The sequence below is a fragment of the Methylocapsa acidiphila B2 genome (assembly GCF_000427445.1).
Classification (GTDB): Bacteria; Pseudomonadota; Alphaproteobacteria; order Rhizobiales; family Beijerinckiaceae; genus Methylocapsa; species Methylocapsa acidiphila.
The window spans coordinates 686,642-742,023 of sequence record NZ_KE386496.1; the positions used below are offsets into that span (position 1 = coordinate 686,642).

Below are 55,382 nucleotides of genomic sequence, written 5' to 3' on the forward strand. Positions count from 1 at the left end.
TCTTGCCGGCATCAGATCGCCCATGGTTCCGGGCGTTCCTCCGTCCATATCGCCGTATTGCTGCGCGACGCCCTCGTCGTGAACTGAGCGCCGCCGCTTCAGGCCGCGAGTTTCTGGTTCACGAAATCCCAATTGACGAGCTTGTCCAGCCAGGCATTGGCGTAATCGGCGCGGCGGTTGCGCCAATCGATGTAATAGGAATGCTCCCATACATCCAAGGTGAGGAGCGGCTTGCCGCCATGCGCGATCGGCGTATCGGCGTTGGAGGTGGCGACAATCGCGGCTTTGTCCTTGCCGTCTTGAACGAGCCAGATCCATCCGCTGCCAAAGAACTTGGTTGCGGCGCCTGAGAATTCCTTGCGGAAGCCGTCATAGCCGCCGAAGCTCGCCTCAATGAGGCCGGCCGCCGGGCCGGTCGGCTTCCCGCCGCCATTGGGACGCATGCTGGCCCAATAGAAATTATGGTTCCAAAGCTGGCCGGCCGGGTTGAACAAGGCCGCACGGATAGGATCGCCTGCCGTCTTGCGAACGATTTCCTCGAGGCTCGCGTCGGCCCATTCGGTGCCTGCGACGGCTTTCAGAACGGCGTCATAATAGCCCTTGTGGTGCTTTCCATAGTGATAGCCGATCGTCTCGCTTGAAATCACGGGCGCGAGCGCGTCGTCAGCATAAGGCAAGGGCGGATAGGCCGCCGAAAGCTTGGTTTCCGTCGCTCCCTTGGCCGTGACGCTCAACCCGGCGAAGCCGATCAGGGCGCTGGAGCCGATGAGCATGGACCGTCTGTCAACGTGAGAAATCGGTGGCATCGGGCGACTTTCGAGTTTGATGGGCGTTGGGGCTACCGACTCGGATTGTAACCACATTTAAGCGAGTAGCTAAGTAGGGTTTTAGCTTTTTGCCTTGTGTTTTCGCGCGGTGGGAAACCGCACGAGCGGCCTTTGTGGCTGGCCTGCAACAGATCTGCAGGTCTCCCATCGGAAAAGGCAGGTGCATCTTGACAGGGCGGCGGCCCAGATGACACTCAGCCATGACGCATTGTGCAAAGGAGTTGCAAATGGAGCGGATGTCGATTTCAGCTGCGCTTCTCGTCGCGGCGATTGCTCTCAGCGGCTGCAATCAGACCTCGGGACCTGCGCCGTCCGCCCCTTCTGCAGTAGCCACGGCGCCGGACGCCGCCGCATCGGGCCCAGGCTGGCCGAATTTGCCGGCGGGCGCCGCCTGCACCGGCGAGCTCAATCGCTATCAAGCGGTCCTGAAGGCCGACGTCAGCACCGGTAATGTGAATAAATCCGTCTACGACAAGATCCAGGGCGAGCTGTCGCGCGCGGCCGAGGCCTGCGCTGCGGGGCGTGACGGCGAGGCGCAGAGCCTCATCCGCGCCTCGAAGGAGCGGCACGGCTATCGCGCCTGAGCCTGTCCGTCCGGAAAGCGCCGCGTCAAGAAGCGCGCCTGCCGGAAGACCGGCTCCGCTTTGCGATCGCCAAAAGGACGATCGCAAGCAGCGGGCAAATAATGTCCATGTAGAAAGGCGTCCCCGCATTTCCCGGCTTGAAATTGCCTGAGGAAAGCATTTGACGGATGTGCCCGACCGCGTCACCGAGCAGGAACACCGAGGCGGCGCAGATCGCCGCTTCTTTGAATTCAAGACCGCGCCAGAACGCGAGACAGGCGGTTGCGCCGATCGCGAGATCGGCCATCCCGACCTCGAATTGAAACGGGCTGACCTGCCAGCCGATATAGGCCGCCGCGACCGTCGGAAAAAAGATATGAAGTAGCCCGGCCCAAACGCCTGTAAGGCCGATCGGCAGCAGGAGAATCCAGGCGAGAAGCCGTTCCGCGAATGGCCCCCGTCGGCGGAAGGCGGCGATTGCGAAGGCTATGACGAATAGGACGGCGGGGAGATTACGAAGCAGAAAGCCGACGCCTTCGGAAATCATCTCGAACTCCGTCGATAGGCGCGCTTCCTTTCGCATTCCGCGCCAGCGCGTTGATACTGATGATGCGATCGAATCATCGGCCGGCCAAGGCGTGGCGGAGGTATCGCAAAGTGAAATCCGGCATGCGCTCTTTGTCGAAATCGCGCTCCGAGAAGACGGCGAGAAGCGCGTCGAGCTCAGGCGACGCTTCCGCAGCGATAAAGGCTTCGAAACGCGCCTGGATCTCAGCGGCGGAGAGGCTGGAGCGAACAATCTTCATGCAGGCCACGCGGGGCCCCTCGAAGACCACGGTCCAACCCGGCTCCACGGCCACCTCGTTCGGGGCGATGCCGGTCTCCTCGGCGAGCTCGCGCAACACGCTGCCTTCGAGGTCGATGAGATCCTCCTTCACGTCGTCGAGATCGGGCGTGCCGGCGGGAAAATAGATCCGTCCCGGATTGGCGGTGTGGCCGCCCATGCGGCCGAGCATGAAGGCGCCGTCGGCCGAGAGAAGCGCCGCCATCGCGAAACAATTGGCCGTTTCGGGGTCAGGAAAGCCGAAGTCCCGCCAAGCTAGAAAGGCCTTATATTCGACCTCGAAACCGTCGCCGCGCAGGACGCGTCGATCGTCCTGAAGTTCGATCGCCATGCGATGCATGAGGAAGACGCGGCCGTTGAAAAGATGCGGATTGCCGGCGCTGAGTTTGTCCCAATGGCGGTCGATCGCCTCAGCCTCGTCGATCGTAAAGCGCCAGCTTCTCGGCTCGACCCTATAGTCGATCGCGTCGATCGCCTCGATGCGCGGAATGTCTTGCCTCATAAGTCGATGACGCCTTCCGCGACAATGACGGCGGAGCCGCTGATGGCGCCCGCGATCAGGGCGCCTTTCTGGATCTCGATCTCGAGCGTGAGCAGGCTTGGCCGTCCCATCTCAAAGCCCTGTTCGATGACGAAGGCGTGACGGCCGTCAGCCGGCCGTTCGAAGGCGAGAATCGCGCCGGCCAAGGCGGCGGCGGCGGAGCCGGTCGCGGGATCCTCGGCGAGGCCGAGCCCGGGTGCGAACATGCGCGCATGAAAGGCGTGGTGCGCCTCGACCGTGTCGCTCGTGTAGATGAAGGCGGCGGCGGCGTCGAGCCCGCTGAAGACTGTCTCGAACAAGGCGGGAACCGGGCGCGCGCGCGCGATCGTTGCGAGGCCGGCTACCGGGACGAAGGCGAAGGGGAGGCCGACGGAATAGATGGAGGGCCTATGGCCCGCGAAGCCGATGTCCTCGCTGTCGAGCCCGAGCGCGGCCGCAATTCGGTCGTTGGAAGGCGCAAAGCCGGCTTCGGCCGGCAGCCGCGGCAGGGCGAAGGTGGCGCGGCCGGCTTTGCCCTCGAGCCGGCGGACCCTGCAGGCGATCAGGCCGATTTCCTCCTCGAGCGTCAGGGGTAGCTCCTGCGTCGCAGGGGCCTCGACAGTGCGCAGAACGGCGAGAAGGACGGCGGTTCCGACGGTTGGATGGCCGGCGAAGGCGAGTTCCGCCTTGGGCGTGAAGATGCGCAGCCGGGCCGCGCAGTCAGGTTCTCGCGGCGGCAAGAGAAAGACGGTCTCTGAGAGGTTGAATTCCGCGGCGATCTTCTGCATGCGCGCGGCGTCGAGCCCGTTGGCGTCGCTCACGACCGCGAGCGGATTGCCGGCGAGCGGCGTTTGAGTGAAGACGTCGAGGAGATGGTAGCGCCGCTGCACGGTCCGCATCGCCGCTCACGCGCCGACGGCGCGCAAGGCGCAGATGTTGCTCCACCATTTCCGCAGCGACTCGCCGCAACAAGGGAGCTCCTCGTCAAGGCCGCCGGCGAATAGGCGCCATGGCTCGAGATAGCGGGCGGAGACGCAGACAAGCGTGGGGATTTCGGCGGCGGCGGCCTCGCCGATCTCAGCGTAGAGCCCCTTGCCGTCTGCTTCGAGCTTCCCGAATCTATTGAGGAACAACAGCTCTGGACCGCGCGCGATGGCGGCGGAGAGCCGCTGGCCGATCGCGGCGAGCGCGGCCGGATCGATCCGGCAGGACTGAGAATGGCGGCCGAGATCCTGCAAGATCGAAAGGCGTTCGCCGGTTTCGAGATCGAGCACATAGGTGTCGCGGCAATCGCAATCCTGCGCGCTCGCCGCGATCTGGACCACGCCGCCGAGCCGATGGCCACGCCGCGCGAGTTCGTCGGCGAATTCGGCGACGAGGCTGTTCGGGTCCTCGCCTTCGCCATAGACGAGGGCGGCCAGCGTCTTGCGCGGGGCGGTATAGGAATGGGTCACGGGCCCTCTCGCATAATCTCGAATATATATAAGCCGTCCGCCGATTCCTGGCGCTCCAATATATCGCCGGTCTGGCGGACCAGATGGGGAATGTCGATGACGGCGAGCGGGTCGGTGCATTCGACGACCAAGCGATCGCCCTTTGCGAGCTTGCGCAGGGCCTTGCGGGTCCGCAGCGCGGGCAGGGGGCACAACAGGCCGCGCAAATCGAGAGAGATCAAAGTCAATTCAGCCGTCGCGCCCGATAAGGTTACAATGCTGCGTCGGTTCAGCCTAGCCGCTGGCGGCGCCGATTTTTGCAGAATAGCATGGTTTGAAACGGAAAGGCGCGTCGTGAACGAAGCTGAAGACGGGAGCGAGGCGACGCTGGAGACGGGCGGGCCGCTGGTCTCGCTTCGGGACGCGCTGGCGAGCCTTGCCCCTTATTGCCGCGAGATCGCGCCGGTCGGCCTCGCCGTCGAAGAGGCGCTGGGGCGGATAGCTGCAGCGGAGGTTCGCGCGCCGGCCGCCGTTCCCGCGCACGCGACAGCGCTGATGGACGGCTGGGCCGTCGCATCGCAAGAGACGCTTGGCGCCTCGCCTTATGCGCCTTGCTTTCCGGGCCTGGCGCCCGTTCGCGTCCGTCTTGGCGACCGCTTGCCCGATTTCGCCGACGCCGTCCTGGCGCTTCATGCGGTGGCGGGAGAGGAAATCCCCGCCCAGATCTTGAGCCCGGCCGCTCCCGGCGAGGGCGCAAGGGCGAAGGGGGGCGATTTCGCCATGGGCGAACTCATTGTCGCAGCCGGCGGACGGCTGAAGCCCACGGATCTCGGCCTCTTGCGCACTGCCGGCGTCGAGCGCATGTCCTTGCGTATTCCGACGCTGCGCCTCCTCTTCTCCGGGCGAGAAGAGACATCCTTCGCCGCTCTGGCCGATCGGGAAGGCGCGATTTGCCGAATCGAGGCGATGGATTTGTCGGACGCCGATCATTTGGCCCTGGCCATCGCCCGCGCCGACGCCGATCTTGTTGTCGTGATCGGAGCCGACTCCGGGGAAAGAGTCGCGGAGGTTCTGTCCCAATATGGCGCGCTTCTGGCGCCCGGGGTCGCCGTCCGGCCCGGCGCGCTCATAGGATGCGGCGTCATCGGTCGAGGCGCGCCGACGGACGAGGCCGTCTTGCCGGTGATCTTCGCGCCGGAGCGGTTTGATTGCGCCCTTGCGGCTTGGCTCTTGCTTACGCGGCCCTGTCTTCGCCTTCTATCCGGGATGAAGGAGGCGGAGGCCGGAGAGAGCCTGCCTCTCGCGCGAAAAATTGTCTCGAGTCCGGGCTTGAGCGACCTCGTCCTCCTGCGGCGGACCTTGGGCGTGGGCGGCTCAAGACTCTGGGAGCCGCTCGCGACCGGCGACCTGCCCTTCAGCGCGATCGCCCGCGCCGACGCCTGGCTGCTGGTTGAGCTGGAATCGGAGGGCTATGCGGCCGGACAATCCGTCTTCGCGCAATTCCTGTAGCGTCTATGTCTCGAGCGAAAATGAGCCAGTCCGAAAAGCGAGCCGGAAGCGCCTCCGGCGGCCAAGAGCAATTCCTCACTGTGCTCTCGCGCGAGGAGGCGACGCGCCGGTTTCGGGCGCATCTCTCCATGCGGCCGGTCGGCGACGAAGCGGTCTCCCTAGCCGAAAGCCTCGGCCGCGTGCTGTCGCAAACTTTGCGCGCGCCGATCGACGTTCCACCCTTCGATCGCTCCCTCGTCGATGGTTTCGCGCTGCGTGGCGCAGACGTCGCGACGGCGAGCGACTCCGCGCCCCTTCGGTTGGCCCTGAACGCCGAGACCATCGCCTGCGGAACCGCGCCGCGGCTCGAGGTCGCCGCCGGGACGGCGACGCCGATCGCAACCGGCGGGCCTTTGCCGCGCGGCGCCGACGCCGTCTGCATGATCGAGCAGACCGATCCCGACGGCCCTGGCCACATCCTCGTGCGGCGCGGGCTCGCGCCCGGCCAGAACATTGGCTTCGCCGGCGGCGACCTCGCGCAAGGGGAGACGCTTTTGCGCCGGGGCGGACGCATCGGCTCACGCGAGATCGGCATGCTCGCGGCCTGCGGGCTCGCCGTGGTTCCGGTCTATCGTCGCCCGCGCGTGGCGATCGTTTCAACAGGGGATGAACTCGTCCAGCCCGGGGACCCTCTGCGCCCAGCCGCAATCTATGATTCCAATGCGCCGATCATCGGCGCGGCGGTGCGCGAGAATGGCGGCGAGGCAGTTTTCCTTGGCGCCATCCCCGACGACGAGACGGCGCTCGAGGCGAGCCTCAAAGAGGCGCTTGCGAGCTGCGACATGGTCATTCTCTCCGGCGGCACCTCGAAAAGCGCAGGCGACCTCACCTACCGGGTCGTCTCCCGCCTCGGCCGGCCGGGCGTCGTCGCCCATGGCGTCGCCCTCAAGCCCGGCAAGCCGCTCTGCCTCGCGGTCGCCGACGGCAAGCCCGTCGTCATCCTGCCGGGCTTTCCGACCTCGGCCATGTTCACCTTCCATGATTTCGTTGCGCCGGTCTTGCGCGCGATGAGCGGCGTCGCGGCGCGGCGCGACGCCTCCGTCGCGGCGGTGACCCCGGTCCGCATCCTTTCCGATCTCGGCCGCACGGAATTCGTCATGGTCGCTCTGACGCAAGGCGATCACGGACTCAACGCTTTTGCCTTAGCGAAAGGGTCGGGGTCGATTTCCGCATTCGCCCAAGCCGACGGGTTCTTGACCATAGACGCGCTGGCCGACCATCTGGCCGAGGGCGCGCGGGTGGACGTGACCCTGTTCGATCCCGAGCTGAAGGTCCCCGATCTCGCGATCATGGGCTCGCATTGCGTGGGCCTCGAAATCGTCCTCGACGCGCTCGCCGAGGCGGGGATTTCGGCCCGCACGGTCGCGATCGGCAGCCTGGGCGGCCTCGCGGCGGCGAAGCGGGGCGAGTGCGACATCGCCCCCATTCATCTGATGGACCCTGAGACCCAAGTCTACAACAAGCCTTATATCGGCGCAGGCCTGACCCTCGTCGAAGGCTGGCGGCGCATGCAAGGCCTCGTCTATCCGCCGGGCGACGCGCGTTTCGAGGGCCGCTCAGCGCAAGAGGCGATCGCCGCCGCGCTCGCCGATCCGAATTGCCACATGGTCAACCGCAATCAGGGCGCCGGCACGCGCATCATGATTGATCGCCTGATCGGCGCGGCGCGCCCGCTCGGCTATTGGAACCAGCCGAAATCACATAATGCGGTCGCCGCCGCCGTGGCCCAAGGCCGCGCCGATTGGGGCGTCGCCATCGAGCCGGTCGCGCGCGCCTATGGACTAGGCTTCCTGCCGATCGGCGAGGAGCATTATGATTTCGCGATCCCGCAAAGCCGGCGAGACGCACCGGCGGTGCGGGCCTTCGTCGAGGCGCTCGCGCGGGACGACGTCGCAGCCGGCCTAAGGGCGATCGGCTTCGTCCCCGCCCGCGAAGGATCGACCGCATGCGCGTGATCGGCCTCGCCGGATGGAGCGGCGCGGGCAAGACGACTCTGATCGTGAAGCTCATCCCGTTTTTCCGCGCGCGGGGGACAAGCGTCTCCACGCTCAAACACGCCCATCACGGCTTCGACGTCGATGCGCCGGGCAAGGATTCCTTTGCGCATCGCGAAGCCGGCGCTAACGAGGTTCTCGTCGCCTCGTCCAAGCGATGGGCCTTGATGCATGAGCTGCGCGGGGCTAATGAGCCCGGTCTTTCCGAGCTGTTGCGCCAATTGAGCCCAGTCGATCTTGTCCTCGTCGAGGGCTATAAACGCGACTCCCATGCCAAGATCGAAGTTCATCGCGCCTTGAACGCAAAGCCGCTCCTTTATCCGCATGATAGAACGATCGCGGCGCTGGCGACCGATTTGGCCGCGCCGCCGGATCTGCCGCATGCGCATTTGGACGATGTCGCGGCGGTCGCCGATCTAATCGCGCGCTTCGCCCAGCCCCTGGAAAAGACGCTCCGCGATCTTTCCGAAAACCCGCCCGTGGCGGAGGAGAATCTGCGCGATGGCCCAGCTCGGCAAGGATAGTTTCGCCGCTGGCGACAGACTCATGCCGGTCGGCGAGGCGGTCGAGCTTCTCTTCGCCCGCACGCCCTGCGTCGAGGGGATCGAGACCGTCGCGCTCGCAGAGGCGGAAGGCCGCGTGCTCGCCGAGGCTTTGGCCGCGCCGATCGATCTGCCGGCTTTCGACAATTCAGCGGTCGATGGCTATGCGGTGCGCTTCGCGGATCTCACGCCCGAGAGAGAATCCGTCCTTCCTGTCTCCGGGCGGGTGGCCGCCGGCCATGCGCCCGGAACCGATCGCGTCGCGGGCGTCGCCGTCCGCATCTTCACCGGCGCCGCCATGCCAGAGGGCGCGGACACGGTCTTCATGCAGGAGGATTGCCGCATCCTCCCCGACGGCTCGGTCGCGCTGCCGAAAGGATTGACGCTCGGCGCGAACCGACGGCTGCGCGGCGAGGATATTGGCGTCGGGAGAGAGGCGCTTCCGCGTGGGCGGCGCCTGCGGCCGGAGGACATCGGCCTCGCCGCCGCGCTCGGCGTCGAGCGGCTCGCCGTGCGGCGACGCCTGAAGGCGGCGGTCTTTTCCACCGGAGATGAAATCGTCTCGCCCGGCGAGCCGCTGCCCGCGGCCGCGGTCTATGACGCCAACCGCTTCGTCCTCCAAGGGCTCCTGCGGCGTCTCGGCGTCGAGGTCACCGATCTCGGCATTCTGAAGGACGATCCCGAGAGGATCGGCGCGGCGCTGCGCGGCGCGGCGCAGACGCATGATCTCGTCATCACCTCGGGCGGGGTGTCGACCGGGGAGGAGGATCACGTCAAGGCCGCGATCTCGCAGAACGGCTCGCTGGTTTTCTGGCGTCTCGCCATCAAGCCGGGGCGGCCGGTCGCGATGGGCGTGATCGAAGGCGCGCCATTCGTCGGCCTTCCCGGCAATCCGGTCGCGGTTTTCGTGACCTTCGTCACTGTCGTGCGCCCCTTGATCGCGGCGCTGTCCGGCGCCTTGTTCGAGCCGGCCCGCGCTGTGGCCGTCGCCTCGGGCTTTTCTTACAAGAAGAAAAAGGGGCGACGCGAATTTGTCCGCGTCTCCTTGCGATTAGGCGCAACGGGCGAAGCGATCGCCGACAAATACCCGGTCGAAGGCGCGGCCGTCCTAACCTCGCTGACGCGGACTCATGGCTTCGTCGAGCTGCCCGAGGACGTTTCGGCGGTGGCGCCCGGAGATCAGGTGGCTTTCGTCGACTACGATCTGATCCGATAGCCTCTCTCGCTTTATCTTCGCAGCATCTTCGCCGCGTCGCTCTCTTGATCCTGCGGCCTCGCCTGTGCTCAACACTTGGGCGGGCCGAGCGCATGGGAATCGTGGGAGGTTGGGCGAGAATGCTCTATCTATGGATCATGATCGGCAGCGCGCTCGGCGGCGCCTCGCGCTATTGGTTTTCGGGCTTCGTGGACAACCATCTTGGCGGCGCCTTCCCCTGGGGGACGATCCTTGTGAACGTCAGCGGCTCCTTCGTCATCGGCTTTTTCGCAACGCTCACGGGCCCCGATGGGCGTGTGCTCGCGAGCACGACGGCGCGCCAATTCGTGATGGTTGGTCTCTGCGGCGGCTACACGACCTTTTCCTCCTTCAGCCTGCAAACGCTCTATCTTGCGCGCGACGGCGAATGGCTGCGCGCGGGCGCCAACGCCGTCCTGTCGGTGACGCTCTGTTTCCTGGCGGTCTGGCTCGGCCATGTCGCCGCTTCCGCGCTCAATCAGCTCAAGGGAGCGTGATCGATGCAAATCCCTCGCAACGCCGTGCTTCTGCGGATCTTCATCGGGGAGGATGACCGCCACGGCCATCAACCGCTTTATGAAGCGATTGTGATGAAGGCGCGCGAGCTTCATCTCGCCGGCGCGACCGTGCTGCGCGGGCCGATGGGCTTTGGCCATTCGAGCCGTCTTCACACGACCAAGATCCTGAGCCTGTCCGAGGATCTGCCTTTTGTGATTGAGATCGTCGACAGCGAGGAGAAGATCAACGCTTTTCTCCCCGCGCTCGACGCTATGATGGGAAGCGGCCTCATCACCCTGGAGAAGGTTCAGGTGCTGCAATATGGGGCGAACGGCAACGCGTGAAGCGCCTCAGGCGGCGTCTTGGCCAAGCGTCGCAAGATTATAGCCTTCCTCCCGTAGGACCCTTTGCACGGCGGGGCGCGTCAGCATGCGCCGGTAATGCGCCCGAAGATTAGCCGGCAAGGGAATTTTCGTTTTGTCGGCCCAGAACTCGACATAGAATAAAATCGGATCGGCGATGGAGAATTGGCCCACGACATAGTCTTTGGCGCCGAGCTGATCGTTCAGGATCGCGAAACATTTTTCGACCAACTCGCGGCCGAAGGCGCGGACCGCTTCGTGATCGGCCTCATTGCGGGTGAAGGTCGGGGTCGCGAAAATCCGCGCGAAGCCTTGCCCATGAACGGTTCCAACGACGAAGGCGAGGGTTTCGACCACCCTTGTCTCGGCCTCGACGTCGTCTGGCAGGAGCTTCGCCCGTGGATTGGCGCGCGCGAGCCAATAGGCGATCGCCTGGACTTCGGTGAGCGAGGAGCCGTCGTCGCGCACCAGCGTCGGAATGGTCGATTTAGGATTGATCGCGAGATAGTCTGGTTTGAAATGATCGCCGGCCGGAAGGTTGACGATATAGGCCTCGAACGCCTTGTCGAGTTCCTCGAGCAGAATATGGATGCCGGTCGAGCAAGAGCCCGGCGTCATATAGAATTTCATCTCGAACTATCCCTTGTCGCCGGCGCCGCTTCTCGGCGCGCCTTCAGCCTTTCGCCGCGGGCGTTTCGGCGCAAGAGAAATGCGTGCCACCAGGCGGCGCGGTTCAGAAGCCCTCGGCCTTGGCGTAAATGGCGGCGGCGAGCTCGGCCGCGGGCGCCGCGGAGCTTTGTCGCGCGCGCAGCAGTACGAACTCGACGTCCCCCAGACCGGGCAGCGTTTGGCGGAACAAATTTTCTCCGACTAGACCTGGGCCTGGCTGACATTCGATCAAGCCCTTGGGCAGCAACTTGCGCGAATGCGCCATAATTCCAAGGCCGGCTTGCGCGGCAGCGACGAGGCCGCTCAGGCTTCCGCTGGTGCAGGCGATGCGCCAGGGAATCCCGGCCTGTTCGAGCGCGGCCAGCGCCACGAAACGCGACATGCTCGGCGGCGGATAGAGGATCAGCTGGACCTGGTCTCCGTCCAAGCCTGGGGTCTCCGCGCCGCGGGCCCAGACGAAGCGGTCGCGCCAGACGAGCTCGCCGCGCTCCTCGCCCGGCCAGCGCTTGCACAAGACGATGTCGAGCTCGCCGGCGTCGAACCGCGCGATCAGGCTATTGCTGAGCGCAATCGTGAATTCGAGGTCGATCAAGGGATGGTCCTGCACGAAGCCGCGCAGCACGTCAGGCAGCCATGAGGACACGAGATCCTCGGAGGCGCCGAAGCGCAGGCGGCCGCGGAGCTTCGTTCCGGCGAAATGGCGCCTGGCGCGCTCATTGACCTCGAGGATGCTGCGCGCGAAGCCGACGAGCGTCTCGCCTTCGATCGTCAAGGCGACGGAATGCGTGTCGCGCACGAAAAGCCGGTGACCGACCGCCGTCTCGAGCTTGCGGACATGGTCGCTGACGGTCGGCTGGCCCAAGCCGAGCTTGCGGCTCGCCTCGGAGAAACTATTTCCCTCCGCGATCATCAGGAAGGTCTGCAAGAGCGCGGGATCGAGCATGGGCCGACCCTATCGGAAAAGACGATAGCAATAATCGCGACTATCGGCGTTCCACCCCCGATGACAATCCGCAATCTTGCGCGGAAGCCGGCTGGGTTGCTCCGCCGACGATAAAACTCAGGGAGAAAACAATGAACATATATTCACGCCGGGCTCTTTTGGCGAGCGGCGCGGCCGGCGGCCTCGTCGCCGCCGCCGCCGCGACGGCTTCAGCCGAAACCTTTTCCGCCGTCGCTGAGAGTGATCCCGGCCCGCGTGATGCGGCGCAAGAGGCGATCAACCCCTACGACTGGCGATCGCTGCCAACCGACCACGGCAATCTCGGCACGCTGCGGCATTCGTTTTCTCAGGTCCATAACCGGCACACGGACGCTGGTTGGGCGCGCGAGGTCACCGTCCGCAATTTCCCGATCTCGAAAGCTATGGCCGGCGTCAACATGCGGCTCCCGGCCGGCGCGGTGCGCGAGCTGCACTGGCACGTGCCCGCAGAATGGGCCTATGTGACCTATGGCTCCGGGCGGATCACCGCGGTCGATTCCGGCGCGCGCAAATTCGTCGGCGACGTGAAAGAGGGCGATCTCTGGTTCTTCCCGGGCGGCGTGCCGCATTCGATCCAGGGGCTAGGCCCCGACGGCTGCGAATTCGTCCTGGTCTTCAATGACGGCAATTTCTCCGAGGACAGCACTTTCCTCATCACCGATTGGGTCAATCACACGCCAAAGGACGTGCTCGCCAAGAATTTCGGCGTTCCTGGCTCCGCCTTCGACAATGTGCCGAAGAAGGATCTTTGGATCTTCAATGCGCCTTTGCCGGAGAGCCTTGCCGACGATCTTGCGCAGAGCAAGCAGCCGGAAGTGCCGAATCCCTATCAATTCTCGCTCCTCGATCAGAAGCCGGTCTTCAAATCCCAGGGCGGGGCGGTCCGCATCGCCGATTCGAATAATTTCAAGGCGACGACAATGGCGGCCGCCCTCGTGGAGGTCGAGCCCGGCGGGATGCGCGAGCTGCACTGGCATCCGACGTCCGACGAATGGCAATATTACATCAGCGGTACGGCGCGCATGGGCGTCTTCCATGGCGAGGGCCGCAACAACACGGTGGAGTTCCACCCGAGCGACGTCGGCTATGTGCCGCAATCGATCGGCCATTACATCCAGAACATCGGCAAGGACAAGCTTCGCTTTCTGGAGGTGTTCACGAGCCCCGAATATTCGGATATTTCGCTGGCGTCCTGGATGGCCAACGTCCCGCATGAGCTGGTCGCGGCGCATCTGAACATCGACGTCGCGACGCTTCGGCAGATGGCGCAGACCAAGACCCCCGTTGTCCCGATCTAGTTTAATGGCTAACCTTGGAGATGGGGGAGCAGGTTGAAGCTAAGGAACGACAAGAGGAGCGATCTCCGCGATCGCTCCTCGTGATGTTTCGATCCGTGTAGACAGGCCGAGTTCAGATTTATTTCGCAGGGGCGCGTCAATGGCCAGAGTTGAGGATATTGATCTAAACGAAGGGATAGCAGGCGGATTTCTGTCGCGCGAGCGCACGGTAGCCAAACCCGGCTTCAACCGCTGGCTCGTGCCGCCGGCCGCGCTCGCCATTCATTTATGTATCGGGATGGCCTATGGGCTGAGCGTGTTCTGGCTGCCGCTGTCTCGAGCTCTCGGCGTGGACACGCCGGTCGCATGCCCCGACATGACGGTTTTTTCTGCTTTGGTCACGACGAGCTGCGACTGGCGCGTCAGCGATCTATTGATAATCTTCACGCTAGCGATCGTGTTCCTCGGCCTTTCCGCGGCCGTGTTTGGCGGCTGGCTCGAGCGCGCGGGACCACGAAAGGCGGGTGTCGCGGCGGCCTTTTGCTGGGCCGGCGGGTTCTTGCTAGGCGCTTTCGGGGTTTATGTTCATCAGCTCTGGATTCTTTGGCTGGGGATGGGCGTGATCGGCGGGATCGGCCTTGGCCTCGGCTATATTTCGCCTGTCTCCACCTTGGTGAAATGGTTCCCCGATCGGCGCGGCATGGCGACCGGCATGGCCATCATGGGCTTCGGCGGCGGCGCGCTGATCGGCTCGCCGCTCGCCAATCTCCTGATGAACGGTGGCGATCTCTTCAATTTTCACCTTGGCGGCCTGGGCCTGGCCATTCATCTTCCAGGATTTCGCTCTCCGACCGGGGTTGGGGTTTGGCAGACGCTGGCGGTGCTCGGCGCGATTTATTTGACCAGCATGCTCATCGGCGCCTTCGGCTATCGGGTTCCGCCGACGGGATGGGCGCCGGCCAGTTGGAGTCCGACCCAGCACAAGAGTCGGCTCGTGACCTCGGGCAATGTCCATCTGGACGATGCCCATAAAATCTTCGAGTTCTGGCTGATCTGGATTGTCCTTTGCATGAACGTTTCGGCCGGCATCGGCGTGCTCGCCATGGCCTCGCCGATGCTTCAGGAAATTTTCGCCGGCGCGCTGATCGGCGCGCCGAGCGTTGGATTTTCGGCGCTCGACCTCGCTCAAAAAACGGCGGTCGCAACGGTCGCCGCCGGCTTCGTCGGGCTATTGTCCTTGTTCAATATCGGCGGTCGATTTTTCTGGGCTTCACTTTCGGACAGGATCGGACGCAAGACGACCTATTTTACTTTCTTCGCTTTGGGGATCGCTCTTTACGCCTTGGCGCCGACCTTCGCCCATATCGGTTCGAAGGCTCTGTTCGTCGCCGCTTTCTGCATCATCCTGTCGATGTATGGCGGCGGCTTCGCCACCGTTCCGGCCTATCTCGCGGATATTTTCGGGGTGCAATATGTCGGCGCGATCCACGGGCGCCTACTAACGGCCTGGTCGACCGCCGGAGTCGTCGGCCCGCTCGTCGTCGGCTATATCCGCGACGCGCAAATTGCGGCGGGGGTCGACCGCGCGCTCGTTTATGACCGCACCATGTATATCTTGGCCGGGTTTCTGGTGATCGGCCTGGTCGCGAACGCCTTGGTCGGGCCAGTTTCGGAAAAGCGGCTCCTTCAGGAAAAGTCGACGGCCGCGGTTTCCGGCGCGGGCGCTTCCGTGGGCGCGGCGGCTCTTGCTGTGTCTGCTTGGCAGAAGGCCGCCGCCGTCTTCGTTTGGGCGCTCGTTTCCGTTCCAACGCTTTGGGGCGTCGGAAAAGCGCTGGAGAGCGCCGTCAAAATCTTCCAGTAGGCGCGCTTAAGGCTCGAGGCCGTCTCCCTTGGAGCGCGGCCTCGTTTCAAAGGTCAGGCGTGGAAGGAAAAAATCCGCGCCACGGCGGCGGCGCGGCGTGCGGCCTCGACGCCGATCTTTCCATAAGCGGCCTGAACCGCCGCCAGCGCCCGGGTGAGCCGCGGCCCCCCTTGAAGCAGATCGACGCTGATTTCTCCCCTCGGCCCGGAGAGCGCGTCGGTCATGGCCGCGATTTCGCCCTGAGTTCCTCCCGCATCGAGCGCCAGCATCAGGGCGAGAGCGCCTTTATGGTCTCGGCCTTCCTCGGCCCGCGTGCGCGCGAGCCTATAGAGATTGACGAAACGCTTCACGGCGCGCGCCGAGCCGCCGGCCAACGGCGCCAGCTCGGCCAGTAGCTCGGCTTCTGCTTCTGACATTGGCACATCGAGCGCGGATTGCGTTGCGTCGCGCGGCGGTTCCTGTGTCGGAGCTGCGCCTTGGCCGAGAATGTTGCGGACCAGCGCGCCATAATCGGAGCGGGCGGCGGTTTCGCCGACCTGGAACGGCGCCTGAATCCATCGATCGAGGCCGCAATCCGCATCCGATCCGGCGATGCGGAACCGCGCTGGATTGGCGGCAATCAGCGCGACGAAGCCGGGGCCGAGCGCTGCGCGGGCTTGAGCCAGGATTTCGCAGGCGCGCGCGGTCGGCGCGGCGTCGAGATTGTCCAGGGCGAGGACTATGCGCTGCGGGGCGTCTATGGCGGCGGCGCTCTTGTCATCCTCTGCGAGCCGACCGCGTTTTTGGATCATCGCGCCGACCGCTGCGATGAAACGTTGGGCCTGTTGCTTGACGAGGTCGAGCGCGAAGGGCGGCGGTTCCGTTGCTGCCGAATGATCGGGCTGGAGGCCGCCCGCGCGCCGTTCCGCCTCGGCGGCGCGGCGGGTGAGCGTTTCGACTTCGGCGGTCAGAGCTTCGACCCGCCGGGTCTGATGCCCGAAATGACCATCCGACTCCCGGCGCCGGGCGAAGAGCTCTTCCTGCAAGAGGCGCTCGCCCCGGAAGGTCAATTGGATGAGCCGCAAGGCTCGCCAGAGGTTGACGCCGAGCGCGAGGGCGGCGGCGAGGAAGGCCGCCGTACGGAGCGTCGGAATCCAATCCAGGTGATTTTCGAGCCATGAGGCGGCGGTGGCGAACTGGTCGTTCGTGCGGAGCCAGCCGAGCCAGGCCGCTTGCTGGGCATAGGCCTCGCCGAGGCCTATGCCGATGAGTGCGAGAAAGATCGCAAGCGTGATGAGCCTCGCTTGCCCTTTGAGCGACCAGAAGGAGCGCAAGGCGAAGCCTGTCCGCCCGCCGCCGTCGCGGTCCGCGATCGCGCGGATCATGTCCTTGTAATCGCGGACCGGATCGCCGGTGACGCCGAACGCCGCCAGAGCCGTCTTGATCCGCGTGCGGTTCGCACGCGCAAAGGCGTCGACTTGAGAGCCCGAGCTTTCATAAAGCAAGGTCTCCGTCAGCTTGGCCCGCCGGCCTTCGGCCTCGCCGAGAGCGCCTTTTTCCGCCTCGAGCTTGCGCCTTGCCGCGTCGAGCCGCTCGAAGGCGTCGCGGGCGGCGGAGCGAGGGTCGCTCGCCGCATGGACGGCTTCGGCTGCAAAGGCGGGCGCGACCGCGGCGAGGCGCGCATGGAGCGCCCCTGCAAGCGCGATCGTTGGAGACCCTTCAATGTCCGCCGCGTCGATCTTCACGGTGACGACCTTGCTCAAGAAGGGCGTCTCGCCAGCGCGGCGCGCCGCGGCGCTCAACGCCTCAATCGACGCAAGGAGCCGTGTCAGGGCCAGGCTCTTGCCTGTGCCGGAGCGGCCGAGAAGGCCGATCGTCAAAGGCGTCTCTGCGCCGGCGTGAAGCGCGAGCTCGGCCAGAAGGTCGAGCTCGGCGTCGGGTCCGGCCCCGCCCGCTGGGTCTTTGGCGTCGGACGTAAAGACAGGCGCTGGCGAGGCGGAAGGGGGGTGGCTCGACGGAGCAGCGGCGGGCGGGGCAGGCGCCGCGGGAGCGACGGGCTTGTTCTCGGAAAAGCTGGGAACGATGGCCCCAAAATCGCGCAATCCGCTTTTTTGCAAGGTGCAGGTCCTTCTGGTCGGCGTCGCGCCGCGACGCGAGATCACAACGATTTTGCGATGAATCGGCCTAAAATATCGTGGCGATCAATCCGTGATAATCTAATTTGGAGCGCTGGTTTGCGTCGTTTCTCGCTCTGTCGCTGAAATTCTTTCCAAGCTTCCGAAACGAGCAGCTAGGCGGCCAATTGTGACGTCGGCAAGACCAAGATCGTCCCGACCTTAATTAATGAGACGCTTCGGTTTGTCTGGACCGCGCGGCGCGGCGCGGCTACATAGACGTCCAACCTCATTCTCCTTCTCAGACGGCGAGACGCGAGCTTTATGGCGCGGCAATTCATTTATCATATGCAGGGTCTCACAAAGACCTTTTCGACGGGCAAGAAGATCCTCGAGAACGTCAATCTATCCTTCTATCCCGACGCCAAGATCGGGGTGCTCGGCGTCAATGGCGCCGGCAAATCGACGCTTTTGAAAATCATGGCGGGCATCGACAAGGAGTACACCGGCGAGGGCTTCGTCGCCGAGGGCGCGCGCGTCGGCTATCTGCCGCAGGAGCCGCAGCTTGATCCGGGGCTCGACGTGCGCGGCAATGTCATGCAGGGCGTCGCCGCCAAAACGGCGATCCTCGAGCGCTACAACGAACTCGCCATGAATTACTCGGACGAGACGGCGGACGAGATGACCGCGCTGCAGGACGAGATCGAAGCCAAGGGCCTGTGGGATCTCGACGCGCAGGTCGAACTCGCCATGGATGCGCTCGGCTGCCCGCCCGACGATTGGGCGGTCGACAAGCTTTCCGGCGGCGAACGCCGTCGCGTCGCGCTCTGCCGCCTGCTGCTGGAGCAGCCCGATCTTCTGCTGCTCGACGAACCGACCAACCATCTCGACGCCGAGACGGTGAATTGGCTCGAAGGACATTTGCGCACCTATCCGGGCGCGATCCTGATCGTCACCCATGACCGCTATTTTCTCGACAATGTGACCGGTTGGATTCTTGAGCTCGACCGCGGCCGCGGTATTCCCTATGAGGGCAATTATTCCGCCTGGCTTAAAGCCAAGCAGAAGCGGCTGCAGCAGGAGAAGAGCGAGGACGCCGCGCGCGTGCGCGCCATTGAGGCGGAAGCCGGCTGGATTTCGTCGAGCCCCAAGGCTCGGCAGGCGAAATCCAAGGCCCGCATCCAGCGCTATGAGGATCTTGTCGCCAAGCAAAACGACAAAGCTCCGATTGCCGCGCAGATCGTCATTCCGGTGGCCGAGCGCCTCGGCAATACGGTCGTCGATTTCGAGCATCTCTCGAAAGGCTTCGGCGACAAGCTGTTGATCGACGATTTGACCTTCAAGCTGCCGCCCGGCGGCATCGTCGGCGTCATCGGCCCGAACGGTGCCGGCAAGACGACGCTGTTTCGCATGATCACTGGCCAGGAGAAGCCGGACAAGGGCTCGATCACGGTCGGCGAGTCGGTGAAGCTCGGCTATGTCGATCAGTCGCGCGACGCGCTCGATCCAAAGAAGAATGTCTGGGAAGAAATTTCCGAAGGCAATGAGGTGATTTACCTGGGAAAGCGTGAGATCAACTCCCGCGCGTATACCGGCGCCTTCAACTTCAAGGGGCCGGACCAGCAGAAGAAGGTCGGCAATTTGTCAGGCGGCGAGCGCAACCGCGTGCATCTCGCCAAAATGTTGAAGTCGGGCGCCAATCTGCTGCTGCTCGACGAGCCGACCAATGATCTCGACATCGAGACCTTGCGCGCGCTGGAAGAGGCCTTGACCGATTTCGCCGGATGCGCGGTGATCATCTCGCATGACCGCTTCTTTCTGGACCGCATCGCGACGCATATTCTCGCCTATGAGGGCGACAGCCATGTCGAATGGTTCGAGGGAAATTTCGCCGATTACGAAGAAGACAAGAAACGCCGCCTCGGCCAGGAAAGTCTCATCCCGCACCGGATGAAATATAAGAAATTCTCGCGGTAGAGCATGTACCGATTGAAAGGCGCTCGAGGCGGCCTTGCGGGTAGGCGCGAGGCCGCAAGGCTTTAGGCCGTCGGCCTTAGGATGATCCGGCGGACATAGAGCGCCGCGCAGAGATTGAGGACGCCGAGCGCGGCGAGGAGTATAGGCTCCGAGAGGCCGACGCCGCGGCTCTGCAAGCCGGCGGTGAGAAGAACGCCGGCGACGATGAAGGCGGAGTTCAGAATGTTGACGGCCCCGACGATGCGGGCGCGCATCTCCATGGCCGCGTCCGCCTGAATCGCCGAGAACAAGGGCACCACGAAGAGACCGCCGGCGACGGCGAGGCCAGTGACGTCGAAGGCGATGCGCAGGCCCGGGACCGAGCTCAAGAAGGCCCGGACGTCGATCTCGGTCGTCGCGACCGGCAGGCTCCAGGTGGCCAGGCCGAGATCGATCAGGAAGCCGGCCATGCCGAGGGCCGCGAGCGGAACCGGCGCGAGGACGATGCGGCCGCGCGCAATGAAAGCGGCTGCGATCGAGCCGATCGCGATCCCCAGCGCGAAAAACGCGCTGACCGCCGTCTCGACGCCTATGCCGCCGCCGGTCTTGTCGCGGATGACGACAGGCACGAGGGAAAGCGTCACCGCGCCGGTCATCCAGAACCAGGACACGGCCATGCTATGGCCCCACATCGCGCGGTCGCGCCTGAGCTCGCGCAAGAGGTCGCGGGTCGAGGCGAGCACATTCGGATTGATGCGAAGGTTCGGCGAGGCGCGTCCGGTCACGGGGATGAAAAGGCTCGCGGCCCAGCAGGCGAGGGCGATGGCCATCAGCTGCCCCATGGTTCCTTCGGGCGCGCGGCCGGCAGCCGAAAGCCCGCCCGCGATCAATCCGAGAAAGATGGCGATGAAAGTCGCCGCCTCGACGAGCGCATTCCCGGCGACGAGCTCATGCCGCGCCAGGAGGTCGGGGAGGATGCCATATTTGACCGGCCCGAAAAGGGCCGAGATCACCCCGAGCCCGAAGAGAGCCGCATAGAGCAGCGGGAGCGAGGACTGCCAAAGTCCGGCGGCGGCGACGGCCTGGACCAGGATCTCGGCGAATTTCAAGCGCTTCGCGACCTGCGCCTTGTCTTGCGCATCGGCCATTTCCCCGCCGAGGCCGGAAAGGCAGAGCGAGGGCAGCACGAAAATGCCGACGGCCAGCGTGATCAAGGGCCCGGCATCCGCCTCGCCGATCCTGAACAGGATCAGCATGGCGAGCATATTGCGCACGAAATTATCGTTGAAGACGGAAAAGAACTGGCACCAGAACAGAGGCGCGAAGCGCTTGGCGCGCATTAGGCCGACAAGCATGGGCAAGGCGGCCGCGTGAGAGGCGGGATCTTCGCGCAAGCTCATGCGAGCAAGGGCTCCGCGTGGCCGACGATGCGGATAATCGAGGCGAATTCGTCGCGCATCTTGCGCTCCAGCACGTCGACGCATTCGTGAACGGCGTCGACGCTGAGCTCGGGATCGACCCGGCAGTGATAATTCACGACCAGTCCCGCCGGCGTCTCCCTGACCCTCACGCTGTGAACGTCCTCGATGGCGCCTGTCTGCGGGGCGATCCGAGCCAAAGCGGATGCGATCTCCGCGTGGGCGGCGGCGGAAGCGTCGCGCCCGGGCAGCTGGCGCGGCTCCTGCGGCTCGACATGGGTCTCGACCTCGACGTCATAGCCGAGCTCATGACGGATCTGGCGCTCGAGGCCGGAGACGATCTCATGCGCATTGCCATGCGTCATGCGGCCGTCGATCTCGACGTCGAAGCTGATCGAGGTCTTTCCATCGATCTCCTGCAGAGTGACATGGTGGATCTGCACATGACGCTTGGCCGCGATCAGAAAAACGCGCTCGAGGATGGTTTCATCGTCGAGCGCAATCGGATGCGTCGTCACGGTCAACGCGACTTCGGGACGCCGCGCGGCGATGGCCGCCGCGACATTCGCCTTAATCGCAGCGGCCTTTTCCAGCGGAAGGGTCCGCGCTACCGAGATGGAAAGATCGCCGATCACCTCGCCGCCCGCGGGACGAAGACGCGCCGTCTCTATGTCGATGACGCCCGGCACGGCGCGAGCGATGGAAGTGATCTCCTCGGCGAGGCCTTTCGGCGCGGCGTCGGTCAAGGCGTCGACCGTGCGTCGGCCAATTCGATAACCCGCGATCGCCACAAAAACGGCGACTCCCAGGGCCGCGATGGCGTCGCCTTGCGGATAGCCGTAATGGGCGGCGACAAGTCCGCCGAGCGCCAAAGCCGAGCTGACGATATCGCTGGAAAAATGCAAGGCGTCGGCGGCGAGCGCCTCGCTTCGGGTCGTGAGCGCGACTCTCCGCAGCGACCGCCAGCGCGCGATGTCGATGACGATGGAGATGATCAGGACGCCGAAGGCGAGCCAGTTCGCCTCGATCTCGACGTCCTCGCTGAACAGCCGCCGGAAGGCTTCGACAAGGATGTAGACGGACAGCCCGAACAGGAAGCCGGTTTCGATCAGCGCGGCGAGAGCCTCGACCTTGCCATGGCCGTAATGATGATCCTCATCGGCCGGCTTATTCGCGATCCTGATCGCGAAATAGGTGAGGATTGTCGCAGCGACGTCAGCGAGATTGTGGCCGGCCTCCGAGAGGATCGCCAATGAGCCGGAGGCGATCCCCGCGGCGAATTTCCCGATCGTCAAAATGGCGCTGGCCGCGATCGACGCGAGCGCGGCTCGTTCCTTGAGCTCGCTCGCTTCGCTCATCGCCTGCTCCCGCCGTTTCGCTGAAGGCGCCGCCCGACGGCGGTCCGACGGCCAGGATGTAGCAGAGGCCGCCACACGGCGCCAAGGCCCGGATCCATGCTATATAATGATAGTGTCGAAAGGCGCCGGACGCGGGTCAAGCGTCAGGACTGTCTGAACTGGAACATGACGTTAAGGCGCGGCTAGCTTCAAAGGACGTGAGCATGGAATATTTGCATACGATGGTCCGCGTCACGGATCTGGCCCAATCGCTCGATTTCTACGCTGGGAAGCTCGGCCTTGTCGAAGTCAGGCGGATCGAAAATGAAAGCGGCCGCTACACGCTCGTCTATCTTGCCGCGCCCGCGGACGTCGATCGCGCCATGAAGTATAAAACGCCGCTTCTGGAGCTGACCTACAATTGGGACGGCGAGGCCTATGGCGGCGGGCGAAATTTCGGCCATCTCGCTTTTGCGGTCGAGAATATTTACGCGATTTGCGACAGGCTCGCGAAGGCGGGCGTGACGATCAATCGTCCGCCGCGCGACGGGTCCATGGCGTTCATCCGTTCGCCGGACAACATCTCGATCGAGCTTTTGCAGAAGGGCCAGGCCTTGCCCAAGCAGGAGCCCTGGGCCTCGATGCCGAACATCGGCGTTTGGTGAAGCGGCGGGCGCGTGCTGGTTGATTGGCCCCCCAATTGATTTGACGTGAGGAGATGAGGCGATGTCCGCGTCCGCGACCCAGTTCGCCGATGGCTTTCCCCGTCGCGCTTTCACGGCGGAGGAAGTCCTGCGCATGCAGGAGGCCGGCGTTCTCGATGAGGACGAGCGCTTCGAATTGATCGAGGGGGAGATCGTCCTCATGCAGGCGAAGAACTATCCGCACGAAAGGATCAAACTCGCATTGATCCGCGCCTTGTCTCGCGCTCTTCCCGATGCGCTCCAGCTTGGCGTCGAGACGAGCCTTTATCTATCCAAAGCGACGATCCTTGAGCCCGATCTCTCGATCTTTCCTATGATGGACACCACCAAGGCGCGCGGTCCGGATGTGTTGCTCGTGATCGAAGTGGCCGATACGACGCTCGTGAAGGACATGCGCTTAAAGGCCGCGATCTACGCCAAATATGGCGTCCGCGAACTATGGGTGATCGACGCCGTCAGGCTCGAGACCCATGTCCATCGCGATCCTGTCGACGGGACTTGGGCGGACACCGGGATCCTTCGCGCCGAGGACTTGCTGAGCCATTCGAGCGCGCCGGGGTTCGCCATGAGGCTCAGCGAATTATGATTCCCTTTGCGTATAGCCGAGCTTTTCATTCAATAGCTCGATGATCCGCGCGGCGGCGTCGGGGATCGCCGCGCCGGGCGGAAAAATCGCCGCGGCGCCGGCTTGCTCCAAAGCGGCGAAGTCTTGCGGCGGAATGACCCCTCCGACAACGATTATAATGTCGGCACCTCCCTCGCGCGCAAGGGCCTCGCGCAATTGCGGGATCAGCGTCAGATGTCCGGCGGCGAGGGAGGAGACACCCACCACATGGACATTGCTAGCAACTGCTTGGCGCGCTACTTCCTCGGGCGTTGCAAAGAGCGGCCCCATCTCGACCGCGAAGCCGAGATCGCCGAGCGCGGAGGCCACGACCTGCTGGCCCCGATCATGGCCGTCCTGCCCGATTTTGGCGACGTGAATGCGCGGGAGGCGCCCTTCATTTTCGGTGAAGGCCGCGACCAGCCCTTTGGCGCGATCGATCATAGGCGCATCGGGCCCGGCCTCCTGCGCATAGACGCCTCGAAGCAGGCCGGTCTTGGCTCGATGTCGGCCGAAGACCTTTTCGAGGGCGAGGGACATTTCTCCGACCGTCGCGCCGACCCGTGCGGCCTCGATGGAAAGCGCCAAGAGATTGGCCGCGCCTTTCGCGCCCTCGGTCAAGGCGGCGAGCTTTTCCGTCACGCTCTCGGCGTTTCGCGTCGCCTTCAGCCGCTCGAGTTTCGCGATCTGCGCGGCGCGCACAGCCGCCGGGTCGATTTTTAGGATGTCGATTGGGACTTCATCGTCGAGTTTGAAGGCGTTGACGCCGATGATGGTTTGAGCGCCGCTATCGATCCGCGCTTGCGTTCGAGCGGCGGCCTCCTCGATGCGTCGCTTCGGGACTCCGGCCTCGATCGCCTTAGCCATGCCGCCTTGCGCGTCGATTTCCGCGATATGCTCCAGCGCGCGCTTGGCGAGATCGGCGGTCAGGCGCTCGATATAATAGGAGCCGCCCCAAGGGTCGATGACGCGCGTCGTTCCGCTCTCCTCTTGTAGGAAGAGCTGGGTGTTGCGGGCGATCCGGGCGGAGACGTCGGTCGGCAGCGCGAGAGCTTCGTCGAAGGCGTTCGTGTGCAAGGATTGCGCATGGCCTTGCGTGGCGGCCATGGCCTCGATTTCTGTCCGGACAATATTATTGTAAGGGTCTTGCGCCGTCAGGGACCAACCGGACGTTTGCGCATGCGTGCGCAAGACAAGGGATTTTTCCGAGCGCGGATTGAACGCGCGGACCAGCTTCGCCCATAGCAGGCGGGCGGCGCGCAGCTTGGCGACCTCCATGAAGAAATTCATCGAGGAGGCGAAGAAAAACGAAAGGCGCGGCGCGAATTGATCGACATCGAGTCCCGCGGCGAGCCCGGCGCGGAGATATTCGACGCCGTCGGCCAGCGTATAGGCGAGTTCGAGATCGGCCGAGGCGCCGGCCTCCTGCATATGATAGCCGGAGACCGAGATCGAATTGAACTTCGGCATATTCTTGGCGCAAAAGGCGAAAATATCGGCGGCGATGCGCAGGGACGGCGCGGGCGGATAGATATAAGTGTTGCGGACCATGTATTCTTTGAAAATATCGTTCTGTATCGTGCCGGAAAGCTCGGCCAATCGCGCGCCTTGCTCTTCGGCGGCGACAATATAGAGCGCGAGGATGGGAAGCACCGCGCCATTCATCGTCATGGAGACGGACATGGCCTCAAGCGGAATCCCGGAGAAGAGCGTCCGCATGTCCAGGATCGAATCAATCGCGACCCCCGCCATCCCGACATCGGCGGCGACGCGCGGATGATCGGAATCATAGCCGCGATGCGTCGGGAGATCGAAGGCGACCGACAGGCCCTTTTGCCCCGCCGCCAGATTGCGGCGATAGAAGGCGTTGGACGCCTCGGGCGTGGAGAAGCCGGAATATTGGCGAATGGTCCAAGGCCGCGCGACATACATAGTCGCATAGGGGCCGCGCAGAAAGGGCGGCGCGCCTGGAAAGGAATCGAGCCCGTCTAAACCGTCGAGATCGGCTGCGCGGTAGATCGGCTTGACAGCGATCCCTTCCGGCGTCGCCCAGTCCTCGCCAAATTGCGCATCCGCGCCATTCGGCTCAGGCGCAAAGACGACCTTTGCGAAATCGGGAATGCGGCTCAACGGCTGCGCCCTCTGGATGCGCCCTCGGCAAAACGATCTGCAGAGGAGCCGAAGAGTAATGCGCCGCGGCCTTGCCGGCCATGTCTTTTTCCGCGGCGTGGCGCTCGCGCAAAAGCGCGGCGCTCAGGTCATGCCGGAGTTTTGGAGCCCGGCTGCAAAGCCAGGGTCGGGAAAAAGCGACCGTCAACCTTGGCGGGCGGCGCGCCACGATCCGCCGCATTGTAGCGTCGGCGAGGACCATGTGCCAAAGCCCGAATCGCCTCTGACCTTGCCCGCGACATGCGCGACTTGATTATCCCGGCGAAAGGCGACGGAAACCACGCCGCGTGGATCAATCTGTCCCGTCGCCTGCATCATGGCGTCGCTGGGCGAGCTGATGCGGCCGCCGGCCACGGAAATTTTCCAATGATAGACCCTGTCGCAGGAGCCTTGCTCAGTCGTGATGTCGACCGCGTAGGTCCCGTCGTGATTTTCGATTGCGGCGGTTTTCTCTCCTGCAAGCGCGGCGGCGGAAATGCTCGCCGCCGTCAAAGCCGCAGCGAAGAGTCGGACAGATCTCACTGAGTTCATTCAAATTTCTCCTTTGTCCAATTGGCTGAAGCATCGTCCGACGAAGCGGGCTGCAATACGCCATCGAAATGTGGCGAAGCAAATGATGCTACAATGCTAAGCTTCCCTGGAAGCTGCAACACATCATTATGCAATTTTAACGAGCGTGGCAAATAGTGCGACGCTCAGGTTATTGATGATGCTTGAGCACATCTCAGTTTTTATCGCTCGCGCCTGCGAGGGCCCGGTCCAGAATAGCTAGAGCTTCACATCCGGGAAAGATGAAATCGTCGACATCTCCCGCGCGGCGTGCAGCTTCCTTTGCGTCGGCCCGAGCGGCGAGAAAGACGAGCCGTGCGCCGGCCTCGACGAGCCTGCGCGCCGTCGCAACGATCCTCTCGACGGATTCCGAATCGGACGCGCAAATGCAGGCGATTTTGCTTGCGCTTTCTCGAAACGCGGCTTCGACGTCCTGTGGGTTCGCGAAGCCGATGTCATTCACCGCCTGCAGGCCGCCAGCGGCAAAAAAGTCGCGGGCGAAGCGCGCCCAGGGCGCGGAGCCTTCAACGGATCCGAGTTTGGCAAGGAACACTTGCGGGAACGATCCCGAGCGTGCGCGCTGAGCCTGGGCGGAATCCCGCAAATTTTCGAAGGGCTCAGCGTCGCGCTGGGCGAGGAGCGGAGCGAAGGCGCCCGCCCTCGGCGAAACGGGTTCGATGCTTGGCCCCGGCGTTACGACGGGAGCCGGCGTTTCGGCGAGCATGGCGAAGCTGCTCGTCCCGATAATCCCCTGCGTTCGGCGCGCAAGGGCCCGGCGTCGAGCGGCGGCGGTCGCGGCGATCTCGCGCTGGAGCGCTCCGGTTTTGAGGCTTCGAAAAATGCCTCCTTCATTCTCAAGCTGTTGGAACAGCGCCCAGGCGCGGCCACACAGCTCGTCCGTCAGAGCCTCGAACGCGCCAGCGCCGGCGGCGGGATCGGTTACTTTCGCCAGATGCGCCTCATGGATAAGGAGCAATTGCGTATTGCGGGCGATGCGTCTTGCGAAATCGTCGGGCAGGCCGAGCGCAAGCGTGAAAGGAAGAAGCGCGATCGCATCCGCTCCTCCGACGCCGGCCGAAAATGCGGCCATGCCGGCGCGCAGGATATTCGTCCAGGGGTCATATTTCGTCATCATCCGAAACGAGGACTCGGCATGCAGCCGCGCCGGTTCTGGCGTGAGGCCGCAGGCGCGCTCCACCTGCGCCCAGAGCCGGCGAAGGGCCCGGAACTTGGCGACGGTCAAGAATTCATCTGCATCGGCGGCGAGGAGAAAGGCGATTTCGCCGCGCGCCTCCGCCAACGAAAGCCCCTGACCTTCGAGAAGCCGCAGATAGGCGACCGCGGCTGCAAGAGTGGCGGCAAGTTCCTGCGCCTCGCCTGCGCCCGCCTCATGATAGGGGCGTCCATCGGCGAGCATCAGCCGTCCGGCGAAGCCTGTGTCGCGGAGGCGCCGGCTCATCTCGGCGGCGTTTTGCCCGATTTCGCTCATTGGGCGCGCGGACGCCCCCGAGCGCGCCAGATCGCCGATCGGATCATGGCCGAAGTCGACGTCGAGCGCGGCCGAGGCCAAGCGCCGGCGCCGCGCCAATACCGAAAAAAGCGGCGCCAATTCGAGTGTGCGCGGGCCCGCGTCGATGCGCAACGGCGTCAAGTCAAGATCGATCCCCGCGAGCGCGCGGTCGAGATCGCTTTCATTGTTGAGGGTAAGCCCGAAGCCCCGCGCCGCCGGCGCGCCTGCGACGGCGAGGATCAGTGCGTCGGCGCCGGTTTGGAGATCGGCTTGCGCCATGGAATTGGCCGCCTCGGGCTCCGGGTTGTCGACTCGCTGGAAAATGCGCCACGCGCCCGGCTTTTGTCTGAGGGCGCGCGCGGTTGCAGCGGCGCGCGGATAAAGCGGCGCGATTTGTAGGCCTTCCGGCGTCGACGAGGCCAGCCCTTCGGGACTACGCCCTTGATGCGCGCGCGCGACCTCGGCGCGCCAGCGCGCTTCTGCGGACTGGGCGGACAGGTCGGGCGCCTTTGGCGGAGGTAAAACCATGCGCGCTCGACTCTCGGACGGCTACGCCCAACTTATCGGGGCGGGAGACGCATCTTGGCCGGTCGCGCGGAGGACGCAAGCGTCGCGAGCGGGGGCATCCCGCTCGCGCTGGCCTCGGGCGCGCAAAGCTCGCTATTTGTTGGCCTGGTTCAAATGGTCGAGAGCCGATTCAGCGGATTTGGTGGCGATCTCGGCATGGCCTTGCTTGCCATGGTCGATGGCGTCCTTCAGGTCCTTGATCGCTGCTTCCGTATGAGGGTTGGCTTTCTCCTTTTCGCCCGCCTCGGCATGGCCAAGCGCGACCTCGGCATGTTCGGCCAGAATGGCGGCGTGGCCTTGCTTGCCATGATCGATTGCGACTTGCGTGTGCTTGATCGCCTCGGCGATATGGTTCTCGGCGGCGAAAGCCGCGCCGGACGCTAAAAGCGCAGCGGAGCCGAGGGCTAAGGCGAAGGCGGCGCATCTACGTGAAATCATTGATCCTCTCCCAAAAGTTGATCAGCAAATACGCTGCATGACGCGGCTGCCGGCTTGGCCGGAGGATGTGCGCGGGAGTCGATGTTCGTTAACGCCAAACTCGTGAAAAAGGTCGACCAACCCCGTCGGCTTTTGCGCCCGAACGAGATTGCGCGCTTCCAGGAAAAATTCAGCCGCGCGTTATAGTTGACTTTATCTATCTATAAGGTCAAGAAAACAGCGTCCCTGCTTGTCCTCGGTTTCGACGATCCAAATATCCGGGTCGAACTGGACTTCCCTCGCGAGTTTCGATTCCGCTTCCGCTGGATCGATCCAGGGCTCGCGATGCAGCCTGGAAAAGACGCGGTCCTGTCCGTCTACGGGTTCATGCGCAGGCCCCGGTCCATAGACGGCCGCTGCGCCGTCGAGCCGATCGATCTTGACGAAGATCGCGCCGGCTTCCGCCGCGCCGCGCCGACGCAGCACCGCATAGGCGCCTTCATGAGCGCAGCGCCGCAGATAGGCTGCGACCCAAATATCCGCGCGCAGCCGCATGGATTCTCCTAACGGATCGAACGATGGCGCGGGAGGCGCGGGCGCAATGCCGCTTAATCCTCCGCGACGAGGCCTGACTCGAGAAGCGCCAATCGCTGTCGCAGCCTTTCGAGATCGTCATTTAGAAGCCGTTGAGCGCAGCCTGCAATCAGTCTTTCGCCGCGTTCGAGCAGTTGGCGACGAATGTTCGTCTCTTCGACGACGCTGGCGATATCGCAAAGCGCACGCATCAGCCGAAGGCTTACCGCGGCGTCGGCGACCGAATAATGCCGGATTTGCTCGAAGGCTAGATCGAGCAGGCCTGGAAAATTGGCCCAGGGGATCATCACGCGAAGCACATGAGGAGGATTGTAGAAATAGCTCCGCGGCGGTTCTCTTTCGATCCAGCGAATGAGGATGCAGCTGAGTTGATCGACGCAGCTGATCGCGGTGGTCGGATCGTTGATCGCCGGCGAGATCGCTCGCAACGCGATGTCCACGATCTGGACGATGCCGAATTCGACGTCTTGCTGCATCGTGCGCGCCGGACCGATGTCGATTGCGGCGAGGAGCTCGAGCGCGCGTTGTGGCGGCGCGCGATCGCCATGCGAAACCCGCAGCAAGGCGACGCCTTCTGGAACGAAATGGCCGACCCTTCGCTCCAGCCGCAAGCAGATTCGATAGGATTTGGCGAGCGCACGAAGTCGATCGATGTCGACAAAGCGGATATATCCCGATTGCCGACTGACGATCACTGAGTCGAGCTTCTCGGAAAATGTTCCAACGGCCGCTTCGAATTGCGCGGTCCGGCGCGGTTCGGGCATGAGGGAGTCGATGACGAGTTCTGTCTCGCGCCGAATGCGGTCGACGATATGATTGACGCTGATGGCGTTGGAAATATGGTGGATGAAATAGATCAGCCAGCCGACGCAGATTGGCGCGAGCAACATGGCCCCTGTCACCGTCGCGACTGGAGCGAAGGATGTCGGCAGCGAACGGGCGGCGGGCAGAGCCGCTATGCAATAAGAAAACGTGCCGAGAAAGATTCCGAGCGTCCATTGCGTCGCGCGATCCCGGACGAAGCTGACCAGGATTCGCGGAGAAAATTGCGTCGACGCGAGCGTTAGGGTCATTAAGAGAATCGCGAAAACGATCGAGACGACCGTCATGACCGATGTAGCTATGGCGGAGAGAATAACTTGGGCGACTTGAGGATCGCCATGCGATGGAAACAAGATCTCCGGCACGAAGGCGCTGATCTCTGGATTTTGCTCTTCCAATGAAGAAAGAATCGCGCCCGCCGCACCGAGCGCAAGCGCGATGATGAAGGGCCGAATCAGAAACCCGCCGCGGAAGGCGTAAACTGCGGAGCGAATCAGGACGGGCAGGCTTCTGGCCATCAGCGACGACGCCTCGACAAGACGCGGCCGAGCAAGGTTTTGGGCGGCCGCCGAGATAATGGATCGCATTTTGACATATTCGCGAGGCGTGCATTCACGATTATCGCGCAGGCTTCCATTGATTGACGCGATGTGGCTAATCGCGGAACATCTATGCTCGCAAGGAGACGCCTATGGCCGCGCTCGAAAATGTTCTGGCCAAGATCGACGACAATCTCGATTCGGCCCTCGGACGGCTTTTCGAGCTGCTCGCGATCGAGTCCATTTCCACCGATCCGGCCTATGCCGGCGATTGCGCCGCTGCGGCGCAATGGCTTGTCGACGATTTGAAAGGGATCGGCTTCGAGGCGTCGCTACGGCCGACGCCCGGCCATCCGATGATCGTGGCGCAGGCCAAGGCGAAGCGCCCGGACGTGCCCCATGTGCTTTTCTACGGTCATTATGACGTCCAGCCGCCGGACCCGCTCGAGCTCTGGCAGACGCCGCCCTTCGAGCCGCGCATCGCCGATGCGGAGACGGGAAAGCAGATCGTGGCGCGCGGCGTCGCCGATGACAAAGGCCAGCTGATGACCTTTGTAGAAGCTTGTCGGGCCTTCAAGGAGACCGGCGAGCTGCCCTGCCACGTCACCATTCTCGTCGAGGGCGAGGAGGAGACCGGCTCGCCTTCGCTGCCGGGTTTTCTCGCCGCCAACAAAAAGGAGCTCGAGGCCGATCTCGCGCTCGTCTGCGACACCGGCATGTGGAATCGCGAGACGCCGGCGATCACGACCATGCTGCGCGGCCTCGTGCTCGAAGAGGTCGTTATCCAGGGGGCCGATCGCGACCTGCATTCTGGTATTTTCGGCGGCGCCGCGGTCAACCCGATCCATGTGCTCGCCCGCATCATTGCCGATCTCCACGACGCGCAGGGCAAAGTCGCCTTGCCGGGGTTCTATGACGGCGTTTTCGAGTTGCCGGAAGAGGTCGGCGCGCAATGGCGCGAATTGCACGCCCATGAGAGCGATTTTCTCGCGAGCGTCGGGCTTTCCGTTCCGGCTGGCGAGGAAGGCCGTAGCGTTCTGGAGATGGTCTGGTCGCGCCCGACCTGCGACGTCAATGGGATCATCGGCGGCTATACGGGCAAGGGCTCAAAGACGGTTCTCCCGGCGAAGGCCAGCGCCAAATTTTCGTTTCGGCTGGTCGGCGCCCAGGACCCCGAAAAAATCGCCGAGAGCTTTCGCGCCTTCGTTCGCAAGCGGCTGCCGGCGGATTGCCGCGTGGAGTTTATTTCACATGGCGCTTCGCGCGCTCTGCAGTTGCCGTTCAGCTCAGAGGCCCTTTCACGGGCGAGCCGGGCGCTCCTCGCCGAATGGGGAAAGGAGCCAGTTTTCGCCGGTTGCGGCGGCTCGATCCCGATCATCGGCGCGTTCAAGCAGGATCTTGGCATGGACAGCTTGATGATCGGCTTCAGCCTCGAGGACGACAGGGTTCATTCCCCCAACGAAAAATATGAGCTCTCCTCCTTTCATAAAGGCGCGAGAAGCTGGGCGCGGGTCTTGAACGCGCTGGCGGTGTGAGTGACGCATAGGCTCTCCGGCGTGCGGTCAAGATTGCTTGAACCCGACGCCATTCTCGCTCTGGCGTGTCGCATCGAGGCGCGCCGCCCGTTACAGGTTTGCAGCCATTCTAGCCAATGGCAGGACCTAAGAGGATGTGAGATGACAGCCAAAGTTTTCGCCCTGGGGATGGGCGTCTTTGTTATGCAGGCGTGGTTTCTCACCGCCGCCGCGGAAGACAACCTCGTCACAATCGTCACGCCCGCCGATGGCGCGACGCTCGAGGCCAAGCATTCCACCAAGCTTGAATATGAGGTGAAGCCCGTCGTGAAGGCGGACCATGTGCATCTTTATGTCGATAACGACGAGGCCGCCATGTCGCATACGCTGAAGGGCAAGTTCACTCTTGGACCGCTCAAGGCTGGAGAGCATAAGGTCTGCGTCCGGCCGGTGAGCAAGATGCATGCGCCGATCGGCGCGGAAAGCTGCATCAATGTGACGGTGAAATAGGGCGCATGGAGACGGAGAACGCATTCTACGCGGGCGTCCAGATCATCCATAATTTCGGCGCGGCGACCGTCGCCGCGGCGCCCGTCGCGGCCCTTTGGTTTCGCGACGCCCGGGCGGAGGAGCTTCGGCGGCTGGCTTTTCTGACCTTTTTCGCCTGGCTGATTCAGGCCGCGAGCGGGGTCGGCTTTGGGACCATAAGCTTTTTCATGGAAGGCGAGCTGCCTGAGATCCATCATCAGGCGCGCATCGCGCTCATCGTGAAGATTCTCTGCGCGGCTTCGGCTCTGATCCTTCTTTCCATTCATTTTATCAGGCGGACCGGCGCGCCGCCGGGTCCGGCGTCTTGGCGCGCCTTGGCCGGCTTTGGCTTCACCGCGCTCGCCGCCGCCGCCGTGCTGCGGTGGTTTTCCTGAAAGGCTTTGATCGGGGCCGTACGTTCGACGGGCTGAACCCGCTTTCTCTCGCGCGAGCTATTCTGTTTAGCGTCTCAGCTTGACGCCAAAGAGGCGCAGACCGCCGGCAAGCGCGACTCCATAGACGACGGTCCCCGCGAGGCCGAGGATGACGAGTCCAGATGCGTCGGCGAGGCGGCCAAGCCCAGCCGAAAGGCGCGCTGCCGGCAGGGCCGCGAGAAGCGCGAAGACGGCGAGCGCGGCGGAAGCAGATGTGACGGTCGTCGCCGTTTTCCACAACAACAGATCGAGTTTCATCGAGCCGCGCCGAAGGGCGAGCAGGACGAGCAGCACGAGATTGATCCAGGCGCCGACAGAGGTCGCGCTCGCCAGCGCTACGGCGCCGAGCGACGTATATTTGAAAAGGACGATCTTCAAGGCTACGTTGATCGCGACCGAAAACAGAGCGATCATCATCGGCGTCCTGGTGTCGCCTTGCGCCTGAAAACTCGCCACCGCCGAGCGCACGAGCACAAAGGCGACGAGGCCGAAGCCATAGGCGGTGAGCACCGCGGCCGAGGCGTCCGCCGCCTCCGCCGTGAAGGCGCCGCGCAGAAAGACCCCGCGCATGATGAAATCCGGGATCATGATGAAGGCGACGAAGAAAGGCGCGGCGAGGACCAGGGACAGCGCCATGGTCCGCGTTTGCGCCTGCAGCGCGGCGGCTGGCCTTCCCGCTGCGAAAAGCTTGCTCATCTCAGGCAGGAGCACCGTGCCGGCGGCGATGCCGATCACGCCGAGCGGCAGCTGATAAATGCGGTCGGCGTAATAGATCGAAGAGGGGCCGCCGGTCGGCAGCATGGAGCCGATGATCGTGTCGGCGAAAAGCGCGATCTGGGTTCCGGCCGAGCCGATGACCGCCGGGCCGAGTATGGTCAGGAAGCGTTTGACATGCGCCGTCAGAGCCGGAAAAGCGATGCGCTCGATTATGCCGGCGCGATACGCCGCGTAAGAGGTGAGCGCGAGTTGGAGAAGTCCCGAAAAGGTGAGGCCCCAGCTCGCCGCGGAGCCTGCGTTGGGAAAGAAAAACGCAATGGCGAGAAAAGCGATCATGGAAATATTCATCAACACCGGCGCGAAGGCGGCGGCGGCGAAATAGCCATGCGCGTTCAGCGTCCCTGACTGGAGCGTCACGAGCGTGACGAACAACAGATAGGGAAAGGTGATGCGCGTCATCGTCACGGTGAGCTGAAACTTCTCTGGATCGTCGCGAAAGCCGGGCGCGAGAAGATCAATAAAGGATGGGGTGAAGGCCCAGGCGAGCGCGAGCAACAGGATTTGCGAGGCGAGCAGGCCTGAAAAGATCTGGCCGGAAAAAATGCGCGCCCCTTCGAGCCCTTCGGATTGGCGAACCTGCGCATAGCTCGGGACATAGGCCGAATTGAACGCGCCTTCGCCGAAAATGGCGCGAAAATGATTAGGCAGGCGCTGCGCCACGACAAAGGCGTCGGCGATGAGGCCGGCGCCGAGGACAGCGCCGAGAACCATGTCGCGCAGAAAGCCCGAAAATCGGGAGAGAAGCGTGTAGCCGCCGACCGAGACGAAGTTCTTCAGCATCGGGCGCTCAGACCCAATCCGACGGCGGCAGCCGGTTGTCCTCGGGGAGAGGCGCGACGCCGATGCGCTCCTCGATGAGATAGAGAGGCCGCCGCTTCACCTCCGCGAAAATGCGTCCGACATATTCGCCGATGACGCCGAGCGACAGGAGCTGAATGCCGGCGAAAAAGGTGATCGACACGATCAAGGACGCGTAGCCGGGAACGTCGACGCCGAAAATAAGCGTGCGGGTCAGAAAAAACGTCGCCATGGCGAGCGCGAATATGGAGGTCGCGACTCCGATATAGCTCCAAACCTTGAGCGGCAGGGTCGTGAAGGACATGAGTCCGTCGAGCGCGAAATTGGTCAGCTTCAAATAGCTGAATTTGGAGGAGCCATGCGCGCGCGCCTCGACCTCGAAAGGCGCACCGATTGATTTGAAGCCGATCCAGGCATAGAGCCCTTTTGAGAAGCGTGCGTGCTCGCGCATGGCGCGCAGCGCGGCGACGGCCTGCGCGTCGAGAAGGCGAAAATCACCCGCGCCTTCCGGCAGGCTCGTTTCCCCGACCGAGCCGAACAGGCTATAGAATCGCTGGGTCAGGAGGCGACGCAAGGGGCTATCGGCGGCGCGGTCCGTGCGCTGGCCAAAGACGTTCTTATAGCCTTGGCGCCAAAGCGCGACGAAGGATTCGATCGCCTCGGGCGGATGTTGCAGATCGGCGTCCATAATGACGGTGGCCGCGCCCCGCGCATGGTCGAGCCCGGCGGCGATCGCGACCTCCTTGCCGAAGTTTCGGCTGAGCGAGAGGGCGCGGATGCGAGGGTCGCGCGCATGGGCCGCGCGCACGATCTCCAAGGTGTCGTCGGTCGATCCATCGTCGACGAAAATCACTTCGAAGGAGGCCGCGCAGCGCTGCAGCACGGGCGCGAGCCTTTCCAGCAAGGGCCCGATATTCTCGGATTCATTATGGACGGGCGCGACCACGGAAAGCTCCGCATCCGTCGCTCCGGGGTCGGATCTCGTCATCGAGGCGTCCTCATGCGAAAGAGCGATTCAGGCGAGCAGATAAAGAGAAGTCGAAGGCGAAGAACTGCCGCGCGCCTCGGCGAAAAGCCGATCAAATTTTTCAAGGGCATGCTTTAGGGCGGGATGCGAAAAAGTGGAATTTGAATTTTTCGCGCAAGATCCGGCTCTCTGTTGGAGAATCGTACATGTTTCAGGCTTTCGGATATTTCCATCCAAACGCATCGTGATCTAGTCTGCGCCACCGAATTGGGCAAGACGAGGGCGCGGACGAGGCCATGGTCCTGCAACCTCGCCGGAAGGATTTCATTGGTTCATGCGCCCGGCCGAAGCCTCTTTTTCCATCAATCTCTGCGCCGATGATTTCGCTTTGTCGCCGGGCGTGAGCCGCGGCATTCTCGAAGCGATCGCCGCCGGGCGCCTCAGCGCGACGAGCGTCATGACGACGAGGCCCGCTTGGCCAGAGGGCGCTCGCGCGCTGAAGCCGTTCAAAGGCGAGGTCGACATCGGGCTGCATCTCAATTTGACGCTCGGCGCGCCGCTTAGCCTTATGCCGAAATTCGCGCCTTCAGGCGGGCTGCCGGGCATTGGGGCCGTGCTCCGCGGAGCGCGCAAATCCGAGCTGCCGGAGGCCGAGATCAGGCAAGAAATCTCGCGCCAGATCGACGCCTTTCAGGAGCATTTCGGGGCCGCGCCCGATTTCGTCGACGGACATCAGCATGTCCAGGTTCTGCCGCAGATTCGCGGTTGGCTTCTCGACGCCCTGGAGGAGAAAGGTCACGCTGGCAAGCTCTGGCTGCGCGACAGTGGTGATGACCCGCTCTCCATCCTGCGGCGGGGCGTCGAGCTGAAGAAGGCGCTAGCGCTCGCATGGCTGTCGAAGGGCTTCGCCCGAGAGGCCCGCGCGCGCGGCTTTTCGGTCAATTCCGGCTTTTCCGGCTTCTCGAGCTTCGACGCGGGGCGCGACTATGCCGCCGATTTCGTCGCCTATCTGCGCGCGCCGGGACGCCGCCATCTCATCATGTGTCATCCCGGATATAGCGACGAGGAGCTGGTTCGGCTCGATCCCGTGACGGTCACGCGCGAGCGTGAACTCGCTTTTCTCCTGTCGCCTGCCTTCTCCAGCCTGCTCGCAGCCAGAGGGGCGAAGCTTGCGTCCTTCGGCGTGATCGAGGGAAACAGGCTTTGATGCGCCAGAGAGCAAGATTCCGCGCGACTCCGAAGGATGGCGTCGCCTGGGTGACCGGGGCGAGCGCCGGCATCGGCCGCGCCGTCGCGATCGAGCTTGCCCGTCGCGGCTATAGGGTCGCCGTCACGGCGCGTCGCGAGAGCGAGCTCGCGGCATTGGCGGCGGAATATAAAAACATCTTCGGCTTTCCCGGCGATATAGGCGAGCGCGCCCCTATGGCGGCTTTGGTCCATGAGATCGAGGCGGCGCATGGGCCGATCGCGCTCGCCTTCCTGAACGCGGGGGTTTATTTTCCGGCCGAAGCAGAAAGCTTTACCGCAGCGCTGGCCTGGCGGACGTTCGAGGTCAATGTCGGCGGGACGCTTAATTGCCTCGATCCTTTGCTTGCCGCGATGGAGCGGCGCGGCAGGGGCCAGATCGCGATCAACGCCTCACTCGCGGGCTATGGCGGAATACCGGGATCGGCCGCCTATGGCGCGGCCAAGGCGGCTCTGATCGCCATGGCAGAGGCCTTGAAGCTTACCCACGACTCTACAGGCGTTTCGTTTCAAATCGTGAATCCCGGCTTTGTCCGCACGGATATGACGGCCTACGCCACGCATTTCCACATGCCCTTCCTGATGGAGGCGGAGCAGGCGGCGCGAATCATCTGCGACGGCTTCGAGCGGACCGGTTTTGAGATCGCTTTTCCACGCCGGCTCGCCTATGCGTTCAAGGCCGCGCGGCTCTTGCCTTATGCGCTGTTTTTCCCGCTGATGGCGCGCGCGACGCGGCGGGCGCGGCCGCGGCGTCGCGTGAATTGAAGCGACGCGGTCGATCCAAGCAAGAATCGCGGGTCGCTTTCGACAGGTTCATCTCATGAGGGGCAGGCGATGATTCCCATCTCGACGGCTGATGCGATGGAGAAGCAAGTCGATCAATTGCAGAATGTCGTCAATGCGATGCTTCTCGCGGCCAGCGCTATTTTTCTGGCCGCCGCAGCCGCCGAAAGGAACGTCTCTTTTCTGGGCCTCAAAATGGAGACGGGCCAGGCGTTCAGCGAAGTGGCTTTGGTGTTCTTCGTCGCCATGCTCCTGGTGGGACAGCTGTTCGCACGCATCGCCGCCCTCGTGAGATTGGCCGACGCTCAGGAGGCGCCCAAGGTCCTGGCGGCGCTCTTCAATCATCGATGGTTCTTCAACCCGTTTTCATATTTCGGCGAGGATCTCTTCGCCATGTTGCATGATTCCTTGGGAATGGGATTGTTGACTTTCGTTTGGTGGCTGGGGCTGATCGCGATCGCGGAGCTTTGGAGTCACATGTCGCGTGAAGCGGACATGTGGGAACGCGGCCTTTGGTATGGTTATCTCGCTGCCGGTTTCGTCGCGCTCGCCAGCGTGCGCTATGTGCAGCGCGCCATTCGCGTAAAACTGGCTGATTTGGCGCGTGAATCCGACGACGCCGATCTACAGCGGCTTCGGAGGAGCTTCGATCGCGGCTTTATCGTCAAATATGCCATCGCATTTATGTTTTCGATTTTTGGCGCCGTTATCTATCATCAACTCGTTCATCATAATCTGTGAGTCCGTCATCCGTTCGCTTGTCTTCTCGTGCGCGGCCCGATTGCGCGGCGACAGGCAATTCATCTCTTGATCCGCGCGAAAGCTTCGAGCGCGCGCGTTCGCGCGGAGGCGTGGTCGACGATCGGCCGAGGGTAGGTTTCGCCGAGTTTGAGGCGCGCGGCGCTCAACACATGTGCGGGAGCCTCCCAGGGTCGGTGAATCCATTTCTCGGGGAGACGCGCGAGCTCGGGCACATGGCGGCGGACATAGGCGCCTGTCGAATCGAATTTCTCGCCCTGGAGCACCGGATTGAACACGCGAAAGAATGGGGCCGCATCGAATCCCGATCCCGCCGCCCATTGCCAATTCATGGGATTATTCGCGGGATCTGCGTCGCAGAGCGTATCCCAGAACCAGGCTTCGCCGACGCGCCAATCGCAAAGCAAATGTTTCACCAGGAAGGAGGCGGCGACCATCCGAGCCCTGTTGTGCATGAAGCCGCTCGTCCAAAGCTCGCGCATTGCGGCGTCGACGAGCGGGTAGCCGGTTTGTCCCATGCGCCAGGCGTCGAGCTCGGCTCGCGGCGGATCGCGCCAGGGGAGGGAATCGAACCGGCCTTGTAGATTTTTTGTCGCGACATCGGGGCGATGATAGAGTACGTGATAATTGAACTCGCGCCAGGCGAGCTCGGCGCGAAACTTGTCTGCGCCGCGCTCCGCCTCGGGTTGTTGCGCCTGCTGTCGCCGGACGCCATGAAATATCTGTCTTGGAGAGATTTCACCGAAGCGCAAATGCGGCGAGAGCCGCGAGGTCGCTCCCCGTCCGAGTTCGTCGCGGGCTGCGCCATAGGTCGCGAGTCCTTGGGCGAGAAAGCCTGAAAGGCGCTTTTGCGCGCCGCTTTCGCCTGGGGTCCAGGCCCTGCGAAATCCTTCGGCCCAATCCGGGCCTTGGGGGAGAAGCCCGAGGGCGGCGAGGCTCGCCCTCGCAGGACCGCCTCCTGGATAGAGCGCGGTGGAGAGAGCGCTTGGCGGGTCCAAAGGCTCGCCGGGATCGGGCAGGGCCGAGGCGGCGCGCCAAAAGGGCGTATAGACTCGATAGTAGGCCCCCGACTTTGTCGCAACCGCCTCCGGCTCACGCAGAAGCTGGCCGCCGAAGCTCTCGACCCGCGCGCCTGCGCTTGTCGCCGCGACTTCGATCCGGCGATCGAGAGCGATTTCCGCGCCGCCATAGCGACGCGTTATAAAAAGGGCGCTTGCGCCCGCCTCCGTGATAAGTTGCGGAACGAGTTTTTCGGCGTCGCCGCGCAGAAGGTCGAGCCGGCCGCCTATTTTTGCGAGGCCGTCGCTGAGCGCGGCCAGCGCGTGATGTAGCCACCAGCGCGACGCCGCGCCCAAAGGGCGCATGCCCCCGCCATCCTCGAAAACATAAATGCAGAAAACGGGCGCGCGGGTCTCGCAGGCGGCGCGCAAGGCGGCGTTGTCGGCGAGCCGCAGATCGTCGCGAAACCAAATGATCGCTGGAGCGGGGTCGCGCGCCTTCGCCATTTCAGGCTTATGTGGGCGAGAGAGCGGGTTGCGCCCGGGACGGCGATCGCCTAATCGAGCATTTTAGGGCGCAAGGATGCGGCGAATGGCCGAGGCTGATCTCCATAAGGACATTATCCGGCGTCACGACAAGGTCTTGATCGTCGATTTCGGCTCTCAGGTGACGCAATTGATCGCCCGCCGCGTCCGCGAGGCCGGCGTCTATTGCGAGATCGCGCCCTTTCAAGCGGCGGAGGCCGCTTTCGCTAGCCTTTCCCCCAAGGCGGTGATTCTGTCGGGCGGTCCCGCCTCCGTGCATGACGAAGGCGCGCCGCGCGCGCCCGACGCCGTGCTGAAGGCGGGCGTCCCGGTGCTCGGCATCTGCTATGGCGAGCAGGCGATGGCGGCGCAACTCGGCGGCAAGGTCTCGGCCTCGCATCATCGCGAATTCGGCCGCGCCGAAGTCGAGGTTCTGGCGCAAAGCGCGCTGTTCGACGGCGTCTGGCAAAAGGGTGGCCGCTATCCCGTCTGGATGAGCCATGGTGACGCCGTGACGGCTTTGCCGCCAGGCTTCGCTCGCATCGCGACCTCGCCCAGCGCGCCGATGGCGGCCATAGCCGACGAGGCGCGGCGGCTTTATGGCGTGCAATTTCATCTCGAGGTCGCCCATACGCCGGACGGCGCCAAGCTCCTCTCCAATTTCGTGCACAAGGTCGCGGGGCTCCAGTCCGACTGGACCATGCGGGCTTTCCGACAGGAGGCTATCGCGGCGATCCGGGCGCAGGTCGGCGCGGGCCGGGTCATTTGCGGCCTTTCGGGCGGGGTCGATTCGGCGGTCGCCGCCGTCCTGATCCATGAGGCGATCGGCGATCGGCTGACCTGCGTCTTCGTCGACCATGGGCTTTTGCGCCAGGGCGAGGCTGAGGAGGTCGTTGGTCTTTTTCGCGGCCATTACAATATTCCGCTCGTTCACGTCGAAGCGCAGGATCTGTTCCTCAACGCCCTGATCGGCATCCGGGATCCAGAAGAGAAGCGTAAGACGATCGGGCGGTTGTTCGTCGCCGCCTTCGAGGCCGAGGCCAAGAAGATCGCGGCCGACGGGCGCGGCGCGCCGGAATTTCTCGGCCAAGGCACGCTCTACCCTGATGTGATCGAAAGCGTCTCCTTCAGTGGCGGGCCGTCGGTCACAATCAAGTCGCATCACAATGTCGGCGGCCTGCCCGAGCGCATGAATATGAAGCTCGTCGAACCTTTACGCGAATTATTCAAGGACGAGGTGCGCGCGCTTGGCCGCGAGCTAGGCCTGCCCGAGGCCTTCGTCGGCCGCCATCCGTTTCCGGGGCCGGGCCTCGCGATCCGTTGTCCCGGCGGGATCACGCCGGAAAAGCTCGAGATTTTGCGAAAGGCCGACGCCATCTATCTCGACGAGATCCGCAAGGCCGGGCTCTATGACGAGATCTGGCAGGCCTTCGCCGTGCTTCTGCCGGTGCAAACCGTGGGCGTCATGGGCGACGGGCGGACTTACGAATTCGTCTGCGCCTTGCGCGCCGTGACCTCGACCGACGGGATGACGGCGGATTTCTATCCGTTCGACATGGGCTTTCTCGGCCGCGCGGCGACCCGCATTATCAACGAGGTGAAGGGCGTCAACCGCGTCGTCTATGACGTGACGAGCAAGCCGCCGGGGACGATCGAGTGGGAGTGATCTAAGGTCGTTTCAGACCATCTCGCTCCGTGCCAGAAATCGCACGATCTCTTTGACTGACAAGGATTATTTTTCCCACCCCGTATCGCTGCATGTCACCCTAACCCGGCCACTTTGTTGGTAGCGATGTTGGTATGGCGCAGGATGGTCGAGAAACGGGCTCGCGCTACCAACAACCCCTCTTGTTGGTATCCGTTCGCCCCCGGGCCGGATGCGGATTTATGGGCGATCTCACTGATAAAGAACTGAAAAATCTGAAGCCGAGGGCCAAGCTCTACAAGGTGACGGACCGCGACGGGATGCACGCGGCCGTCACGCCAACCGGGGTCATATCGTTCCGGTACCAGTACCGAGTGAACGGGCGGCAGGAGGTGTTGACCATCGGCCGGTATAGCGCCGAGGTGGCGCGCAAGCTGACACGGGCGCCTGACGCGCTGGAATACGGAATGGACGTGTCGCTTGCTGAGGCCCGGACGCTGTTGGCGCGTGCCCGGCGTCAGGTCGAGCGGGGCGAGTCGCCGTCGAAAGCGAAAGTGGAGAAGCGCACCGCATCAGCCGAGGCGTTGTCGTTCGGCGGATGGGCGGAAGCCTACTTCAAGCACAAAGCCGACCCTAAGTCGGGGGCCGAGAAACTGGCTGACAGCACCCTGGCGATGCGCCGATCGGTCTATGATCGCGCCATTGCCGGAGAGTTGTCGAAGCTCAAGCTGGGGGAGGTGACGCCGCAACGCCTCAAACGTCTGTGCGACGAGGTTAAGGAGAAGCGCGGGCCAGCCGTCGCCGTGCATGTCCGCGAGGTCGTATTGCTGGTATTCCGCCATGCCCAGGGAAGCGGGCTGGACGTGAGCAACCCGGCCGAGTCGATCCGCACCAGTGCCATCGCCACCTTCGAGCCGCGCGAGCGCGCCCTGTCGCCATCCGAGGTTCGCGCGGTCCTGGCGGCTTTGGATCATGTGACGGCGGCGCCCACGCTGCGCTCAGCGGTGAAGTTTGTCCTGCTGACCGGCGTTCGTAAGTCGGAGTTCATCGACGCCACATGGAAGGAAATCGACTTCGCCGTCGCGCGCTGGACGATCCCGGCCGAGCGCATGAAGGCCGGCAAGGCGCATGTCATCCCACTGAGCGATCAGGCGCTCGACATTCTGACGGCGTTCCGCACCATGTTCGGCGCCAGCCGATACCTGCACCCCGGTCGGTACGATGGCGATACGCCCATAAGCAACGCCACTCTCAACCGCGTGATCGATACGGTTGTGGAGCGTATCCGCGAGGATGACCCGGACTTTCAAAGCTTCGGCGTTCACGACCTGCGCCGCACGTTTTCGACCGGCCTGAACCGCGCCAAGTTCGATGATCGCTGGATCGAGATGAGCTTGGCTCACGCGCCTCGGAACCGGATCGCGGCTGTCTACAACGTGAACCGCTACCTCGCCGAGCGGAAGATCATGCTTCAGTGCTGGGCTGACATACTCGACGCTTGGGTAAAGGGGGAATCCGCAAAAGACCTGATCGCCGACGCGAAGCAGCGTGCCGCCGAGGTCCACGACGACGAACTGGACGACGATCTCTGAACTACGTGCGGCTCGCGTCTATTCTGTCATCCTCCTTCCGACCATTTGTCGGTTCATTGGTGGCTCGCCAGCCAGCGGGATCGGCAATCCAGCGGTCGATGTCGGATTCCCGCCAGCCCGCACCATTGACGCTGATCCTCACCTGGGCGGGGAACGTGCCCTCGGCGATCTTGCGGTAGATGGTGGAACGGGACAGACCGGCGCGGGCGAGAACGGTTTTCATGCGGACGATACGGTCTGCTACGAGCATGGTTGCGCTGCCTCCTGCTGGGTGTTTCTGACGATTGCAGAGACCAGACAGAGCGATGATTTGTTGTTGTGCAATAGACATTTAGAGGTCGTAGTAGTGTGGCGTAGAGGCGGCGGAAAATAGGATAGTTCTACAGTCCGATACCCCGGCCTCTGCCGAGGTCGATGCCGTGGCTGAACGCGAGTTCCCGACCAAGGCTGCGGCCCGAGTCGATTCCGATACCAAGGTCTCGCTTGCGGCCTTCGAGGATGGATTCAAGTTGGGGATCGCGTTCGAGGCTCTTCGCCATGTCGCCCATCGCCGACCGCGTGGACTTGTAACCGGACATGTCGCCCGCTTGGTACTGATGCCGGCTAGCGCGGTCGAGGCTCCGCCAACGCTCCACGAAGCGATCCGCACGAATCTGCGGATCGGTGCGCAGCTCGGTTTCGAGCTGGAGGGCGCGCACGGTGCGATTGACCTGGCCCGTGGCCGCTTCCGAGGCAAGCTCCGGGCTCTTCTTGTAGGCGGCTTCGGCGTCGTGCGGGCCGTAGGGCCGCACCTCCTCGAAGGCTTTGCGGGCGTCCTGCAATTCTGTCACCTGCTCCGGGCTGGCCCTGCCGCCCCGCTCCTGCGCCTCGAAGATCGCATCCACGGCGCGGGCATGGCGGACGAGCGCCCTGGTTCGGGCGCGGCGCAAAGCCTCCTCCGGGTCTGCCGCCTTCTCCCTTTCCGGCGCCGCCCGTTCCGGCTCCTGCCCGCCATCGGCGGGCAGGCGCAGGCCGTCGAACATGCCGCGCACCTTCTCGGGAACCTGCTTGACGATCTCGACCACCCGCTCCACCCGCTCGCGGAAGGTGATGCCGCGCCGCTCGGCGTAGCTCTGTGCCGGCTCGTAATCCGACGCCATGTCCTTGGCGCGGTCGCGCGACAGGGTGCGGACAAGCCTGTTCTCGTCAGCGAAGTCATCGCGGCCATAGTGCAGGTCCATGCCATCGCGGTGGCGCGACAGGGCGACATAGCTGCCGTGGGCGTCCAGGCCCGGCGTTGCCAGGACATGGGTGCGGTCCACTGTCATGCCCTGCGCCTTGTGGATGGTCGCGGCATAGCCGTGGTCGATGCGGTCGTAATCCTTAAGGTCAAACGAGATGCTGCGCCCGTCGTCGGTGCGCACGGACATGAATCGTTCGCTGACCTGCTCGACGGTCCCGAGCGTGCCGTTCTTCACGTCAAGGCCGCGCTCGTTTTGCAGGAACATGACGCGATCCCCGCTGGCGAAGCTGCGCGCGCCGCGTTCGACCGTCAGGCGCACGTCATCGCCCAAATCGCCGGCTTCCCGCATCCGCCCACGCGCCACCTCGTTTAGCGCGCGCACCTCGTCGTTGGTGTGGGTGAGGATGATGCGGCTCTTGTCGGGCGACGCCTGCCGCTCGCGGTCCCAGCGGTCGATCAGATCGTCGCGCGCCTGTTTCCGTGTCGGGGCGGCATGGACCATGCCGTGACTGTCATAGGCATGGATCGCGCCGCCGGTGCGGCCGGTCGCCAGATCGCGTGTGGCGTCGCGCTGCCAGTCCTCCCGCTGGCGGCGCACCTCGCCGATCTCCGCGCCGCCGTGGCGTTCGTGAATGGAGCGGAACGCCGCGCCCGCCTCGATGGATTGCAACTGCTGCGGATCGCCGACCAGCACGACCTTGGCGCCGGCCTCGGCGGCATGGGACAGCACGCGCTCCAACTGGCGCGTGCCGACCATGCCCGCCTCGTCGATGACAAGCACATCGCGGGAAGTGAGCACGTCGCGGCCCTGTCCCCAACCGTGTTCCATGCTGGCGATGGTGCGCGACGCGATGCCCGATCCGCTTTCCAGATTCTCGGCCGCGATGCCGGACAGCGCCACGCCCCGGACCTCGTAGCCCGCCGCTTCCCAGGCTTCGCGCGCCACGCCCAGCATCGCGCTCTTTCCCGTCCCGGCATAGCCGACGACGACGCCGAGATCGCGCCCGTCCGTGACATGCGTAAGCGCCTCGGCCTGCTCCCCCGAAAGCACAAGGCCGCGCGCTTCTGCGCGCGCCAGCGCCGCTTCGCGATCCGCATCACGCACGCCATGGCGTTCCGTCTCGGCCATGAGTTCGGCGGCGCGGTGCAGGCGCTGCTCGGCCTCGATCATCTCGCGGGTGGTGAAGCGGTCCGCGCCGCGTCCGTCCGCGCCGAGTTCGACCAGCTCGGGCGCGCTCCGCATCGCGCCCATGACTGCGTTGAACTGCTCGATTCCGTCGCTGTGCCGGTGCGCGAACATCGCCATGTCGCGCCGCGTGAAGGTCGATTGCTGGTGGGTGATCGCGTCGAACGCCACCGAAGGATCGGCGATGATCCGTGCGCCGTTGTTGCGCGCGATCTCGCGGTGCATGTCTGCGCGGTCGGCGGCCTCGATCCCTTCGCCCTCGATCCGCTGCGCGGTTGCGCCCATCTGGCTTTGTGGCTCCAGCGCGATGCCCTGCGCCTCCAGGCTGCGATGGTCGATGCGCGCGTCGATGTCGAGTTCGGCCAGCCGCTCGTTGGCCAGCTCCGCCCAGCGTTCGCGCCAACGCTCGACCATCTCGGTGCGGTTCCAGTCCCGCACCTTTTGGCCGAAGCCGTTTTCGTCCACGGATCGCATGGTCAGCATGACATGGGCGTGGGGCTTGGGCGTCCCGTCCTCGGCCATGTCCCAATGCACATTGAGGTCGGCGATCATGCCCTGATCGACAAACTCCGCCTGCACGAAATCGCGGGCGAGTTCGATGCCCTGTGCTTGCGTCATCTCGCGCGGAAGGGCAAACTCGACCTCGCGGGCGAGCTGTGCGTCCTTCCTGACCTCGAACGCCTCGACATCGTTCCAGAGCCGTTCGCGGTCGCTCCATTGTTCGGGCGCATCCTCCGGCAGCATGACCTCGGAGTGGACGACGCCGCGCTTGTTGGAGAAGTCGTGGCTGCGCTCAAGCCGATCGTCGCGCAGCCGAGAGGCCGAGCGGTAGGCGGCGGAGGCCACCGCGCTGGAGCCGGCCTTGCGGCCGATGACCTTGACGTGAAGATGATAGATCGCCATCGCGATCCGAACATCACCACGGCGAAGCGCACGTCGGAACGACGTATAAGCGCGCCCTCGAAACTAATTTCTCGGGACTGCTCGCGCCGTTTCAGCCCGTCCCGGCAACCTTACAGCATTGCGGCAGGCGCTCAACTATCATCGCTCCATCGACAGCTTATGGAGGATATGATGCGCAAGCCACGGGACTTCGACGCGGAACTGAGGTCGCTCGAAGACAAGGCGCGAGACCTGAAAGCCCGCAAGGTGCAGCAGCTTGGCGAACTAGTCATCTCGACCGGCGCCGACGCCCTCAGCGCCGACGAACTGGCTGGCGCGCTGATCGTGCTGGCCGAAACCAAAGATGCCGGAAAGAGGGAGGCATGGGCGAAACGCGGGGCCGCATTCTTTCAGGGCCGGTCGCGGCGACCTGCATCGGCGCCTGACCGCGACACGGGCGGCGCTGCGACGCAACCGGGCGGCGCGCCATCGGCATCAGGCGGCGCAGGCGCGTCATGACATGCGCACCTGGCAGGTCGAGAGTCGCAAGCGCACGCGGCATCTGATCGAGCTGGGTGGCCTCGTCGTCAAAGCCAGGATCGTGGACCTGACCGGCGATGATCGCGCCATGATCTACGGCGCGCTGCTTTGGATGGCCGACAAGCTCCAGAGCGACGAAGGGGAACACGCACGAAGCCTTTGGGCCGCGAAGGGGAAGCAGGCATTCGACGATGGCTAGACTCCAAACCGTTCCCGCATTTCCTTGGCCTTTGCCCATTCGTCGCCCGGTATCCGGTCGATCAGTTCCTTCATCACCTTGACGAAAGTGGCTTTGAGCGTCTCGTCGGTCAGCGCTTTGGCGCGATCCGTCGAAAGCAGCGGGCGCATGTCGGTGAAGAAGGTCGGATTGGCGAGTTTTTGGAACATGCGCTGCTGCGCTTCGGCCCTGGAAATCGCTATCTCCGCCTTCTCGATGTAGAGCCGGAAACATTCGACGATCCGGGCTGTGTTCAGCCCCTCGAACACGGTGAGCGCGTGATCGAGGTCGAACAGATCGCGGCCCTTGTTGCGCTGAAGCAAAGCACGCAGCTTGGTCGCCAGCATTTCCTCCCGCGAGAAAGTCGGGATTGCGGCCTCACCGGTGAACCACGGGTTTTCGGCGCCGAACGGAATCTCGATGGGGGGATCGTAGGCTTCGCGCTCGCGCGTGTTGATTTCGACCTTGAGGTTGATGCGCGCATCGGCGGGCTCGCCTTCCGCATTGACGCGAAAGCGGAGTTTGGGAGCGACGGGGCTTGGATCGGACTTTGCCTTGCCAAGCCACGGTTCCAGCACGGCGCGAATACCGTCGAGGACCGGACCAATCGGGCCGGCGCTCGCCCGCACGAGGTCGATGTCCTCGGAATAGCGCAGCGGCGCGGGGAAATGCAGCTTGTTGAGCGCCGTGCCGCCACGGAAGCGCAGTTCGCCGCGCAGGAACGGATCGGAGAAGATGGCGACAAGCGCGCGGCTGATGATGAGGTCTTGCTCGACTTGCCGCTGGCTTGCCCACGGCGCGACACGGTTCCAAGCGGTGATGTAATCCTGCGGGATCATTCGTCGATCTCCGGTGGTCGGCGAACGATCACGCGCCAGCGTTCATCGCGTTCGGATGGCGGCGGCGACAAATCGGGATCACCTGCCTGTTTGGGATCGAGTTCGACCCACGGCAGCGGCCCGCGCGCCGACAACGCCGCGAACATCGCTTCGGCTATCTGCGGGTGCCCCAACCTTCCGAGAAGGTGCCCAAGGCGCTGCGCGACCGCCTTCTCAAAAGCGCCCGACAGGGAGGCGAGCTTTTCCGGTTGCAGCCGTTCGGCAAGCTCGGAAAGCACCGTCGCGATGTTGTCCAGACCCGCGCCGGAATGCGGATAGCGCACCAGGTCGAGCGCCGTCAGTTCCGGCGAGGACAGCTTCATATAGCCCGATTGCGTCTTGCGGTCCTCGATCCCCGCCGACACCGCCGCCATGTCCTTGCGGTAGGAAAAGACGATCCGCGTCCGTCCTGCCTCAATTTCGGGCAGGAGTTTGTCCGTCACGACCTGAAACTCCATGACAGCCTGATGGGAAGCCCCGTGGGCCGCCGCCGCCGTCAGCAGCCCCACATAGTAGGGCCGCTTTTCATGGCGCATCAGGGCGTCGATGTACCACTCGGGCGGCGGCGCTCCCGTCGTGGAATGCTGGGGCGGCACGACCACATAGAAGCCGCGCCGGGGCCGGATGAGCTGGCCGCGCCGCTGCAATCGCTCGGCGGCGTCGAGGAATGCGCCCCGACTGATGCCGATTTCCTTCTGCGCTTCATCCGCAGAAAAGACTCCCCGGCCCGCAGCAAGCAGGCCGGAAGCGTAGGAGGAGAGGGCTGATCGTTCGACTCGAACCATATCTCATTATCCGCTCTTAACGCGGAATTCTCAATATGACTCTATGATCGGATCATCCTTAAAAATCCGCTTTCAGGGCCTGTTTTTCAATATGATGCTGCGGCGGCTCCGGTCCCCGCCACCGCTGCCCACCGCAAGGATGGACGATCACCATTATCTTCCCTGATTTTCTCCGATCTTCTATATACTTCTCCAACCACGTGTCACGGCAGGCGCATGACCGACGAAATCCTGACGATCCGGGAGGTGGCGGAACTTCTCAAGATCAATGAGAAGACCGCCTACAAGCTCGCCTCGGCAGGCAAGATTCCTGGCTTCAAGGTCGGTGGATCGTGGCGATTCCAGCGGCAGGAAATCGCAAACTGGATAAAGCGTAAGGTTGAGGAACAGCAGGGGGGCAGCGGGGGCGCATGACGAACGAAGCCGACACGTGCCGAAAATTCGTCGTGCCCAAGCTGCAATCCGCCGGTTGGGATAGCGACCCTCATTCCATCGCCGAGCAGCGCACCATCACGGATGGCCGCGTCATTCCCGTGGGCAAGGGTTTTGTCCGCAAGCCGCCCAAGCGGGTTGATTACCTGCTGCGCTTTACGCGGGATTTTCCGCTCGCCGTGGTCGAGGCGAAGGCCAGCTACAAATCAGCGACCGATGCCGTGCAACAGGCCCGCGACTATGCGGAAATCCTCGACCTCAAATACGCTTACGCCACCAACGGCGCCGAAATCATCGAGATCGACTATTTCAAGGGGACGGAAACGCGCGTTGCCGACTTCCCCACACCTGATGACCTTTGGCGGCGCTATCAGGCGGGCAGCGGAATCGACACGCCCGAGCGCGTGGAGCACCTGATCGCTCCCTACAACACGGTCGGCGACAAGCCGCCGAGATACTACCAGCAGATCGCCATCAACCGGGCGGTCGAAGCCATCCTTGCCGGAAAGAAGCGCCTGCTTCTCACCATGGCGACGGGAACGGGCAAGACCATCGTGGCCTTCCAGATTTGCTGGAAGCTCTGGTCGAGCCGCTGGAACACGACCGGAGAGCATCGCAAGCCGCGCATCCTGTTCCTTGCGGATCGCAACATCCTCATTGACGACCCGAAGGACAAGACCTTCACTCCCTTCGGGGACGCGCGCCACAAGATCGAATCCGGCGAGATCGTCAAAAGCCGGGAAATGTATTTCGCCATCTACCAGGCGCTGGCCGAGGACGAGCGCCGCGCCGGGCTTTTCCGCGATTATCCGCCGGACTTCTTCGACCTCATCATCGTCGATGAATGCCACCGGGGAAGCGCGCGGGACGACAGTTCGTGGCGCGTCATCCTTGAGCATTTCAAGCCCGCGTACCAGCTTGGCATGACGGCCACGCCACTGCGCGAGGACAACCGCGACACCTATCTCTATTTCGGCAACTCGATTTACGAATACAGCCTGCGCCAGGGCATCGACGACGGTTTTCTCGCGCCCTACCGGGTGCATCGCGTCGTCACCCAATGGGACGCCGCCGGATGGCGGCCCAGCAAGGACGAGGTGGATCGTTTTGGCCGCACGATCCCTGACGATGAATACCAGACCAAGGATTTTGAACGGGCCATCGCCTTGCGCGCCCGCACGGAAGCCATCGCCCGCCACCTTACCGACTTCCTCAAAAAGACCGACCGCTTCGCCAAGACCATCGTGTTCTGCGTCGATCAGGAGCACGCCTCGGAAATGCGGCAGGCGCTGGTCAACCTCAATGCCGACCTTGTAGCGCAGTATCCCGACTATGTGGCGCGCGTCACCGCCGACGAAGGCGCAATCGGGCGCGGTCATCTGTCCAAGTTCCAGGACCTCGAAACCAAAACGCCGGTCATCCTCACATCGTCGCAGCTTCTTACGACCGGCGTTGATGCGCCGACCTGCAAGAACGTCGTTCTGGCGCGCGTCGTCGGGTCCATGAGCGAGTTCAAGCAGATCATCGGGCGCGGGACGCGCCTGCGCGACGATTACGGCAAGCTGTGGTTCAACATCCTGGACTACACCGGGTCGGCCACCCGCATGTTCGCCGACCCGGACTTCGACGGCGATCCGGCCCGGATCACGGAAGAAGAAGTGAACGATGCCGGGGAAACCACCGCGACGACGGAGATCGTCCCCGAAGGGCAGGAACCGGAGCCTGCCCCACCCGAGGAAGGCGAACCCGGCGTGATCGAACCGCCGACCGGCGAGCCGCGCAAATTCTATTTCGACGGCGGCCAGGTCGAAGTCGTGGCCCACCTGGTCCACGAGCTTGATCCGAACGGCAAGCAGCTTCGCGTCGTCAAATACACTGACTACGCCGCGGAAAGCGTCCGGTCGCTTGCGCCGACCTCCGCCGAGCTTCGCAAGCGTTGGGCGGACGCAGACCAGCGCAGCGAGATCATCGCCGCGCTGGCCGAGCGCGGCATCGACTTTGACGTGTTGGCCGAACAGACGGGTCAGGCCGACGCCGACCCCTTCGACCTGCTTTGCCATCTGGCCTTCAACGCACCGCTTCGCACCCGGCGCGAGCGGGCGCAGCGCCTCAAGGCCGAGCGCAAGGACTATTTCGAGAAGTTCTCCCCCGAGGCGCGTCAGGTGCTGGACGAGCTTCTGGAAAAATATGCGGAACACGGCGATGCGCAGTTTGTCCTGCCCGACGTGCTCAAGGTTCCGCCCATCTCAACCCACGGCCAGCCCGCCGAAATCATCAAGCTGTTCGGTGGCCCCGACGAGCTTCGCCGGGCCGTAACCGACCTGCAAGGACTGCTCTATGGCACGAACTAAAGGGAAGAACGGCGCAGACGCCGCGCCGATGACGACCTCCCAGATGCTCGGGAGCCTGCTCAAGTCCGCGCGCGACATCATGCGCAAGGACAAGGGGCTGAACGGCGACCTCGACCGTCTGCCGCTTCTCACCTGGATCATGTTCCTGAAATTCCTCGACGACCTTGAGCGGCAGCGCGAGGAGGAAACCGCGCTATCGGGCAAGAAGTTCAAGGCGGCCATCGAGGCCCCGTATCGCTGGCGCGATTGGGCCGCCGATCCGCAGGGTGTCACGGGCGATGAATTGCTTTCCTTCATTAATTCCGAGGAAGCCGTGCGTGCCGACGGTAAGAAAGGCCCCGGCCTGTTCGCTTACCTGCGCTCGCTCTCAAGCTCCAATGGCGACAATCGCCGCGACGTGATCGCCACCGTGTTCAGGGGTGTCGATAACCGCATGAAAAGCGGTTATCTGCTCCGCGACATCATCAACAAGGTTGGCGGGATTCACTTCACGTCATCGAACGAGCTTCACACCCTCGGCGCGCTCTATGAATCCATGCTCCGCGAAATGCGCGACGCGGCGGGCGATTCCGGCGAGTTCTACACGCCGCGCGCCGTCGTTCGCTTCATGGTGGAAGTCACCGACCCGCGCCTTGGCGAGACCGTCCTCGACCCGGCCAGCGGCACGGGCGGGTTTCTGGTGGAAGCGTACAACCACCTTGAAAAACAGGTGAAGACAGTCGCAGACCGCAAGCGCCTTCAGCACGAAACCATCGCCGGCTGCGAACCCAAATCCCTGCCTTATCTGCTCTGCCAGATGAACCTTCTGCTGCATGGGCTGGACGCGCCACAGATCGACCCCGGCAATGCCCTTCGCTTCAAACTCTCCGAGATTGGCGAGAAAGAGCGCGTGGATGTAATCCTCACCAACCCGCCTTTCGGCGGCGAGGAAGAAAAAGGCATTCAGGGTAACTTCCCAAACGACCGCCAGACTTCCGAGACGGCACTTCTTTTCCTTCAGCTAATCATGCGCAAGCTCAAGCGCCAGCCGACGCCTGCGGGGAGGCCCGCCCGCGCCGCTGTGGTCGTGCCGAACGGGACGCTTTTTGGTGATGGCGTCTGCGCGCGTATCAAGGAAGAGCTAATCAAGGAGTTCAACCTTCATAGCATCGTGCGGCTGCCGAATGGCGTGTTCTCTCCCTACACACCTATCCCAACCAACATCCTGTTCTTCGACCGTTCCGGGCCAACGAAAGAGGTGTGGTATTATGAGCAGCCGTTGCCCGAAGGACGCAAGAATTACACCAAAACCCAACCCATGCAGTTTGACGACTTCAAAGACTGCATGGCTTGGTGGAGCAAGCGTGAGGAGAACGATCAGGCCTGGAAGGTGTCGGCCCAAGAGCTGCTCGCAACCAACTGTAACCTCGACCGGAAGAACCCGCGCGGGATGGTGGATTTAGAACATCTACCCCCGGATCAGCTTGCCGATGAGATTCTGACGAAGGAGCTGCGCATCGCCGAGCTAATGCGGGAGATCAAAGGCTACCTGGGTGCGCCGAAATGAAAGGGAGCGCCCAACGAGTAGCATTCAGAGAGATCATGCGGCCAAATCTACGGCGCTACCTCCTTGCAGCAGATGAGGACGCGAATCTCGTCGGTATGCGGCTCTATGGCGCCGGACCGTTTCACCGCGAACTCAAACCCGCGATGGCAATCATGAAGAAGAGCCATTTCGTCATCAGGGAAGGAGATGTTATCTACAACAAGCTGTTTGCATGGAAAGGCACGTTCGGGATTGTGCCGCCAGAACTCGACGGCATGTTCGTCTCCGACAAGTTTCCAACATACGAGCTCGACAGGGCACGCGTCTCTGAAAAGTACCTTACGTGGTTCTTTCGGCATCCCAACGTATGGGAACAGGCACGGGTCATGTCCACGGGCTCCGCAGCGCTCTCCAAACTGACACTCAATCCGCCGCGTTTTCTCGACCTTGCTATTCCGCTTCCAGACCTTTCCGAGCAACAACGGATCGCGGAGCGCATCGAGGAGTTAGCGACCAAAATCGGGAGCGCACGGGATGTACGGTCCAAATCAACCAGCGAATCCGAGAGTCTCCTATCCGCAGCGTGCGAGAGCATGCTCCTTCGCGCGGGCACGTCTGCGCCTATACGCAAGCTCTCTTCACTGGTCGATCCAGACCGGGGCATTTCATACGGAATAGTACAAACCGGGACCGAGTTTGAGGGGGGGATTCCAACGCTCCGAGCCGGCGACCTTCAATGGTTTCACGTCAACACCAGCGGAGTGAAGCTCGTCGATCCAGAAATCGAAAGAGGCTATTTAAGAACTCGCTTGCAAGGTGGCGAGCTTCTTTTGCGAATACGCGGCGGAGTTGGTGAGCTTGCTGTCTGCCCCGAGAGTATGGCGGGCGGAAATGTATCGCGTGAGATCGCGGTCATCCCTCTTACTGATGAAGTGCTACCTCGATTTGCGATGTTTCTGCTCTCGGCACGAAGCTCTCAGGCCAAGATGCACGGCAACGTGCGCGGAACCTCATATCTTGGCATCAACCTCAAGGACGTTCGAGAGCTGGAGATACCAGTGCCGACGGTATCGAAGCAGCAGGAGATGTTGTCCGATCTTGAGAGCCTCAAAGGTAAACTCGATACCCTCGCAAAGCTCCAAAACGAAACCGCCGCCGAGCTGGACGCCATGCTTCCCGCGATTCTCGACAAGGCGTTCAAGGGGGAATTGTGACGACATGGCCTACGACAAGAAGAATACAAATCACGAGCCGCCAGTTCCTGAGTCAGTCGAGTCGCACCCGGCATGGTTCCGGCTCGTCGACCAGTTGAACTGGTACGACGGCAAGAGTCGGTACTGCCAGCGTTGGTTCAAGGGCTTGAAGTTCACACAGATTGCACTGGCGGTCTTGATTCCAGCCACCAGCCTGCTGCCCGCGGAGTCGGCAAAATGGACGGCGTCCATCGCTGGCGCACTGATCGCTGTGATGGAGGCCGTGCAGCAGATGAATCAATACTCAACTCTGTGGGTAATGTACCGGGCTACAGCTGAACGGCTCAAACACGAAAAATACCTGTTCCTCTCCGCCGCTGGTCCCTACAAGGGCTTGGCTGAACCTGAGCGGCTTGTTGCGCTGGCTGAAAGGGTCGAGGAGCACGTCTCGACCGAACACGCCAACTGGTTCAATGAAACCCGCCGCGCCGCCACTGTGCAGAAGTCGGAGGGCGCGTGATGCCTGCCGCGCGACCCACGGTGCTGGCCATCGGAGCACGGTCGTTGCCGTTGCCCGTGTACTTCCCATCCATTTCTTCGGTGAAGACGGCGCTACGCCCGCAGGATTATTTGCAGTTGCTGTCGTCTCTGGGCGGGCTGAACGGCCAGTTTCTGGTATCAGCCTTTGACCTGACGGACGTCGATCAGCCGCAGTCAGCGCAACAGGCACTGACTTCTGCTCGTCAGGCGGGCATTATCACGTTGATGGATTCCGGCAACTATGAAAGTTTCTGGAAGGACGCGCAGGCAGACTGGAAACAAGCAAACTTTCATAAGGTTTTGGCCGATTTTTCCTGCGATCTGGCCTTCGGCTTCGATGAGCAGCAGCCACCGGCCAACGCGGACGATCACGTTGCCTTGATCGCGGAACGTTGGCAAGCAGATCAAGCCGCTGCGGGTAGCTGCCAGATCATCCCCATCGTCCACGCGTCGGCCAGTGAATTGCCGGCGCTGTGCGCGACTGTCGCCGCCAAGACTGGCGTCACGATGCTGGCGGTTCCAGAACGCAGGCTGGGCGATGGCGTTCTGGAGCGTGCCCGTGCCGTGAAGGCCATTCGGACGGCCTTGAACGGACTCAGGCGCTACGTCGTTTTGCATCTGCTGGGCACTGGC

General features: G+C 63.4%; 53 protein-coding genes (2 of these 53 running past the window's edge). 29 read left to right on the forward strand and 24 right to left on the reverse strand.

What is annotated here, in order from left to right:
* Positions 1-87, forward strand: the 3' portion of a protein-coding gene (locus tag METAC_RS0104725) for a (Fe-S)-binding protein (RefSeq protein WP_026606127.1). The gene continues 1,260 nt to the left of window position 1, outside the view; only the last 87 of its 1,347 coding nucleotides appear in the window; its start codon lies beyond the left edge, outside the window; its stop codon occupies positions 85-87.
* Positions 88-98: 11 nt separating this feature from the next.
* On the opposite strand, the gene METAC_RS0104730 is transcribed toward METAC_RS0104725, so the two are convergent.
* Positions 99-773, reverse strand: coding sequence for a superoxide dismutase (locus METAC_RS0104730; RefSeq protein WP_198017166.1), 675 nt, complete (start codon positions 771-773; stop codon positions 99-101).
* Between the two features lie 281 nt (positions 774-1,054).
* Here METAC_RS0104730 and METAC_RS0104735 point away from each other — a divergent pair, with 281 nt between their 5' ends.
* Complete coding sequence (locus METAC_RS0104735; protein WP_026606129.1) at positions 1,055-1,411, forward strand: hypothetical protein; 357 nt, start codon at positions 1,055-1,057, stop codon at positions 1,409-1,411.
* A gap of 25 nt (positions 1,412-1,436) precedes the next feature.
* Here METAC_RS0104735 and METAC_RS0104740 read toward each other — a convergent pair whose 3' ends face one another.
* The 5 genes from METAC_RS0104740 to METAC_RS0104760 form a co-directional block, all read right to left on the reverse strand.
* Entirely contained in the window at positions 1,437-1,937 is a 501-nt protein-coding gene (locus METAC_RS0104740) for a DUF6790 family protein (protein WP_156898115.1), read from the reverse strand.
* A 73-nt stretch (positions 1,938-2,010) separates the two neighbouring features.
* Positions 2,011-2,736 carry an NUDIX hydrolase gene (locus tag METAC_RS0104745; RefSeq protein WP_026606131.1) on the reverse strand — a complete coding sequence of 242 codons (726 nt, stop codon included), beginning with the start codon at positions 2,734-2,736 and terminating at the stop codon, positions 2,011-2,013.
* Entirely contained in the window at positions 2,733-3,653 is a 921-nt protein-coding gene (locus METAC_RS0104750) for a PhzF family phenazine biosynthesis protein (RefSeq protein ID WP_036255297.1), read from the reverse strand. Before METAC_RS0104750 ends, METAC_RS0104745 begins: the two co-directional genes overlap by 4 nt.
* Before the next feature lie 6 nt (positions 3,654-3,659).
* Entirely contained in the window at positions 3,660-4,208 is a 549-nt protein-coding gene (locus METAC_RS0104755; protein WP_026606133.1) for a DUF2478 domain-containing protein, read from the reverse strand.
* On the reverse strand, positions 4,205-4,435 hold the full coding sequence (locus METAC_RS0104760) for a sulfurtransferase TusA family protein (RefSeq protein WP_026606134.1): 231 nt from the start codon (positions 4,433-4,435) through the stop codon (positions 4,205-4,207). The genes METAC_RS0104755 and METAC_RS0104760 overlap by 4 nt, the downstream gene beginning before the upstream one ends.
* 106 nt (positions 4,436-4,541) lie before the next feature.
* On the opposite strand from METAC_RS0104760, the gene METAC_RS22365 reads away from it, so the two are divergent.
* The 6 genes from METAC_RS22365 to METAC_RS0104790 all read left to right on the forward strand — a co-directional run bounded on the left by METAC_RS22365 (position 4,542) and on the right by METAC_RS0104790 (position 10,347).
* Complete coding sequence (locus METAC_RS22365) at positions 4,542-5,696, forward strand: MoeA family protein (protein WP_198017167.1); 1,155 nt, start codon at positions 4,542-4,544, stop codon at positions 5,694-5,696.
* A gap of 20 nt (positions 5,697-5,716) precedes the next feature.
* On the forward strand, positions 5,717-7,690 hold the full coding sequence (locus METAC_RS0104770) for a molybdopterin biosynthesis protein (protein ID WP_026606135.1): 1,974 nt from the start codon (positions 5,717-5,719) through the stop codon (positions 7,688-7,690).
* Positions 7,681-8,253, forward strand: a complete 573-nt coding sequence (gene mobB / locus METAC_RS22370) for a molybdopterin-guanine dinucleotide biosynthesis protein B (RefSeq protein ID WP_051335383.1) — start codon at positions 7,681-7,683, stop codon at positions 8,251-8,253. Before METAC_RS0104770 ends, mobB begins: the two co-directional genes overlap by 10 nt.
* Entirely contained in the window at positions 8,231-9,487 is a 1,257-nt protein-coding gene (locus tag METAC_RS0104780; protein ID WP_026606136.1) for a molybdopterin molybdotransferase MoeA, read from the forward strand. The genes mobB and METAC_RS0104780 overlap by 23 nt, the downstream gene beginning before the upstream one ends.
* 92 nt (positions 9,488-9,579) lie before the next feature.
* Complete coding sequence (gene crcB, locus METAC_RS0104785; protein WP_245257419.1) at positions 9,580-10,002, forward strand: fluoride efflux transporter CrcB; 423 nt, start codon at positions 9,580-9,582, stop codon at positions 10,000-10,002.
* A 3-nt stretch (positions 10,003-10,005) separates the two neighbouring features.
* Entirely contained in the window at positions 10,006-10,347 is a 342-nt protein-coding gene (locus METAC_RS0104790) for a DUF190 domain-containing protein (RefSeq protein ID WP_026606138.1), read from the forward strand.
* Between the two features lie 6 nt (positions 10,348-10,353).
* On the opposite strand, the gene METAC_RS0104795 is transcribed toward METAC_RS0104790, so the two are convergent.
* Both METAC_RS0104795 and METAC_RS0104800 read right to left on the reverse strand, forming a co-directional pair.
* Positions 10,354-10,995: a glutathione S-transferase family protein gene (locus METAC_RS0104795; RefSeq protein WP_026606139.1), complete on the reverse strand. Its 642-nt coding sequence runs from the start codon at positions 10,993-10,995 to the stop codon at positions 10,354-10,356.
* A gap of 103 nt (positions 10,996-11,098) precedes the next feature.
* Positions 11,099-11,977: a LysR family transcriptional regulator gene (locus tag METAC_RS0104800; protein ID WP_026606140.1), complete on the reverse strand. Its 879-nt coding sequence runs from the start codon at positions 11,975-11,977 to the stop codon at positions 11,099-11,101.
* A gap of 131 nt (positions 11,978-12,108) precedes the next feature.
* Here METAC_RS0104800 and METAC_RS0104805 point away from each other — a divergent pair, with 131 nt between their 5' ends.
* Both METAC_RS0104805 and METAC_RS0104810 read left to right on the forward strand, forming a co-directional pair.
* A complete protein-coding gene (locus METAC_RS0104805; protein WP_026606141.1) occupies positions 12,109-13,314 on the forward strand; it encodes a cupin domain-containing protein in 1,206 nt (401 codons plus the stop codon).
* Between the two features lie 139 nt (positions 13,315-13,453).
* Entirely contained in the window at positions 13,454-15,154 is a 1,701-nt protein-coding gene (locus METAC_RS0104810) for an OFA family MFS transporter (protein WP_026606142.1), read from the forward strand.
* 53 nt (positions 15,155-15,207) lie between these two features.
* Here METAC_RS0104810 and METAC_RS0104815 read toward each other — a convergent pair whose 3' ends face one another.
* A complete protein-coding gene (locus METAC_RS0104815) occupies positions 15,208-17,250 on the reverse strand; it encodes a hypothetical protein (RefSeq protein WP_156898117.1) in 2,043 nt (680 codons plus the stop codon).
* A 321-nt stretch (positions 17,251-17,571) separates the two neighbouring features.
* Here METAC_RS0104815 and ettA point away from each other — a divergent pair, with 321 nt between their 5' ends.
* Positions 17,572-19,224 carry an energy-dependent translational throttle protein EttA gene (ettA, locus tag METAC_RS0104820; protein WP_026606144.1) on the forward strand — a complete coding sequence of 551 codons (1,653 nt, stop codon included), beginning with the start codon at positions 17,572-17,574 and terminating at the stop codon, positions 19,222-19,224.
* 62 nt (positions 19,225-19,286) lie between these two features.
* Here ettA and METAC_RS0104825 read toward each other — a convergent pair whose 3' ends face one another.
* Entirely contained in the window at positions 19,287-20,603 is a 1,317-nt protein-coding gene (locus METAC_RS0104825; RefSeq protein WP_245257420.1) for an MFS transporter, read from the reverse strand.
* Complete coding sequence (locus tag METAC_RS0104830; RefSeq protein WP_026606146.1) at positions 20,600-21,979, reverse strand: cation diffusion facilitator family transporter; 1,380 nt, start codon at positions 21,977-21,979, stop codon at positions 20,600-20,602. The genes METAC_RS0104825 and METAC_RS0104830 overlap by 4 nt, the downstream gene beginning before the upstream one ends.
* A gap of 203 nt (positions 21,980-22,182) precedes the next feature.
* Here METAC_RS0104830 and METAC_RS0104835 point away from each other — a divergent pair, with 203 nt between their 5' ends.
* Entirely contained in the window at positions 22,183-22,623 is a 441-nt protein-coding gene (locus METAC_RS0104835) for a VOC family protein (protein ID WP_026606147.1), read from the forward strand.
* A 61-nt stretch (positions 22,624-22,684) separates the two neighbouring features.
* Positions 22,685-23,248, forward strand: a complete 564-nt coding sequence (locus METAC_RS22375) for a Uma2 family endonuclease (protein WP_036255298.1) — start codon at positions 22,685-22,687, stop codon at positions 23,246-23,248.
* On the opposite strand, the gene scpA is transcribed toward METAC_RS22375, so the two are convergent.
* The 6 genes from scpA to METAC_RS0104880 all read right to left on the reverse strand — a co-directional run bounded on the left by scpA (position 23,243) and on the right by METAC_RS0104880 (position 30,412).
* Positions 23,243-25,396, reverse strand: a complete 2,154-nt coding sequence (gene scpA / locus METAC_RS0104845; RefSeq protein WP_026606148.1) for a methylmalonyl-CoA mutase — start codon at positions 25,394-25,396, stop codon at positions 23,243-23,245. The genes METAC_RS22375 and scpA overlap by 6 nt on opposite strands.
* 183 nt (positions 25,397-25,579) lie before the next feature.
* The gene (locus METAC_RS25095; protein WP_051335384.1) at positions 25,580-25,966 is read right to left on the reverse strand and encodes a hypothetical protein; all 387 of its coding nucleotides are present in this window, start codon (positions 25,964-25,966) and stop codon (positions 25,580-25,582) included.
* Positions 25,967-26,159: 193 nt separating this feature from the next.
* Positions 26,160-28,022: a methylmalonyl-CoA mutase family protein gene (locus METAC_RS0104860; protein WP_051335385.1), complete on the reverse strand. Its 1,863-nt coding sequence runs from the start codon at positions 28,020-28,022 to the stop codon at positions 26,160-26,162.
* A gap of 132 nt (positions 28,023-28,154) precedes the next feature.
* Positions 28,155-28,499 (reverse strand): small metal-binding protein SmbP, encoded by a 345-nt coding sequence (gene smbP / locus METAC_RS0104865; RefSeq protein WP_036255299.1) that lies wholly within the window; start codon positions 28,497-28,499, stop codon positions 28,155-28,157.
* Between the two features lie 192 nt (positions 28,500-28,691).
* Positions 28,692-29,033, reverse strand: coding sequence for a DUF1491 family protein (locus METAC_RS0104875; RefSeq protein WP_026606152.1), 342 nt, complete (start codon positions 29,031-29,033; stop codon positions 28,692-28,694).
* A 53-nt stretch (positions 29,034-29,086) separates the two neighbouring features.
* Complete coding sequence (locus METAC_RS0104880) at positions 29,087-30,412, reverse strand: DUF2254 domain-containing protein (protein WP_026606153.1); 1,326 nt, start codon at positions 30,410-30,412, stop codon at positions 29,087-29,089.
* Between the two features lie 173 nt (positions 30,413-30,585).
* Here METAC_RS0104880 and METAC_RS0104885 point away from each other — a divergent pair, with 173 nt between their 5' ends.
* The 3 genes from METAC_RS0104885 to METAC_RS0104895 all read left to right on the forward strand — a co-directional run bounded on the left by METAC_RS0104885 (position 30,586) and on the right by METAC_RS0104895 (position 32,870).
* Positions 30,586-31,968, forward strand: coding sequence for a M20/M25/M40 family metallo-hydrolase (locus METAC_RS0104885; RefSeq protein WP_026606154.1), 1,383 nt, complete (start codon positions 30,586-30,588; stop codon positions 31,966-31,968).
* Positions 31,969-32,109: 141 nt separating this feature from the next.
* The gene (locus tag METAC_RS0104890; protein ID WP_026606155.1) at positions 32,110-32,457 is read left to right on the forward strand and encodes a hypothetical protein; all 348 of its coding nucleotides are present in this window, start codon (positions 32,110-32,112) and stop codon (positions 32,455-32,457) included.
* 5 nt (positions 32,458-32,462) lie between these two features.
* Entirely contained in the window at positions 32,463-32,870 is a 408-nt protein-coding gene (locus tag METAC_RS0104895) for a hypothetical protein (protein WP_026606156.1), read from the forward strand.
* 66 nt (positions 32,871-32,936) lie between these two features.
* Here the strand turns inward: METAC_RS0104895 and murJ are convergent, their stop codons facing one another.
* Positions 32,937-34,466, reverse strand: a complete 1,530-nt coding sequence (gene murJ / locus METAC_RS0104900) for a murein biosynthesis integral membrane protein MurJ (RefSeq protein ID WP_026606157.1) — start codon at positions 34,464-34,466, stop codon at positions 32,937-32,939.
* Between the two features lie 7 nt (positions 34,467-34,473).
* Entirely contained in the window at positions 34,474-35,472 is a 999-nt protein-coding gene (locus METAC_RS0104905) for a glycosyltransferase family 2 protein (RefSeq protein ID WP_026606158.1), read from the reverse strand.
* A gap of 313 nt (positions 35,473-35,785) precedes the next feature.
* Here METAC_RS0104905 and METAC_RS0104915 point away from each other — a divergent pair, with 313 nt between their 5' ends.
* From METAC_RS0104915 to METAC_RS0104925, 3 genes are all read left to right on the forward strand, one after another.
* Positions 35,786-36,658, forward strand: a complete 873-nt coding sequence (locus METAC_RS0104915) for a ChbG/HpnK family deacetylase (protein ID WP_026606160.1) — start codon at positions 35,786-35,788, stop codon at positions 36,656-36,658.
* On the forward strand, positions 36,658-37,461 hold the full coding sequence (locus METAC_RS0104920; RefSeq protein WP_026606161.1) for an SDR family NAD(P)-dependent oxidoreductase: 804 nt from the start codon (positions 36,658-36,660) through the stop codon (positions 37,459-37,461). The genes METAC_RS0104915 and METAC_RS0104920 overlap by 1 nt, the downstream gene beginning before the upstream one ends.
* A 69-nt stretch (positions 37,462-37,530) precedes the next feature.
* Positions 37,531-38,220 (forward strand): hypothetical protein, encoded by a 690-nt coding sequence (locus METAC_RS0104925; RefSeq protein WP_026606162.1) that lies wholly within the window; start codon positions 37,531-37,533, stop codon positions 38,218-38,220.
* A gap of 59 nt (positions 38,221-38,279) precedes the next feature.
* Here the strand turns inward: METAC_RS0104925 and METAC_RS0104930 are convergent, their stop codons facing one another.
* Positions 38,280-39,743 carry a cryptochrome/photolyase family protein gene (locus METAC_RS0104930; RefSeq protein WP_026606163.1) on the reverse strand — a complete coding sequence of 488 codons (1,464 nt, stop codon included), beginning with the start codon at positions 39,741-39,743 and terminating at the stop codon, positions 38,280-38,282.
* A gap of 85 nt (positions 39,744-39,828) precedes the next feature.
* Between METAC_RS0104930 and guaA the strand changes: the two genes are divergently transcribed.
* Positions 39,829-41,427 carry a glutamine-hydrolyzing GMP synthase gene (guaA, locus tag METAC_RS0104935; RefSeq protein WP_036255302.1) on the forward strand — a complete coding sequence of 533 codons (1,599 nt, stop codon included), beginning with the start codon at positions 39,829-39,831 and terminating at the stop codon, positions 41,425-41,427.
* Positions 41,428-41,648: 221 nt separating this feature from the next.
* Positions 41,649-42,998 carry a tyrosine-type recombinase/integrase gene (locus tag METAC_RS0104940; RefSeq protein WP_026606165.1) on the forward strand — a complete coding sequence of 450 codons (1,350 nt, stop codon included), beginning with the start codon at positions 41,649-41,651 and terminating at the stop codon, positions 42,996-42,998.
* A 1-nt stretch (position 42,999) separates the two neighbouring features.
* On the opposite strand, the gene METAC_RS0104945 is transcribed toward METAC_RS0104940, so the two are convergent.
* The gene (locus METAC_RS0104945; protein WP_026606166.1) at positions 43,000-43,248 is read right to left on the reverse strand and encodes a helix-turn-helix transcriptional regulator; all 249 of its coding nucleotides are present in this window, start codon (positions 43,246-43,248) and stop codon (positions 43,000-43,002) included.
* 130 nt (positions 43,249-43,378) lie between these two features.
* Entirely contained in the window at positions 43,379-46,309 is a 2,931-nt protein-coding gene (gene traA, locus METAC_RS0104950) for a Ti-type conjugative transfer relaxase TraA (protein ID WP_026606167.1), read from the reverse strand.
* Positions 46,310-46,480: 171 nt separating this feature from the next.
* Between traA and METAC_RS0104955 the strand changes: the two genes are divergently transcribed.
* Together METAC_RS0104955 and METAC_RS0104960 are read left to right on the forward strand one after the other, a co-directional pair.
* A complete protein-coding gene (locus tag METAC_RS0104955; protein WP_026606168.1) occupies positions 46,481-46,807 on the forward strand; it encodes a conjugal transfer protein TraD in 327 nt (108 codons plus the stop codon).
* Between the two features lies 1 nt (position 46,808).
* Complete coding sequence (locus tag METAC_RS0104960; protein ID WP_026606169.1) at positions 46,809-47,027, forward strand: conjugal transfer protein TraD; 219 nt, start codon at positions 46,809-46,811, stop codon at positions 47,025-47,027.
* Here METAC_RS0104960 and METAC_RS0104965 read toward each other — a convergent pair.
* Both METAC_RS0104965 and METAC_RS0104970 read right to left on the reverse strand, forming a co-directional pair.
* Complete coding sequence (locus tag METAC_RS0104965) at positions 47,024-47,884, reverse strand: nucleotidyl transferase AbiEii/AbiGii toxin family protein (RefSeq protein ID WP_026606170.1); 861 nt, start codon at positions 47,882-47,884, stop codon at positions 47,024-47,026. The two genes, METAC_RS0104960 and METAC_RS0104965, sit on opposite strands and share 4 nt — an antisense overlap.
* Entirely contained in the window at positions 47,881-48,708 is an 828-nt protein-coding gene (locus tag METAC_RS0104970) for a type IV toxin-antitoxin system AbiEi family antitoxin domain-containing protein (RefSeq protein ID WP_026606171.1), read from the reverse strand. Before METAC_RS0104970 ends, METAC_RS0104965 begins: the two co-directional genes overlap by 4 nt.
* Before the next feature lie 216 nt (positions 48,709-48,924).
* Between METAC_RS0104970 and METAC_RS0104975 the strand changes: the two genes are divergently transcribed.
* The 6 genes in view from METAC_RS0104975 to METAC_RS0105000 are tightly spaced (at most 35 nt apart) and all read left to right on the forward strand, a layout consistent with a single transcriptional unit that may run on beyond the window.
* The gene (locus tag METAC_RS0104975) at positions 48,925-49,122 is read left to right on the forward strand and encodes a helix-turn-helix domain-containing protein (protein WP_026606172.1); all 198 of its coding nucleotides are present in this window, start codon (positions 48,925-48,927) and stop codon (positions 49,120-49,122) included.
* Entirely contained in the window at positions 49,119-51,491 is a 2,373-nt protein-coding gene (hsdR, locus tag METAC_RS0104980) for an EcoAI/FtnUII family type I restriction enzme subunit R (RefSeq protein WP_026606173.1), read from the forward strand. The genes METAC_RS0104975 and hsdR overlap by 4 nt, the downstream gene beginning before the upstream one ends.
* Positions 51,478-53,037 (forward strand): type I restriction-modification system subunit M, encoded by a 1,560-nt coding sequence (locus METAC_RS0104985; protein WP_026606174.1) that lies wholly within the window; start codon positions 51,478-51,480, stop codon positions 53,035-53,037. The genes hsdR and METAC_RS0104985 overlap by 14 nt, the downstream gene beginning before the upstream one ends.
* A 35-nt stretch (positions 53,038-53,072) precedes the next feature.
* The gene (locus tag METAC_RS25100; protein ID WP_198017168.1) at positions 53,073-54,230 is read left to right on the forward strand and encodes a restriction endonuclease subunit S; all 1,158 of its coding nucleotides are present in this window, start codon (positions 53,073-53,075) and stop codon (positions 54,228-54,230) included.
* A 4-nt stretch (positions 54,231-54,234) separates the two neighbouring features.
* Positions 54,235-54,729: a DUF4231 domain-containing protein gene (locus tag METAC_RS22390; RefSeq protein ID WP_051335387.1), complete on the forward strand. Its 495-nt coding sequence runs from the start codon at positions 54,235-54,237 to the stop codon at positions 54,727-54,729.
* Positions 54,726-55,382: the 5' portion of a hypothetical protein gene (locus tag METAC_RS0105000; RefSeq protein ID WP_156898118.1), read on the forward strand. The gene runs 330 nt beyond the window's last position; 657 of the gene's 987 nt are visible here — the first part of the coding sequence; its start codon is at positions 54,726-54,728; its stop codon lies beyond the right edge, outside the window. The genes METAC_RS22390 and METAC_RS0105000 overlap by 4 nt, the downstream gene beginning before the upstream one ends.

What these genes read in the sequence shown, in the direction of transcription:
- METAC_RS0104730 (WP_198017166.1), bottom strand. Translation starts at nt 773, where the DNA reads ATGCTCATCGGCTCCAGCGCCCTGATCGGCTTCGCCGGGTTGAGCGTC.
- METAC_RS0104835 (WP_026606147.1), top strand. Translation starts at nt 22,183, where the DNA reads ATGGAATATTTGCATACGATGGTCCGCGTCACGGATCTGGCCCAATCG.
- METAC_RS0104860 (WP_051335385.1), bottom strand. Translation starts at nt 28,022, where the DNA reads ATGGTTTTACCTCCGCCAAAGGCGCCCGACCTGTCCGCCCAGTCCGCA.
- METAC_RS0104805 (WP_026606141.1), top strand. Translation starts at nt 12,109, where the DNA reads ATGAACATATATTCACGCCGGGCTCTTTTGGCGAGCGGCGCGGCCGGC.
- METAC_RS0104790 (WP_026606138.1), top strand. Translation starts at nt 10,006, where the DNA reads ATGCAAATCCCTCGCAACGCCGTGCTTCTGCGGATCTTCATCGGGGAG.
- METAC_RS25095 (WP_051335384.1), bottom strand. Translation starts at nt 25,966, where the DNA reads ATGAACTCAGTGAGATCTGTCCGACTCTTCGCTGCGGCTTTGACGGCG.
- traA (WP_026606167.1), bottom strand. Translation starts at nt 46,309, where the DNA reads ATGGCGATCTATCATCTTCACGTCAAGGTCATCGGCCGCAAGGCCGGC.
- METAC_RS0104985 (WP_026606174.1), top strand. Translation starts at nt 51,478, where the DNA reads ATGGCACGAACTAAAGGGAAGAACGGCGCAGACGCCGCGCCGATGACG.
- METAC_RS0104800 (WP_026606140.1), bottom strand. Translation starts at nt 11,977, where the DNA reads ATGCTCGATCCCGCGCTCTTGCAGACCTTCCTGATGATCGCGGAGGGA.
- METAC_RS0104965 (WP_026606170.1), bottom strand. Translation starts at nt 47,884, where the DNA reads ATGATCCCGCAGGATTACATCACCGCTTGGAACCGTGTCGCGCCGTGG.
- METAC_RS0104970 (WP_026606171.1), bottom strand. Translation starts at nt 48,708, where the DNA reads ATGGTTCGAGTCGAACGATCAGCCCTCTCCTCCTACGCTTCCGGCCTG.
- murJ (WP_026606157.1), bottom strand. Translation starts at nt 34,466, where the DNA reads ATGCTGAAGAACTTCGTCTCGGTCGGCGGCTACACGCTTCTCTCCCGA.
- mobB (WP_051335383.1), top strand. Translation starts at nt 7,681, where the DNA reads ATGCGCGTGATCGGCCTCGCCGGATGGAGCGGCGCGGGCAAGACGACT.
- METAC_RS0104920 (WP_026606161.1), top strand. Translation starts at nt 36,658, where the DNA reads ATGCGCCAGAGAGCAAGATTCCGCGCGACTCCGAAGGATGGCGTCGCC.
- METAC_RS0104795 (WP_026606139.1), bottom strand. Translation starts at nt 10,995, where the DNA reads ATGAAATTCTATATGACGCCGGGCTCTTGCTCGACCGGCATCCATATT.
- crcB (WP_245257419.1), top strand. Translation starts at nt 9,580, where the DNA reads ATGGGAATCGTGGGAGGTTGGGCGAGAATGCTCTATCTATGGATCATG.
- METAC_RS0104930 (WP_026606163.1), bottom strand. Translation starts at nt 39,743, where the DNA reads ATGGCGAAGGCGCGCGACCCCGCTCCAGCGATCATTTGGTTTCGCGAC.
- ettA (WP_026606144.1), top strand. Translation starts at nt 17,572, where the DNA reads ATGGCGCGGCAATTCATTTATCATATGCAGGGTCTCACAAAGACCTTT.
- METAC_RS0104905 (WP_026606158.1), bottom strand. Translation starts at nt 35,472, where the DNA reads ATGACGAGATCCGACCCCGGAGCGACGGATGCGGAGCTTTCCGTGGTC.
- METAC_RS0104780 (WP_026606136.1), top strand. Translation starts at nt 8,231, where the DNA reads ATGGCCCAGCTCGGCAAGGATAGTTTCGCCGCTGGCGACAGACTCATG.
- METAC_RS0104915 (WP_026606160.1), top strand. Translation starts at nt 35,786, where the DNA reads ATGCGCCCGGCCGAAGCCTCTTTTTCCATCAATCTCTGCGCCGATGAT.
- METAC_RS25100 (WP_198017168.1), top strand. Translation starts at nt 53,073, where the DNA reads ATGCGGCCAAATCTACGGCGCTACCTCCTTGCAGCAGATGAGGACGCG.
- METAC_RS0104960 (WP_026606169.1), top strand. Translation starts at nt 46,809, where the DNA reads ATGCGCACCTGGCAGGTCGAGAGTCGCAAGCGCACGCGGCATCTGATC.
- METAC_RS0104745 (WP_026606131.1), bottom strand. Translation starts at nt 2,736, where the DNA reads ATGAGGCAAGACATTCCGCGCATCGAGGCGATCGACGCGATCGACTAT.
- METAC_RS0104830 (WP_026606146.1), bottom strand. Translation starts at nt 21,979, where the DNA reads ATGAGCGAAGCGAGCGAGCTCAAGGAACGAGCCGCGCTCGCGTCGATC.
- METAC_RS0104735 (WP_026606129.1), top strand. Translation starts at nt 1,055, where the DNA reads ATGGAGCGGATGTCGATTTCAGCTGCGCTTCTCGTCGCGGCGATTGCT.
- METAC_RS0104925 (WP_026606162.1), top strand. Translation starts at nt 37,531, where the DNA reads ATGATTCCCATCTCGACGGCTGATGCGATGGAGAAGCAAGTCGATCAA.
- smbP (WP_036255299.1), bottom strand. Translation starts at nt 28,499, where the DNA reads ATGATTTCACGTAGATGCGCCGCCTTCGCCTTAGCCCTCGGCTCCGCT.
- METAC_RS0104750 (WP_036255297.1), bottom strand. Translation starts at nt 3,653, where the DNA reads ATGCGGACCGTGCAGCGGCGCTACCATCTCCTCGACGTCTTCACTCAA.
- METAC_RS22375 (WP_036255298.1), top strand. Translation starts at nt 22,685, where the DNA reads ATGTCCGCGTCCGCGACCCAGTTCGCCGATGGCTTTCCCCGTCGCGCT.
- METAC_RS0104875 (WP_026606152.1), bottom strand. Translation starts at nt 29,033, where the DNA reads ATGCGGCTGCGCGCGGATATTTGGGTCGCAGCCTATCTGCGGCGCTGC.
- METAC_RS0104810 (WP_026606142.1), top strand. Translation starts at nt 13,454, where the DNA reads ATGGCCAGAGTTGAGGATATTGATCTAAACGAAGGGATAGCAGGCGGA.
- METAC_RS22390 (WP_051335387.1), top strand. Translation starts at nt 54,235, where the DNA reads ATGGCCTACGACAAGAAGAATACAAATCACGAGCCGCCAGTTCCTGAG.
- METAC_RS0104740 (WP_156898115.1), bottom strand. Translation starts at nt 1,937, where the DNA reads ATGATTTCCGAAGGCGTCGGCTTTCTGCTTCGTAATCTCCCCGCCGTC.
- METAC_RS0104955 (WP_026606168.1), top strand. Translation starts at nt 46,481, where the DNA reads ATGCGCAAGCCACGGGACTTCGACGCGGAACTGAGGTCGCTCGAAGAC.
- METAC_RS0104885 (WP_026606154.1), top strand. Translation starts at nt 30,586, where the DNA reads ATGGCCGCGCTCGAAAATGTTCTGGCCAAGATCGACGACAATCTCGAT.
- METAC_RS0104770 (WP_026606135.1), top strand. Translation starts at nt 5,717, where the DNA reads ATGAGCCAGTCCGAAAAGCGAGCCGGAAGCGCCTCCGGCGGCCAAGAG.
- METAC_RS0104890 (WP_026606155.1), top strand. Translation starts at nt 32,110, where the DNA reads ATGACAGCCAAAGTTTTCGCCCTGGGGATGGGCGTCTTTGTTATGCAG.
- guaA (WP_036255302.1), top strand. Translation starts at nt 39,829, where the DNA reads ATGGCCGAGGCTGATCTCCATAAGGACATTATCCGGCGTCACGACAAG.
- METAC_RS0104945 (WP_026606166.1), bottom strand. Translation starts at nt 43,248, where the DNA reads ATGCTCGTAGCAGACCGTATCGTCCGCATGAAAACCGTTCTCGCCCGC.
- METAC_RS0104975 (WP_026606172.1), top strand. Translation starts at nt 48,925, where the DNA reads ATGACCGACGAAATCCTGACGATCCGGGAGGTGGCGGAACTTCTCAAG.
- METAC_RS0104940 (WP_026606165.1), top strand. Translation starts at nt 41,649, where the DNA reads ATGGGCGATCTCACTGATAAAGAACTGAAAAATCTGAAGCCGAGGGCC.
- METAC_RS0104880 (WP_026606153.1), bottom strand. Translation starts at nt 30,412, where the DNA reads ATGGCCAGAAGCCTGCCCGTCCTGATTCGCTCCGCAGTTTACGCCTTC.
- METAC_RS0104825 (WP_245257420.1), bottom strand. Translation starts at nt 20,603, where the DNA reads ATGAGCTTGCGCGAAGATCCCGCCTCTCACGCGGCCGCCTTGCCCATG.
- METAC_RS0104895 (WP_026606156.1), top strand. Translation starts at nt 32,463, where the DNA reads ATGGAGACGGAGAACGCATTCTACGCGGGCGTCCAGATCATCCATAAT.
- hsdR (WP_026606173.1), top strand. Translation starts at nt 49,119, where the DNA reads ATGACGAACGAAGCCGACACGTGCCGAAAATTCGTCGTGCCCAAGCTG.